Source organism: Janthinobacterium saanense, from assembly GCF_014200675.1.
Taxonomy (GTDB): Bacteria; Pseudomonadota; Gammaproteobacteria; order Burkholderiales; family Burkholderiaceae_D; genus Janthinobacterium.
In genome coordinates, this window is sequence record NZ_JACHCI010000001.1 from 1 (window position 1) to 57671 (window position 57671).

52 protein-coding genes (1 of these 52 running past the window's edge) are annotated in these 57671 nt (G+C 59.2%); 41 read left to right on the plus strand and 11 right to left on the minus strand.

Annotated elements, in window-relative coordinates; translation table 11 throughout:
- Window positions 1–200: 200 nt before the first annotated feature.
- Window positions 201–656, minus strand: coding sequence for an Lrp/AsnC ligand binding domain-containing protein (locus tag HDE72_RS00005; RefSeq protein WP_010393827.1), 456 nt, complete (start codon window positions 654–656; stop codon window positions 201–203).
- Window positions 657–863: 207 nt separating this feature from the next.
- On the opposite strand from HDE72_RS00005, the gene putA reads away from it, so the two are divergent.
- Window positions 864–4517 carry a trifunctional transcriptional regulator/proline dehydrogenase/L-glutamate gamma-semialdehyde dehydrogenase gene (putA, locus tag HDE72_RS00010; protein ID WP_183736579.1) on the plus strand — a complete coding sequence of 1218 codons (3654 nt, stop codon included), beginning with the start codon at window positions 864–866 and terminating at the stop codon, window positions 4515–4517.
- Window positions 4518–4589: 72 nt separating this feature from the next.
- Here putA and HDE72_RS00015 read toward each other — a convergent pair whose 3' ends face one another.
- The gene (locus HDE72_RS00015) at window positions 4590–5351 is read right to left on the minus strand and encodes a 5'-methylthioadenosine/adenosylhomocysteine nucleosidase (protein WP_183737168.1); all 762 of its coding nucleotides are present in this window, start codon (window positions 5349–5351) and stop codon (window positions 4590–4592) included.
- Window positions 5352–6824: 1473 nt separating this feature from the next.
- On the opposite strand from HDE72_RS00015, the gene HDE72_RS00020 reads away from it, so the two are divergent.
- From HDE72_RS00020 to HDE72_RS00050, 7 genes are all read left to right on the plus strand, one after another.
- Window positions 6825–8450: a GMC family oxidoreductase gene (locus tag HDE72_RS00020; RefSeq protein WP_183736580.1), complete on the plus strand. Its 1626-nt coding sequence runs from the start codon at window positions 6825–6827 to the stop codon at window positions 8448–8450.
- A 132-nt stretch (window positions 8451–8582) separates the two neighbouring features.
- The gene (locus HDE72_RS00025) at window positions 8583–9353 is read left to right on the plus strand and encodes an ABC transporter ATP-binding protein (protein WP_183736581.1); all 771 of its coding nucleotides are present in this window, start codon (window positions 8583–8585) and stop codon (window positions 9351–9353) included.
- Window positions 9353–10072 carry an ABC transporter ATP-binding protein gene (locus HDE72_RS00030; protein WP_183736582.1) on the plus strand — a complete coding sequence of 240 codons (720 nt, stop codon included), beginning with the start codon at window positions 9353–9355 and terminating at the stop codon, window positions 10070–10072. Before HDE72_RS00025 ends, HDE72_RS00030 begins: the two co-directional genes overlap by 1 nt.
- Window positions 10073–10152: 80 nt before the next feature.
- A complete protein-coding gene (locus HDE72_RS00035) occupies window positions 10153–11361 on the plus strand; it encodes an ABC transporter substrate-binding protein (protein WP_183736583.1) in 1209 nt (402 codons plus the stop codon).
- Window positions 11362–11462: 101 nt separating this feature from the next.
- The gene (locus HDE72_RS00040; RefSeq protein WP_183736584.1) at window positions 11463–12347 is read left to right on the plus strand and encodes a branched-chain amino acid ABC transporter permease; all 885 of its coding nucleotides are present in this window, start codon (window positions 11463–11465) and stop codon (window positions 12345–12347) included.
- A gap of 30 nt (window positions 12348–12377) precedes the next feature.
- Complete coding sequence (locus HDE72_RS00045; protein ID WP_183736585.1) at window positions 12378–13358, plus strand: branched-chain amino acid ABC transporter permease; 981 nt, start codon at window positions 12378–12380, stop codon at window positions 13356–13358.
- An 81-nt stretch (window positions 13359–13439) separates the two neighbouring features.
- The gene (locus HDE72_RS00050) at window positions 13440–15488 is read left to right on the plus strand and encodes a 3-hydroxybutyrate oligomer hydrolase family protein (protein ID WP_183736586.1); all 2049 of its coding nucleotides are present in this window, start codon (window positions 13440–13442) and stop codon (window positions 15486–15488) included.
- Between the two features lie 40 nt (window positions 15489–15528).
- Here the strand turns inward: HDE72_RS00050 and HDE72_RS00055 are convergent, their stop codons facing one another.
- Window positions 15529–15888: an NADH-quinone oxidoreductase subunit A gene (locus HDE72_RS00055; protein WP_183736587.1), complete on the minus strand. Its 360-nt coding sequence runs from the start codon at window positions 15886–15888 to the stop codon at window positions 15529–15531.
- Between the two features lie 9 nt (window positions 15889–15897).
- The gene (locus tag HDE72_RS00060) at window positions 15898–16218 is read right to left on the minus strand and encodes a DMT family transporter (protein WP_183736588.1); all 321 of its coding nucleotides are present in this window, start codon (window positions 16216–16218) and stop codon (window positions 15898–15900) included.
- Window positions 16219–16527: 309 nt separating this feature from the next.
- On the opposite strand from HDE72_RS00060, the gene mnmG reads away from it, so the two are divergent.
- From mnmG to HDE72_RS00125, 13 genes are all read left to right on the plus strand, one after another.
- A complete protein-coding gene (mnmG, locus tag HDE72_RS00065; RefSeq protein WP_183736589.1) occupies window positions 16528–18465 on the plus strand; it encodes a tRNA uridine-5-carboxymethylaminomethyl(34) synthesis enzyme MnmG in 1938 nt (645 codons plus the stop codon).
- Window positions 18462–19115, plus strand: coding sequence for a 16S rRNA (guanine(527)-N(7))-methyltransferase RsmG (gene rsmG, locus HDE72_RS00070; RefSeq protein ID WP_183736590.1), 654 nt, complete (start codon window positions 18462–18464; stop codon window positions 19113–19115). The genes mnmG and rsmG overlap by 4 nt, the downstream gene beginning before the upstream one ends.
- Before the next feature lie 161 nt (window positions 19116–19276).
- Entirely contained in the window at window positions 19277–20047 is a 771-nt protein-coding gene (locus HDE72_RS00075; RefSeq protein ID WP_183679451.1) for a ParA family protein, read from the plus strand.
- Between the two features lie 61 nt (window positions 20048–20108).
- Window positions 20109–20996 (plus strand): ParB/RepB/Spo0J family partition protein, encoded by an 888-nt coding sequence (locus tag HDE72_RS00080; RefSeq protein WP_183736591.1) that lies wholly within the window; start codon window positions 20109–20111, stop codon window positions 20994–20996.
- A 313-nt stretch (window positions 20997–21309) separates the two neighbouring features.
- Window positions 21310–21678 (plus strand): ATP synthase subunit I, encoded by a 369-nt coding sequence (locus HDE72_RS00085; protein ID WP_183736592.1) that lies wholly within the window; start codon window positions 21310–21312, stop codon window positions 21676–21678.
- A 48-nt stretch (window positions 21679–21726) separates the two neighbouring features.
- Window positions 21727–22536, plus strand: coding sequence for a F0F1 ATP synthase subunit A (atpB, locus tag HDE72_RS00090; RefSeq protein ID WP_183736593.1), 810 nt, complete (start codon window positions 21727–21729; stop codon window positions 22534–22536).
- 59 nt (window positions 22537–22595) lie between these two features.
- Entirely contained in the window at window positions 22596–22874 is a 279-nt protein-coding gene (atpE, locus tag HDE72_RS00095; RefSeq protein ID WP_183679459.1) for a F0F1 ATP synthase subunit C, read from the plus strand.
- A 43-nt stretch (window positions 22875–22917) separates the two neighbouring features.
- Window positions 22918–23388, plus strand: coding sequence for a F0F1 ATP synthase subunit B (locus HDE72_RS00100; protein ID WP_034752697.1), 471 nt, complete (start codon window positions 22918–22920; stop codon window positions 23386–23388).
- A gap of 2 nt (window positions 23389–23390) precedes the next feature.
- Window positions 23391–23936, plus strand: a complete 546-nt coding sequence (locus HDE72_RS00105) for a F0F1 ATP synthase subunit delta (protein ID WP_183736594.1) — start codon at window positions 23391–23393, stop codon at window positions 23934–23936.
- Window positions 23937–24014: 78 nt separating this feature from the next.
- On the plus strand, window positions 24015–25556 hold the full coding sequence (gene atpA / locus HDE72_RS00110) for a F0F1 ATP synthase subunit alpha (RefSeq protein WP_183736595.1): 1542 nt from the start codon (window positions 24015–24017) through the stop codon (window positions 25554–25556).
- A 62-nt stretch (window positions 25557–25618) separates the two neighbouring features.
- Window positions 25619–26494 (plus strand): F0F1 ATP synthase subunit gamma, encoded by an 876-nt coding sequence (gene atpG / locus HDE72_RS00115; protein WP_183736596.1) that lies wholly within the window; start codon window positions 25619–25621, stop codon window positions 26492–26494.
- Between the two features lie 29 nt (window positions 26495–26523).
- A complete protein-coding gene (atpD, locus tag HDE72_RS00120) occupies window positions 26524–27924 on the plus strand; it encodes a F0F1 ATP synthase subunit beta (protein WP_183736597.1) in 1401 nt (466 codons plus the stop codon).
- Window positions 27925–27988: 64 nt separating this feature from the next.
- Entirely contained in the window at window positions 27989–28408 is a 420-nt protein-coding gene (locus HDE72_RS00125) for a F0F1 ATP synthase subunit epsilon (RefSeq protein ID WP_183736598.1), read from the plus strand.
- Between the two features lie 47 nt (window positions 28409–28455).
- Here the strand turns inward: HDE72_RS00125 and HDE72_RS00130 are convergent, their stop codons facing one another.
- Window positions 28456–29115, minus strand: coding sequence for a TetR family transcriptional regulator (locus tag HDE72_RS00130; protein WP_183736599.1), 660 nt, complete (start codon window positions 29113–29115; stop codon window positions 28456–28458).
- Between the two features lie 160 nt (window positions 29116–29275).
- On the opposite strand from HDE72_RS00130, the gene HDE72_RS00135 reads away from it, so the two are divergent.
- Window positions 29276–30109, plus strand: a complete 834-nt coding sequence (locus HDE72_RS00135; RefSeq protein WP_183736600.1) for an oxidoreductase — start codon at window positions 29276–29278, stop codon at window positions 30107–30109.
- A gap of 63 nt (window positions 30110–30172) precedes the next feature.
- Here the strand turns inward: HDE72_RS00135 and rsgA are convergent, their stop codons facing one another.
- On the minus strand, window positions 30173–30631 hold the full coding sequence (gene rsgA / locus HDE72_RS00140) for a GTPase RsgA (RefSeq protein ID WP_183736601.1): 459 nt from the start codon (window positions 30629–30631) through the stop codon (window positions 30173–30175).
- A gap of 278 nt (window positions 30632–30909) precedes the next feature.
- Window positions 30910–31464: a hypothetical protein gene (locus HDE72_RS00145; RefSeq protein WP_183736602.1), complete on the minus strand. Its 555-nt coding sequence runs from the start codon at window positions 31462–31464 to the stop codon at window positions 30910–30912.
- Between the two features lie 236 nt (window positions 31465–31700).
- Between HDE72_RS00145 and HDE72_RS00150 the strand changes: the two genes are divergently transcribed.
- From HDE72_RS00150 to HDE72_RS00195, 10 genes are all read left to right on the plus strand, one after another.
- Complete coding sequence (locus tag HDE72_RS00150; protein ID WP_183737169.1) at window positions 31701–33242, plus strand: aldehyde dehydrogenase (NADP(+)); 1542 nt, start codon at window positions 31701–31703, stop codon at window positions 33240–33242.
- Window positions 33243–33429: 187 nt separating this feature from the next.
- A complete protein-coding gene (locus HDE72_RS00155; RefSeq protein WP_183736603.1) occupies window positions 33430–34590 on the plus strand; it encodes a fumarylacetoacetate hydrolase family protein in 1161 nt (386 codons plus the stop codon).
- 33 nt (window positions 34591–34623) lie between these two features.
- Window positions 34624–35391 (plus strand): SDR family NAD(P)-dependent oxidoreductase, encoded by a 768-nt coding sequence (locus HDE72_RS00160; RefSeq protein WP_183736604.1) that lies wholly within the window; start codon window positions 34624–34626, stop codon window positions 35389–35391.
- A complete protein-coding gene (locus HDE72_RS00165; RefSeq protein WP_183736605.1) occupies window positions 35388–37175 on the plus strand; it encodes an IlvD/Edd family dehydratase in 1788 nt (595 codons plus the stop codon). The genes HDE72_RS00160 and HDE72_RS00165 overlap by 4 nt, the downstream gene beginning before the upstream one ends.
- A gap of 91 nt (window positions 37176–37266) precedes the next feature.
- Window positions 37267–38241 carry a D-xylose ABC transporter substrate-binding protein gene (xylF, locus tag HDE72_RS00170; RefSeq protein WP_409254944.1) on the plus strand — a complete coding sequence of 325 codons (975 nt, stop codon included), beginning with the start codon at window positions 37267–37269 and terminating at the stop codon, window positions 38239–38241.
- A gap of 74 nt (window positions 38242–38315) precedes the next feature.
- Entirely contained in the window at window positions 38316–39887 is a 1572-nt protein-coding gene (gene xylG / locus HDE72_RS00175; RefSeq protein ID WP_183736607.1) for a D-xylose ABC transporter ATP-binding protein, read from the plus strand.
- Window positions 39884–41026 (plus strand): sugar ABC transporter permease, encoded by a 1143-nt coding sequence (locus tag HDE72_RS00180; RefSeq protein ID WP_183736608.1) that lies wholly within the window; start codon window positions 39884–39886, stop codon window positions 41024–41026. The genes xylG and HDE72_RS00180 overlap by 4 nt, the downstream gene beginning before the upstream one ends.
- A gap of 31 nt (window positions 41027–41057) precedes the next feature.
- Entirely contained in the window at window positions 41058–42251 is a 1194-nt protein-coding gene (locus HDE72_RS00185; RefSeq protein WP_183736609.1) for a XylR family transcriptional regulator, read from the plus strand.
- Window positions 42248–43027: an aldose epimerase family protein gene (locus HDE72_RS00190; protein ID WP_183736610.1), complete on the plus strand. Its 780-nt coding sequence runs from the start codon at window positions 42248–42250 to the stop codon at window positions 43025–43027. The genes HDE72_RS00185 and HDE72_RS00190 overlap by 4 nt, the downstream gene beginning before the upstream one ends.
- Complete coding sequence (locus tag HDE72_RS00195; RefSeq protein ID WP_409254941.1) at window positions 43024–43920, plus strand: SMP-30/gluconolactonase/LRE family protein; 897 nt, start codon at window positions 43024–43026, stop codon at window positions 43918–43920. Before HDE72_RS00190 ends, HDE72_RS00195 begins: the two co-directional genes overlap by 4 nt.
- Window positions 43921–43929: 9 nt before the next feature.
- On the opposite strand, the gene mmsB is transcribed toward HDE72_RS00195, so the two are convergent.
- From mmsB to chvE, 3 genes are all read right to left on the minus strand, one after another.
- Window positions 43930–45144 carry a multiple monosaccharide ABC transporter permease gene (mmsB, locus tag HDE72_RS00200; RefSeq protein ID WP_183736611.1) on the minus strand — a complete coding sequence of 405 codons (1215 nt, stop codon included), beginning with the start codon at window positions 45142–45144 and terminating at the stop codon, window positions 43930–43932.
- Complete coding sequence (gene mmsA, locus HDE72_RS00205) at window positions 45134–46678, minus strand: multiple monosaccharide ABC transporter ATP-binding protein (protein ID WP_183736612.1); 1545 nt, start codon at window positions 46676–46678, stop codon at window positions 45134–45136. Before mmsA ends, mmsB begins: the two co-directional genes overlap by 11 nt.
- Before the next feature lie 68 nt (window positions 46679–46746).
- Window positions 46747–47769, minus strand: coding sequence for a multiple monosaccharide ABC transporter substrate-binding protein (gene chvE, locus HDE72_RS00210; protein WP_409254945.1), 1023 nt, complete (start codon window positions 47767–47769; stop codon window positions 46747–46749).
- A 407-nt stretch (window positions 47770–48176) separates the two neighbouring features.
- On the opposite strand from chvE, the gene HDE72_RS00215 reads away from it, so the two are divergent.
- Genes HDE72_RS00215 through HDE72_RS00225 form a run of 3 tightly spaced genes read left to right on the plus strand, consistent with a single transcriptional unit; the run spans window position 48177 to window position 51743 of the window.
- Window positions 48177–49916 (plus strand): IlvD/Edd family dehydratase, encoded by a 1740-nt coding sequence (locus HDE72_RS00215; protein WP_183736614.1) that lies wholly within the window; start codon window positions 48177–48179, stop codon window positions 49914–49916.
- 11 nt (window positions 49917–49927) lie between these two features.
- Window positions 49928–50920 carry an AraD1 family protein gene (araD1, locus tag HDE72_RS00220; RefSeq protein WP_183736615.1) on the plus strand — a complete coding sequence of 331 codons (993 nt, stop codon included), beginning with the start codon at window positions 49928–49930 and terminating at the stop codon, window positions 50918–50920.
- A 55-nt stretch (window positions 50921–50975) separates the two neighbouring features.
- Entirely contained in the window at window positions 50976–51743 is a 768-nt protein-coding gene (locus tag HDE72_RS00225) for an SDR family NAD(P)-dependent oxidoreductase (protein ID WP_183736616.1), read from the plus strand.
- Window positions 51744–51747: 4 nt separating this feature from the next.
- On the opposite strand, the gene HDE72_RS00230 is transcribed toward HDE72_RS00225, so the two are convergent.
- On the minus strand, window positions 51748–52689 hold the full coding sequence (locus HDE72_RS00230; RefSeq protein WP_183736617.1) for a LysR family transcriptional regulator: 942 nt from the start codon (window positions 52687–52689) through the stop codon (window positions 51748–51750).
- Window positions 52690–52840: 151 nt separating this feature from the next.
- Here HDE72_RS00230 and HDE72_RS00235 point away from each other — a divergent pair, with 151 nt between their 5' ends.
- The 6 genes from HDE72_RS00235 to HDE72_RS00260 all read left to right on the plus strand — a co-directional run.
- Complete coding sequence (locus tag HDE72_RS00235) at window positions 52841–53842, plus strand: 2-dehydro-3-deoxygalactonokinase (protein ID WP_183736618.1); 1002 nt, start codon at window positions 52841–52843, stop codon at window positions 53840–53842.
- A 15-nt stretch (window positions 53843–53857) separates the two neighbouring features.
- Complete coding sequence (araD, locus tag HDE72_RS00240; RefSeq protein WP_183736619.1) at window positions 53858–55582, plus strand: L-arabinonate dehydratase; 1725 nt, start codon at window positions 53858–53860, stop codon at window positions 55580–55582.
- Between the two features lie 31 nt (window positions 55583–55613).
- Window positions 55614–56261, plus strand: a complete 648-nt coding sequence (locus HDE72_RS00245) for a bifunctional 2-keto-4-hydroxyglutarate aldolase/2-keto-3-deoxy-6-phosphogluconate aldolase (RefSeq protein ID WP_183736620.1) — start codon at window positions 55614–55616, stop codon at window positions 56259–56261.
- Window positions 56262–56309: 48 nt separating this feature from the next.
- The gene (locus HDE72_RS00250; protein WP_183736621.1) at window positions 56310–56732 is read left to right on the plus strand and encodes a CoA-binding protein; all 423 of its coding nucleotides are present in this window, start codon (window positions 56310–56312) and stop codon (window positions 56730–56732) included.
- Window positions 56729–57571, plus strand: a complete 843-nt coding sequence (locus HDE72_RS00255; protein WP_183736622.1) for a PPK2 family polyphosphate kinase — start codon at window positions 56729–56731, stop codon at window positions 57569–57571. Before HDE72_RS00250 ends, HDE72_RS00255 begins: the two co-directional genes overlap by 4 nt.
- A 78-nt stretch (window positions 57572–57649) precedes the next feature.
- Window positions 57650–57671, plus strand: the beginning of a protein-coding gene (locus HDE72_RS00260; protein WP_183736623.1) for an NAD-dependent succinate-semialdehyde dehydrogenase. The gene runs 1433 nt beyond the window's last position; only the first 22 of its 1455 coding nucleotides appear in the window; its start codon is at window positions 57650–57652; the stop codon falls past the right edge of the window.

Consider the following 57671-nt stretch of genomic DNA (forward strand, 5'->3'; position numbering starts at 1 on the left):
GCGCGGCTATGCAAGGCTTGGGTCATGTGAAGGCTGCTGATTGAGGTTGTCTGACAGTGTACGCAAAACGTATCTGGCTTTGAAGAGCGGCCAGTTACGAGAGGGTACATAATCACACGACTCTAGACACCTACCCTACAACATTTAGCCTGTCAGCTCAATCAGAAAAGCAGACAGGCTACATCGAGGTCAGATGGAACTTATTTGATCGGCAGCTTGGTGGTGTTCTTGACTTCTTCCATCACGGCATAGGTGTGAGTCTCGCGCACGCCTTTTTGCAGCAAGGTTTTGCCCAGGAATTCACGGTAAGCGGCCATATCCTTGACCCTCGCCTTGACCAGATAATCGAAGCCGCCAGCGACCATATGACATTCCAGTACCTCTGGAATGATTTGTACGCTATGCTTGAAGGCGTCGAACACTTCCGGTGTCGTGCGGTCCAGCACCACTTCGATGAAAACCAGCAGCGAGACGTCGAGCAATTGCGGGTTCAACTGGGCCGTGTAGCCCATGATATAACCCGATTCATGCAGCTTGCGCACGCGCTCCAGGCACGCGGCAGGCGACAGGTTAACCCGAGCTGCCAGCTCCACATTGCTGATGCGTCCATCGCTTTGCAATTCCATCAAGATTTTCTTACTGATCTTGTCCAGCATTACCATCACCCCCAAATAAATATTATTTGGTTAAATTGTCGCATCAAAAACTATCTATTGCTAGCCCCCTGTATTACCAGAATTAATCCATAAGAATCCCCTTTACAATCGAATCATCTTATCGTTCGACTTTCTGTCTATTTTTGCACCAAAAAGGGGCAAAAAATAGCGCAAGTTTCGTCTTATTTTTCCTTGTAAAGAGCTTCTATGCATCCTGCAGGTCCTTCGGCTATTACCCCGATTCCTTTTGCTGCGCTCCAGGCGGAAATCCTGCCTGCAGCCACGCCCCAACGCGCTGCCATCACTGCTGCCTATAGGCGCGATGAGGTATCCGCCGTGCAATGGCTGCTGGAACAAGTGCGCGCCAGCAGCGCCGAAACCACGGCCGAAGCGCAAGCGCTGGCCCATAATCTGGTGTCCAACGTGCGCCAAAAACGCACACGCGCATCGGGCGTCGATGCACTGATGCATGAGTTCTCACTATCATCCGAAGAGGGTGTCGCACTGATGTGTTTGGCGGAAGCGCTGTTGCGTATACCCGACACTGCGACGGCCGATCGCCTGATTGCCGACAAAATCAGCAAAGGCGACTGGCGCAAGCATCTGGGCGAATCGCCATCGATGTTCGTCAACGCAGCGACCTGGGGCTTGTTGATTACCGGCAAACTGGTCAGTACCAGCAGCGAAACCGGCCTGGGCGCGGCACTGACAAAACTGATCGCCAAGGGCGGTGAACCCTTAATTCGCAAAGGCGTCGACCTGGCGATGCGCATGCTGGGCAACCAGTTCGTTACCGGCCAGACCATAGCAGAAGCCTTGAAAAACAGCCGCGAGAACGAAACGCGCGGCTATCGCTATTCCTACGACATGCTGGGCGAAGCGGCGCTGACGGAAAACGACGCCGTTTACTATTACCAGTCCTATGAAACGGCGATCCACGCCATCGGCAAGGCCTCGAATGGCCGCGGCATCAAGAATGGCCCCGGCATTTCCGTCAAGCTGTCGGCCCTGCACCCACGCTATAGCCGCGCCCAGCGCGCGCGCGTGCTGGAAGAATTGCTGCCGAAAGTCAAAGCGCTGCTTTTACTCGCCAAGCAATACAACATCGGCTTCAATATCGATGCGGAAGAAACCGACCGCCTTGAATTGTCGCTCGACATGATGGAAGTGCTGGCCTTTGATCCTGACCTGGCTGGTTTCGAAGGCATCGGTTATGTGGTGCAGGCGTATCAAAAACGCTGCCCGTTCGCCATCGATTACCTGATCGACCTGGCCCGCCGCAGCAACCGTAAATTCATGGTGCGCCTGGTCAAGGGCGCTTATTGGGATGCAGAAATCAAGCGCGCCCAAGTCGATGGCCAGAGCGGCTATCCGGTCTACACGCGCAAGGTTTACACGGACGTCTCTTACCTGGTGTGCGCGCAAAAACTGCTGGCCGCCAATAGCCTGATCTACCCGCAATTTGCCACGCACAATGCGCAAACCTTGTCGACCATCTACACCTGGGCCAAGCGCGACGGCATTACCGACTATGAATTCCAGTGCCTGCACGGCATGGGCGAAACCTTGTACGACCAGGTGGTCGGCCCGGCCAACCTGGACAAGCCTTGCCGCATCTACGCCCCTGTCGGTTCGCATGAAACCTTGCTGGCCTACCTGGTGCGCCGCCTGCTGGAAAACGGCGCCAACTCGTCCTTCGTCAACCAGATCGTCGATGAAAGCGTGGCCATCGATAGCCTGATCCGCAATCCGCTGGACCTGGCCCGCGAGCAGGGCGGCTTGCCGCACCCATCGATTCCCTTGCCGCTGGCCATGTTTGGCAGCGAGCGCAAGAATTCGGCCGGCCTGGACCTGTCGAACGACGACACCCTGCGCGCCTTGTCGGCCAGCATCGCCCAGGACTATAGCTGGAACGCAGCACCGCTGATCGATGGCGCCGTCAGCGTCAATGCAGCAACGCAACGCATCAGCAATCCGGCCCGCCATGAAGACCATGTGGGCACGGTCGCCGAAGCGGGCACGGCCGACGTGGAAACGGCGCTGGCCAGCGCTAGCGCCTACGCCATGGATTGGCAAACCACGGAGCCTTTGCTACGCGCACAAGCGCTGCAGCGCGCAGCCGACCTGTTCGAAGAACACCATGTCGAGCTGATGGCCCTGGCTATCCGCGAAGCCGGTAAATCCTTGCCGAACGCCATCGCTGAAATCCGCGAAGCGGTCGACTTCCTGCGCTATTACGCGGCCCAGGTCGAGCACGCGCCCAACACCCTGGCGCTGGGCCCGGTCACCTGCATCAGCCCATGGAACTTCCCGCTGGCCATTTTCACGGGCCAGGTCGCTGCTGCCCTGGCCGCCGGCAATGTGGTGCTGGCCAAGCCAGCGGAGCAAACACCGCTGATCGCCTACCGCGCCGTGCAATTGCTGCACACAGCGGGCGTGCCCTTGGCTGCACTACAATTCCTGCCAGGTAGTGGTGAAGTAGTGGGCGCCGGCCTGTGCAACGATGCACGCGTCAAAGGCGTGATTTTCACGGGCTCGACAGAAGTGGCGCAATTGATCAACCGCACCCTGGCCGCGCGCGCCGTGGCCGAGTCGGTCGATATTCCCCTGATCGCTGAAACCGGTGGCCAGAATGCCTTGATCGTCGATTCGTCCGCCTTGCCGGAACAAGTGGTGCAAGACGTGATGTCGTCGGCTTTTGATAGCGCCGGCCAGCGCTGCTCGGCCTTGCGCGTCTTGTTCCTGCAAGAAGAAATCGCCGACAAGACCATCAAGATGCTGAAAGGCGCGATGCAGGAATTGCGCGTTGGCAATCCTGACCGTTTGGCCACCGATATCGGTCCCGTCATCGATGCTGAAGCGCAAGGCAATCTGCTGGCGCACATCAACAAGATGAAAACCGTGGCCCTCGATCACTATACGCTCGACCTGCCACCTGTCACGGGCACGTTTGTCGCGCCCACCGTGCTGGAAATCAAGTCGCTGGGGCAATTGACGCAGGAAGTCTTTGGCCCCGTGCTGCATGTAATCCGCTATAAACGCGCGGAATTGCCGCAACTGCTGCAATCGATCAATGACAGCGGTTACGGCTTGACCCTGGGCATTCATACGCGCATCGATGAAACCATCGATTTCATCACCAGCCGTGCGCACGTGGGCAATATCTATGTGAACCGCAATATCGTGGGCGCCGTGGTCGGTGTGCAGCCATTCGGTGGCGAAGGCAAATCGGGCACCGGTCCGAAAGCGGGTGGTCCCTTGTACCTGAAACGCTTGCAGCGCAACGCCGCACCAGGCGCGCAGCACCAGCGCCAGGCTAGCCCGGCACTCGATGCGCTGACGGTCTGGGCCAAGCAGCACGGCCAGGACAAGGTGATGCATCTGGCGCAGGAATATGCACGCACCACCTTGTTAGATAGCAGCATCGTCTTGCCTGGCCCGACGGGTGAACGCAATACCCTGAGTTTTGCCTCGCGCGGCACGATTTTGTGCGCAGCTGTCAACACGGGCGTGCTGATGAATCAATTGGCAGCTGTTTTGGCGACCGGCAACAAGGCCCTGGTGCTGGCGCAATCAACCAGCCTGATCCCTGCCGATTTGCCGCCAGCCTTGAAAGACCGCATTCAGGTCATCAGAAATATCGAATCCGGAAAACATGATTTCCAGATCGCCATGATCGAACCGGTGCTCGATAGCCAGCTCAAACCGCTGCTGGCGGCCCGTGATGGGGCGCTGGTGGGCACGATAGAGACGACGGAAGAGGGTGTCATCCCCCTGTGGCGTTTGGTCGCTGAGCGCGCCCTGTGCGTGAATACGACGGCGGCAGGCGGGAATGCCAGCCTGATGATGCTGAGTGTTTAAGCTTGTAGTTCATTAAAGCAAAAGGGCAGAACCGATAGTTCTGCCCTTTTTTTATGCAAAGTCGATGAAAACTCAGGCAGCCAAGCGCTGGCACAAGTTTTTAACGACCCCAAACGCATAACGCGACGCCACTGTCTGCACAAAGCGCATGAAGTCGACGGCCGCTTCTTCATTGGCGTTGTCCGAGATCGTGCGCATGACGGTAAACGGCACACCCAGTTCAAAACACACTTGCGCCACGGCCGCGCCTTCCATTTCGACGGCCAGCAGATCGGGAAGATCCTGCTTGAGTTGCCGCAAATGCGCTGCGCTGCTGATGAACTGGTCACCGCTGGCAATCATGCCACGGTGCACCCTGGCGTGCTGTAAACCAAATCCTTCGATTTCCAGGGCGCTGTCAGCGGGCTTCTCAGCCTGCTGACGCAAGAATTGCTCTGCGGCGCCTGCCAGTGCCTCACTGAGCACCAGATCGCTACCAAAGCGCTGTAAACCGGTCAGCGGCACTTCGAAGCGGGGAAACAGAGGGCTGGCATCCATATCGTGCTGCAACAACGATTCCGCCACCACGATATCGCCCACGTTCACTTTGGGATCACCACTGCCGGCAACGCCCGTGAAGACGATGTGGGTAACTCCGTACTTTTCCACAAGGATAGAAGCTGTCATGGCTGCGGCAACCTTGCCTATACGCGACAGAACGCACACAGCGTCGATTTCCCACAGGGTTCCCAGGGTGTACTCACGCATGCCGTGCGAGTGGCTTACAGGCCCTTGCATGGCTTCTATCAGCCCCTGCTGCTCTTCGTGCAAAGCACTAATGATGCCTAAACGCATTTTTTTGCTTGAATTCATGCTGTTTTTACTCGTATGGAAGTGAGAAGGATCGTTTTGAAGACAGAAAACTGGATGAGACAGCCGTACAGCATGGTTTTCCACCGTCCGTGCCTGTATAGATGTTTTAAATAAAGATGTATACATAAAAATAGTAGTGATAGTAAACGACCATTTTTCTGTGGATAAGTCGGTATACCATCAAAAAATCATCCACTTAGCGTATAAAAAAGTCGCTGCATAAAGCCTGTATCGATGGCGGCCATCTTTGGGATAAAAGTGCGCTTGTGGACAAAAGACGCGTTTTCCCACATCTCATCCTGTGGATATGCAGGCACTTATCCACATCAGCCATCAGGAAATCGCTTTTTTCATGCTCTGCCAGCAAGTTTTGACGCTATCCAGGTCTTCAGTGAGGGTAAGCCCCTGCGTTGAACAGCGTTGGCGCTCAACGCTGACTACCTTGGGGCCAGTTTGTATTGTTGGTCTGGGCCTGCCTGGGATTCCTGCCAAACGGTTTTGCCGTGGGAAGTCATGCCGTCGTGGACGCTTTTTTTGGGAGGTTTTGGCATGCCGGGTGAAAGTATCCCCGCAGTTCGCGGTTTTTGATCGGTTTACAATAGATCTATATATAAAAATAGTAGTAATAGTAAACGCGGTTTTTTCTGTGGATAAGTCTCTTTTTTTCAACAGGATCAAACGTTTACGCGAAAAATAAAGCCTGCATAATCGCTGTATCGTGTCAGGAGCAAAATTGTATAAAATAAGGTCCTGCGCATAACTTCGTGTTTACTCACAAGTCATCCTGTGGATATCAAGTGACTTATCCACAAACCTTCTGAAATCCCCCTTTTTCCCCTATATTTTCCTCACGCTGCTGGCTGGTGCCAGGCGGGACGGCTTCGTGCCGAACTTCGTGCTGAACTTTTAAAAACGGTTTAGCAGCGATGTGTCTGCTGTGTTGGCTTCGCGATTTTTTTTGATGGCTTGCTGTGCAAGTGCTGAACTGTAGAGCCAGGCAAAGCCGGCGATGTCGGGTTTACCTTAACAAGATCGTATACAAGAATAGTAATAGTAGTTAACGCCGCAAGTTTCTGTGGATAAGTACGGATTTATCCTTGTAAACAATCGCTTGGGATTCGGATAAGCGCTGAGTAAGCGTTGTATGGGAAAAGGATGAATTCTGAACAAAAAAGCCATCCGAAAAAATTTTTCGTTTACGCACATTGTGTACTTGTGGATATCCATAGGCTTATCCACAGAAGAAGAGGGTACTTTTCAGCGTTTTTTACTGCTGCAAACGCCAGTTTTTAGTTGCTAACGAGGAAAATTAAGCTCGCCGTGTGCGGCGACTGATGCTACTCTCGAGACGCTCACTTGTTGTTTAGTAGTAATGCATGGATGAATGAATACAGACTCTGATCGAAAGCGGTAGGGAGACAGACCGCGCGATCCCTTCAAGGTATAGGAGCTTCATTGGAATCTGCAGGCGAATACGACTACATCATCGTCGGTGGCGGCACGGCTGGTTGCGTGCTGGCCAATCGGCTGACACGCGATCAAAACGTCAGCGTCTTGCTGGTGGAGGCGGGTGGCAAGGACGATTACGTCTGGATCCACATTCCCGTTGGCTATCTGCATTGCATCGGCAATCCCCGCACCGACTGGCTGTATGCCACTGAAGCCGATGCAGGCCTGGGCGGCCGCAGCCTGAAGTATCCACGTGGCAAGGTGCTGGGTGGCAGTTCTTCGATTAATGGCATGATTTATATGCGCGGCCAGGCCGGTGACTATGATCATTGGGCCGACTTGACGGACGATGTGTCCTGGCGCTGGGAACATGTCTTGCCGCTGTTTAAGCAAAGCGAGGATTATTACGGCGGCGCGTCGGAAAACCATGGTGTGGGCGGTGAATGGCGGGTAGAAAAACAGCGTTTATCGTGGGATATCCTGAATGCATTTCGCGATGCGGCGCAGCAAACCGACATTTCGAAAACCAGCGATTTCAATGGCGGCGACAATAGCGGCTGCGCGTATTTTGATGTGAATCAGCGCCGCGGCATCCGCTGGAATACCTCGAAAGCGTTTCTGAAACCGGCGTCGCGCCGGCCCAATCTGACCATCATGACCGGTTGCCACGTGGAACGGTTGCTGTTTAGCACCCTGGAAAGCGGCCCCCGTTGCACGGGCATCGTGTTTACGGGCGGCGGCACGCAATGGCAAGCCACGGCCAGGCGCGAAACTTTGCTCACAGCTGGCGCCATCGGCTCGCCGCAATTGCTGCAATTGTCCGGCATCGGCCCGGCTGACTTGCTGCAACAACATGGCATCGTGCCGGTACACCTGTCCGCTGGCGTGGGCGCCAATCTGCAAGACCATTTGCAGCTGCGCATGGTGTTCAAGGTGCAGGGCGTGAAAACTCTGAACCAGGTAGCCAGCCGCTGGCTGGGCAAGATGCAGATCGGCTTGCAATATGCCTTGTTCCAGAGCGGGCCGATGTCGATGGCGCCATCGCAGCTGGGCGCGTTTACCAGGTCCGATCCGGGGCAGGCGACGCCGAATTTGCAATATCACGTGCAACCCTTGTCGCTCGACAAGTTTGGCGATCCCCTGCATGCGTTTCCCGCTTTCACGGCCAGCGTGTGCAATCTGCGGCCCACTTCGCGCGGGCAGGTCGCCATCGCCAGTGCCGACAGTTACGCTGCGCCAAAAATCACGCCCAATTACCTGAGCACGGCGCAAGATTTGAAAGTGGCGGCCGATGCCTTGCGCCTGACGCGCAGCATCGTGGCAGCGCCCGCCTTGAGCAGGTTTGCGCCGCAAGAATATCTGCCTGGCGTGCAATACCAGACCGAGGAAGAACTGGCGCAAGCAGCCAGCCAGATCGGCACGACGATTTTTCACCCGGTCGGCACGTGCAGGATGGGCCTGGCCAGCGAGCCGATGTCCGTCGTCGACAGCCAGTTGCGCGTGATCGGCGTGGCTGGTTTGCGCGTCATCGATGCCTCCATCATGCCCTACATCACCTCGGGAAATACCAACTCCCCCACCGTGATGATCGCGGAAAAAGCGGCGTTAATGATACAGGCCGCCTGGAAATAAACCATGGGTCAGCGCTGTTTGCGCTAATCGAGGTTGTCAAAAAAGCCCGTAGTTATACTGTATTGTGCGCCAATTTCAAGTTGTGTATTATAAAAATGACTATCTAGTACAAAAGCATAACTAGGAGACACGATGTCAGACGTAATCTTGGAAACAAGAAATTTGACCAAGGAATTCAAGGGATTCACCGCTGTCAGCGATGTCAATTTGAAAGTCGAGCGTGGCCATATCCACGCCCTGATCGGTCCCAATGGCGCCGGCAAGACGACCTGTTTCAACTTGCTCACCAAATTCCTGGTCCCGACTTCCGGGCAGATTTTGTTCAACGGCAAGGACATCACGGCCGCGAAACCTGCCCAGATCGCCCGCATGGGTGTGATCCGTTCGTTTCAGATTTCCGCTGTTTTCCCCCATTTATCGGTGTTGCAGAATGTGCGCATCGGCTTGCAGCGCCAGCTGGGCACCTCGTTTCATTTCTGGCAGAGCGAACGGGCGCTGGACCGGCTCAATGAGCGGGCCATGGCTTTGCTGGCCGAAGTGGACTTGACGGAATTTGCCGACACCATCACGGTCGATATGCCTTACGGACGCAAGCGGGCGCTGGAAATTGCCACCACCCTGGCGATGGAACCGGAAATGATGCTGCTCGATGAACCCACGCAAGGCATGGGCCATGAAGATGTGCACCGGGTCACGGAGCTGATCAAGAAGGTGTCGGCCGGCCGCACCATTTTGATGGTGGAACACAATATGAGCGTGGTCTCCGGCATCTGTGACAAGATTTCTGTATTGCAGCGTGGCGCCATGCTGGCCGAGGGCAGTTACGCCGATGTGTCGCGCAATCCGCTGGTGATGGAAGCGTATATGGGCACCACCCATGCCGAGCTGGAAGGGGCGCATTGATGACGACCAACAAGACACCAGCGCTGGAAATTTCGCAGCTGCATACCTGGTACGGCGAATCGCATATCTTGCATGACGTAAATTTGAAGGTGGAGCAGGGCGAGGTGGTGACTTTGCTGGGCCGCAATGGCGCCGGCCGCACGACCACCTTGCGCGCCATCATGGGGCTGACGGGCGCCCGCACGGGTTCGATCAAGGTCCATGGTGTAGAAGCGATCGGTTTGCCGACGCACAAAATCGCTCACCTGGGTATCGGCTATTGTCCCGAAGAGCGCGGCATTTTTTCCTCGCTGTCGACCGAGGAAAACCTGCTGCTGCCGCCGGTGCTGGTGGGCGCTGACAAGGGCATGTCGCTGGCGGAAATCTATGCCATGTTTCCCAACTTGCAGGAGCGCCGGCATAGCCAGGGCACGCGATTGTCTGGCGGCGAACAGCAGATGCTGGCCGTGGCGCGCATCTTGCGCACGGGCGCGCGCCTGCTGTTGCTCGATGAAATTTCCGAAGGCCTGGCGCCCGTCATCGTGCAAGGCCTGGCGCGCATGATCACCACCCTGAAAGCCAAGGGATACACCATCGTCATGGTGGAGCAGAATTTCCGGTTTGCCGCGCCGCTGGCGGACCGGTTTTATGTGATGGAGCACGGTCAGATCGTCGAGACTTTTGCTGCATCCGAACTGGAGGCCAAGATGCCGGTATTGACCGAGCTGCTCGGCGTGTAATGCTGATTGTCATCGGCCGTCGATGGGTCGTCGATTGGCCGTCGTTTAAATAGCAAACAATAATCCCCTACGGAGACACTATGAAACGTAACGCTATCGCCATTGCCACCTCTGCCCTTTGCGCACTGGGTTTTTCCACCTTGGCCCACGCCCAGATATCGGGCGACACCATCAAGATCGGTTTTATCTCCGACATGTCTGGCGTGTATTCCGACGTCGACGGCCTCGGTGGCGCCGAAGCCATCAAGATGGCGATTGCCGATGCCGGCGTGGTGATCGCTGGCAAGAAGGTGGAATTTATTTCCGCCGACCACCAGAACAAGGCCGATATCGCCGCTTCGAAAGCGCGCGAATGGTTCGACCAGCAAGGCGTCGATATGCTGATCGGCGGCACCAATTCCGGCGCCAGCCTGGCCATGGCCAAGGTCGCGGCGGAAAAGAAAAAGATTTTTATCGCCATCGGCGCCGGCTCCTCGCGCCTGACCAATGAGGAATGCTCGCCCTACACCATCCATTACGCTTACGACACGGTGGCGCTGGCGCGGGGTACGGGCGGCACCATCGTCAAGCAGGGCGGCAAGAACTGGTATTTCATGACGGCCGACTACGCGTTTGGCCACTCGCTGGAAAAAGACACGGCGGAAGTGGTGCAAAAGGCGGGCGGCAAGGTGCTGGGCAGCGTCAAGCATCCGCTGGGCGCCTCGGACTTTTCCTCCTTCCTGCTGCAGGCGCAAGCGGCCAAACCGCAAATCCTGGGCCTGGCCAATGCCGGTGGCGACGCCATCAACAGCATCAAGGCAGCCAATGAATTTGGCGTGACGAAAAACGTGAAACTGGCGGGTTTGCTGATTTTTATTAATGACATCCATTCCCTGGGCTTGAACCTGACGCAAGGCATGTATTTGACCGATGGCTGGTACTGGGACTTGAATCCGGAAACGCGCGCCTGGTCGAAGCGCTATTTCGACAAGATGAAAAAAGAGCCGTCGATGCTGCAGGCCGCCGATTACTCGGCCGCGGCCAATTACCTGAAGGCCGTCAAGGCGGTGGGCACCGACGATACCGACAAGGTCATGGCCTACCTGAAAAAGACCAAAATCAACGATATGTTTACCAAGGATGGCGAGATCCGTCCCGACGGCCGCATGGTGCATGACATGTATCTGATGGAAGTGAAAAAGCCATCGGAATCGAAAGCGCCCTGGGATTACTACAAGGTCGTGGCCACCGTGCCCGGCGCCCAGGCTTATCTGACCAAGGCTGAATCGAAGTGTTCGCTGTGGAAGTAAGGCTGTAGCAACTGCCCGCCTTGCGCCGCCGCATCTGCATGCGGTGGCGCGTTACCCTTCAGTCCGCACCGCGTAACCGGTGCTTTTTATACTGTGCTGCCATGGAAATTTTCGGCGTTCCATTACAAGCGATGATGAGCCAGCTGCTGCTCGGTCTCGTCAACGGCTCGTTTTATGCCATGTTGTCCCTCGGTCTGGCCGTCATCTTCGGCTTGCTCAACGTCATTAATTTCTCGCACGGCGCCATGTATATGATGGGCGCCTTTCTGGCCTGGATGGGCCTCAGCTATTTCGATATCAGTTACTGGGCCATGCTGGTGATCGCCCCGCTGATCGTCGGCCTGTTCGGCATCGTGATTGAAAAAACCATGTTGCGCTGGTTATATAAACTCGACCATCTGTATGGCTTGCTGTTGACCTTCGGCATCACCCTGATCGTCGAAGGCGTGTTCCGCTCGTTTTATGGCGTTTCCGGCCAGCCGTATGCGGTGCCGGAATTGCTGTCGGGCGCGACCGACCTGGGCTTCATGATCTTGCCAAATTACCGTGCCTGGGTGGTGATCGCCTCGCTCTCGGTTTGCCTGGTGACCTGGTTTGTCATCGAAAAAACCAAGCTGGGCGCCTACCTGCGGGCCGGCACGGAAAACCCGAAACTGGTGGAAGCGTTCGGTATCAACGTGCCGCTGATGGTCACCCTGACGTTTGGCTTCGGCGTGGCGCTGGCCGGTTTTGCCGGCGTGCTGGCCGCACCCATCATCCAGGTTTCGCCGCTGATGGGCTCTAACCTGATCATCGTCGTCTTTGCGGTGGTCGTGATCGGCGGCATGGGTTCCATCATGGGTTCCATCCTGACGGGCCTGGCACTGGGCGTGATCGAAGGCCTGACCCGCGTTTTTTACCCGGAAGGCTCGGCCACCGTGGTGTTCGTGGTGATGGTCATCGTGCTGCTGCTGCGTCCCGCCGGCCTGTTCGGCAAAGAAAAGTAATTTCATCAGACATAGATTGGAGCACCGACGATGAACAAAAAGATAGGCTACGCAATCGCCCTGGCGTTGGCGCTGGCCGCACCGTTTTACGGTTATCCCGTTTTCCTGATGAAGTTGCTGTGCTTTGCCCTGTTTGCCTGCGCCTTCAATTTGTTGATCGGCTACACGGGGCTGCTGTCGTTTGGCCACGCCGCCTTCTTTGGCGGCGCCGGTTATGTGACGGGTTACGCATTGCGCACTTGGGGCTGGCCGACGGAACTGGGTTTGCTGGCCGGCGTGGTGACCGGTGCCTTGCTGGGCCTGGTGATGGGCGCGCTGGCGATCCGCCGCCAGGGCATCTACTTCACCATGATCACCCTGGCGCTGGCGCAGATGGTGTACTTCCTTGCCTTGCGCTTGCCGTTCACGGGCGGCGAAGATGGTTTGCAGGGTGTTCCACGTGGAACCTTGTTGGGTATGCTGGACTTGGGCAAGGACATCCATTTGTATTATGTTGTCCTGGCCATCTTTGTCGCCGGCTTCGCCCTGATCGTGCGCACCATCCATTCGCCGTTTGGCCAGGTCTTGAAAGCGATCAAGGAAAACGAACCGCGCGCCATCTCGCTGGGCTATGACGTCAACAAGTACAAGCTGATGGCAATTGTCCTGTCCGCTTCCCTGGCGGCGCTGGCTGGCGCCACCAAGACCTTGGTGCTGGGCTTTGAAACCCTGACTGATGTGTACTGGGCCATGTCGGGCCTGGTGGTGCTGATGACCTTGGTTGGCGGCATGGGTACCCTGGCCGGCCCCATCATCGGCGCCATGGTGATCATCGGGCTGGAAAACAAGCTTGGTGATTTCGGCACCTACCTGGCTACGCATACGGGTATCGAGTGGTTCGGCACCCTGGGCGAATCGGTGACCATCGTCACCGGCATCATTTTTGTGATTTGCGTGCTGATGTTCCGGCGGGGCATCGTCGGTGAAGCCATTGCGCGTTTCGGCGGCAGGGGCACCAAACCCGCCGCCTGATTTGAGCAACGCCGGATTCGTCCGGCGTTTTTTTATGGGCGTTCGATGTTGAGCGGTGTCTGATTTCCTTGGAGAACAGCTATGCAAAAGACGTTTACCCTCGCAGGCCTGTGCGGCTTGTTGGCAGCTTGCGGCAGCAACCATGCGCCGGAACAATTGAACCAGATGCCCAGTTACCTGGGAACGATCACGCGTGCCGATTACGACGGCAAGAGCAATGACTTGCTGACGGCAGGCTTGGGCAAGACGGGGCTGGCGGCGGGCACGCCCGCGTATGCCAACCCGGAACAGCCGACGGCGGTCGAATTGCGCCGTAATGCCATCTATGCCAATTACCGCGCCGTACTCGATATTGCGGCCAACAGCGGTTACGGCAGCCTGTATGGACCGAACGTCGATGCGCAGGGTAAGGTTGGCGGCGGCGAGGGCTTGATAGCCGGCAGCGAATACATTGCCTATGCCGACGATGGCACCGGTCGTAAAAACGTCACCTTGATGGTGCAGATACCGAATAGCTTCGATCTCGAGCGGGCCTGCATCGTCACCGGCACCTCCAGCGGTTCGCGCGGCATTTACGGCGCCATCGGCAGCTCGGGCGAGTGGGGTTTGAAAAATGGCTGCGCCGTGGCGTATGCCGACAAGGGTTCCGGCACCGGCTTGTACGTCATCGAGGACGATAGCGTCAACCTGCAGAACGGCTTGCGTGCGGGGCGGATCGCGGCGGGCAAGCAAGCCATCTTTGCTGCTGAGCTCAGCGATGCCGATCGCCAAGCTTTTGCCGTCGCTTACCCGAACCGCATCGCTTTCAAGCATGCACATTCACAACAGAACCCGGAAAAGGATTGGGGCAGGGTCACCTTGCAGGCGGTCGAGATGGCCTACTACGTACTGAATGAACGCTATGGCCCGTTGGCGCGCGACGGCAGTGGACACACCGTGCGCTTGCATCCGAGGAACACGATCACCATCGCCTCCAGCATTTCCAACGGTGGGGGCTCAGCCTTGCTGGCGGCGGAACAGGATAGCAAGGGATTGATCAGCGGCGTGGCAGTCAGCGAGCCGCAAATCCAGCCTGGGACTGCAACGGCATACAGCGTGCGCCAGGGCGGGGTGCTGGTTGCCGCACCGGGCCGTGCCCTGTTCGACTATGCCACGTATGCGGCGCTGTATCAGCCCTGCATCGCTTCCGTGGCGGGGGCGTCCGGACGTTGCACGGCGCTGGTGGCGAAAGGCTTGTTGACGGGCCCCGACCTGGTGGCGCAGCAGAACGATGCGAAACGGCGCTTGCAAGCTTATGGCTGGCTGCCCGACTCCGATCCCTTGCAGGCGGCGCACGCGGGCACGAATATCTTAGTCGCTGTCACGTATGCCTATGCCTACGGTAAATTTTCCGTCACGGATCAAGTTTGCGGTTTTAACTTTGCGCAGACCGATGGCGCCGGCAATCCCATCGGTTTCAGCAGCATCCAGAAGGCAGCCAGCTTTGCTGCCCAAAACGGCATCCTCGGCAATGTGCTGTACGAGAAATCCATCGGCGGCGCCAAAGTCTACACGGCAGGTGTATCGCCATCGAGCAACCTGGCTGACCAGTCGCTCGATGGTTTCCTGTGCCTGCGCAGCCTGGCCACGGGTGTGGATGCCGTCAGCGGCGCCAGGCTGGAAGGCACGCTGGCCGGGCAAAGCGTCCGTGTTCGTGCTGGCATGGCGGAAGTGCAGGCTACAGGCAAGCTCGGCGGCAAGCCGGCCATTATCGTGCATGGGCGCAGCGATACGCTGATACCCGTCAATCACGCGTCGCGCGCTTATCTGGGCTTGAACGCCGTGGCCGACGGCGCCAACAGCAAGCTGCGTTATATCGAGGTGACGAACGCCAACCACTTCGATTCTTTCAGTAACGCCTTGCCCACCTTGATTGTGCCCCTGCATGTGTATTTCAACCACGCACTCGACGCCATGTATGCGCATCTGCATTCAGGGCAAACCTTGCCGCTGTCGCAAGTGGTGCGCACGGTAACGCGGCTTGACGCCAACACGCTCATCACGACTGCCAATGTGCCACCGATCGCCACGTCACCGGCGGCGGGCAATCTGATCCAGGTGACGGCAACGGCGGTGAATATTCCCAACTAGCCTGAGCTGTTCCACGTTCCACGTGAAACATCGGCGCCCGCTACTCCCATTCGAGGGCGCCCTTTTTCCATTCATAGGCGAGGCCGATGACCAGGACGCTGAGGAAAAGCATCACGGCCCAGAATCCCATCAGGCCCAGTTCCTTGACATTGGCCGCCCAGGGCATCAGGAAGATGACTTCGATATCGAACAGGATGAAGAGGATGGCGACCAGGTAAAAGCGGATATCGAACTTCATCCTGGCGTCGCCGAATGCTTGGAAGCCGCATTCGTATTGAGACAGTTTTTGTGGGTCCGGTTTATGTGGTCCCAGCAGGCGGCCCAGCAGCATGGGCACGATACCCACCAGTGTACCAATCACGATAAACAGCAGGACAGGAAAATAGGCTTCGAGGAACATGCAGACTCCTTAGTGGGTAGAAGACAGTTTCATCAGCACGATGCCGCAGACGATGAGAATGGCGGCGATCACACGCAGGGTGCTCAGTTGTTCACCGAGCACGACGATGCCGACGATAAAGGCGCCGACAGCGCCGATGCCGGTCCAGATCGTGTAAGCGGTGCCGAGGGGAATGGTACGCATGGCGTATGACAGCAAGCCGAAGCTGGCGATCATCATGACGAGGGTAATCAGGGTGGGGAGGGGTTTGCTGAAGCCGTTGGAGAGCTTCATCGAATAAGCCCAAACGACTTCAAAAATGCCGGCAATAACTAAACAGATCCAGACCACGGGAGGCTCCTTGCAAGAGCGGGCCGTCCCGGTGCGTTCCCATGATGGGGGAGGCCGTCCTCCTGGTCATCGCCAGCGTGTGGCGTGCACATGCTTGTAAACGATGCAAGGATGGTAGCTGAAAAGGAGAGTATTTGCCAGCATGTTCCACGTGGAACAGCGGAATTGGGAGCAGGGCCTTTTTCTTGCTGAGTAAAAATTAAGCAAAAAATTGAGCCTCGCAAGGTTGCGCTTGCAAAAAGACTCTATAATCGGAGCTCACACCTCGCATTTTTACTCGCATCTTTACTTGCATCTCTATTTATACTCATGTTATTTCCTACAGAATTCGACGTCATCGTTGTCGGTGGTGGTCACGCCGGTACCGAAGCGGCCCTCGCTTCCGCCCGTATGGGGCAGAAGACGCTTTTGCTCACGCATAATATCGAGACCCTGGGCCAGATGTCGTGCAACCCTTCCATCGGTGGCATCGGCAAGGGCCATTTGGTCAAGGAAGTCGATGCCATGGGCGGCGCAATGGCGATTGCCACCGACGAGTCCGGTATCCAGTTCCGCATCCTGAACTCCTCGAAAGGCCCGGCAGTTCGCGCCACGCGCGCCCAGGCCGACCGCATTTTATACAAGGCCGCCATCCGTACCCGCCTGGAAAATCAGCCCAATCTGTGGCTGTTCCAGCAGGCTGTCGATGATTTGATCGTTGAAGGCGACCGCGTGGTCGGCGCCGTCACACAGATCGGCTTGAAGTTCCTGGCACGCGCCGTCGTCCTGACGGCTGGTACTTTCCTCGACGGCAAGATCCACATCGGCTTGAATAACTACTCGGCCGGCCGCGCTGGCGACCCACCGGCGCTGTCCTTGTCGGCCCGTTTAAAGGAATTGAAACTGCCGCAGGGCCGTTTGAAAACCGGCACGCCGCCGCGTATCGATGGCCGCAGCATCGATTTTTCGGTGATGCAGGAACAGCCGGGCGACCTCGATCCGGTGCCGGTGTTCTCGGTGATGGGCAACACGTCCATGCACCCGCGCCAGGTGCCGTGCTGGGTCACGCACACGAATAGCCAGACGCACGACATCATCCGTGCCGGCCTGGACCGCAGCCCCATGTACACGGGCGTGATCGAGGGCGTGGGCCCCCGTTATTGCCCTTCGATCGAAGACAAGATCCATCGCTTTGCGGGCAAGGAATCGCACCAGATCTTCCTCGAGCCGGAAGGCTTGACGACGCATGAGTTCTATCCAAACGGCATCTCCACCAGCTTGCCGTTCGACGTGCAGATCGCCCTGGTGCAATCGATGAAGGGTATGGAAAACGCGCATATCCTGCGCCCTGGTTATGCCATCGAATATGACTATTTCGACCCGCGCGGCTTGAAAGCCTCGCTGGAAACCAAGGCCGTGGCAGGCTTGTTCTTTGCTGGCCAGCTCAATGGCACCACCGGCTACGAAGAAGCGGCCGCGCAAGGCATGCTGGCGGGCTTGAATGCGGCCTTGTTGACGCAGGACAAGGATGCCTGGGTGCCGGGCCGCTCCGAGGCCTATCTGGGCGTGCTGGTCGACGATCTGATCACCCAGGGTGTGCAGGAACCCTACCGCATGTTCACCAGCCGCGCCGAGTACCGTTTGAGCTTGCGCGAAGACAATGCCGACATGCGTTTGACGGAAATCGGCCGTGCGCTGGGCTGCGTGGGCGACGCGCAATGGCAGGCATTCGAGAAAAAACGCGAAGCGGTGGCCCTGGAACTGGAGCGTTTGCGCTCTACCTGGGTCAATCCCCGTATCCTGGCGGCCGCCGAATCGGAGCGCATCGTGGGCCAGGCCATCGAGCGCGAGTACTCGCTGGCCGACCTGCTGCGCCGTCCGAACGTGGCTTATGACACCCTGATGAGCATGACCGGTATGGAAGGCCAGGCCCTGGCCGGACCCGGCGTGGAAGACGCGGCCGTGCGCGAACAGGTGGAAATCCAGCTCAAATATGCCGGTTACATCGAGCGTCAAAGCAAGGAAATCGAACGCCACGAACACTATGAAAACCTGGCTTTGCCCGAGGGTTTCAACTATCTGGACATCAGTGCGCTGTCGGTCGAAGTACGTCAAAAACTCGACAAGCAGCGCCCTGAAACCCTGGGCCAGGCATCGCGCATTTCCGGCGTGACGCCGGCGGCGATCTCGCTGTTGCTGGTCCACTTGAAAAAGCGCGGCTTCGGCGGCGCGCACACGCAGACTTTAAAGGATGAGGTTGTTGAATGAAGCAGCAGTTTGACCGGGCCGCACTGGCCCCGATTTTGCATGAAGGTATCGCCGCGCTGGACTTGAATCTGAGCGTGGAACAGTCGGAAAAACTGCTCGATTACCTGGCCTTGCTGGCCAAGTGGAATAGTGTCTACAACCTGACATCGGTGCGCGATCCGATGCAGATGCTGACCTTGCATGTGCTCGATTCGCTGGCGGCGATACCTGCTTTCGCCGACGCGAAAAACGTGCTCGACGTGGGCGCCGGTGGTGGCTTGCCGGGCATGGTTTTGGCGATTTCGCGGCCCGATATGAAGGTGGCGATGATCGATACGGTACACAAGAAAACGGCTTTTTTGACGCAAGTGAAGGCGGAATTGGGCTTGAGCAATGTGACGGTGTACACGAAACGGGTGGAACAGCTGGAAGTGCAGCAAAAATTCGACGTGATCACCTCGCGTGCTTTTGCGGACCTGTCCGATTTCGTCAACTGGTCGGGCCACCTTTTGGAAGAGGGTGGTCAATTCATCGCCTTGAAAGGGGTGGCGCCGCCAGACGAGCGCGAGCGACTGCCAGCAGAGTGGAAAGTGAGCGAATTACGGCCTATCCAGGTGCCAGGGCTAAATGCAGAGCGTCATCTGGTCTTTATAGCAAGAGTTTTAATTTGAAAATTTAAACGGTATAAATCATATAAACAGTTTATACGGTATAAATTATATAAACCGTATAAACGATTTATATTGTATATATGAAATAAACAGTATAAATCGTTTCGGTCGGACGCCGGAGCGCAATCATGCAGTGTGCATCCTTTACAACTAGAAGATACATGGCCAAAATTTTTTGTGTAGCAAATCAAAAGGGTGGTGTTGGTAAAACCACAACAAGCGTCAACCTCTCCGCTGGCCTGGCCAAGTTGAACCAGCGCGTGCTGCTGGTCGACCTCGATCCGCAAGGCAATGCGACCATGGGCGCCGGCATCAACAAGGCTGGCTTGCCGTCGTCGACCTATGAAGTGATGCTGGGCGAGTCCGATGTCAAAACGGCACGCCAGCGTTCGGAAGCCGGGCGCTTCGATGTCTTGCCGTCCAACCGCGAGCTGGCCGGCGCCGAAGTCGAGATGGTCGACCTGGATAACCGCGAACGCCGCCTGAAGGATGCGCTGGCCGAAGTCGATGGCGAATATGATTTCATTTTGATTGATTGCCCACCGGCATTGTCGATGCTGACCCTGAACGGCCTGTGCGCCGCGCATGGCGTGATCATCCCGATGCAGTGCGAGTACTACGCGCTGGAAGGGTTGTCCGACCTGGTCAACACGATTAAAAAAGTGCACGCCAACCTGAACCCGGATTTGAAGATCATCGGCTTGCTGCGCGTGATGTTCGATCCACGCATGACATTATCGCAACAAGTATCGGCCCAGTTGGAACAGCACTTCGGCGACAAGGTCTTCAAGACCATCATCCCGCGCAACGTGCGCCTGGCCGAAGCGCCATCGTACGGCCTGCCCGGCGTGACTTTTGACCCCAGCTCGAAAGGCGCGCAGGCGTATATCGCTTTCGGCGCTGAAATGGTTGAACGCATCAAACATATGTAATAGCAGTAAGGCGCGGACACTATGATGTGAGCGCTTACTTAAAAAATACAATTAGGACAGCATGGCTACGAAAAAACTAAAAGGACTGGGTCGCGGACTCGACGCGCTATTGGGCGGCGGCGGTGGCGACTTCGCCAGTCCCGAGCACAATACGCCGAGCAACTTGCCGGTGTCACAAATGCAAGCCGGCAAATACCAGCCGCGCACCCGCATGGACGAGGGCGCCCTGAATGAACTGGCTGCCTCGATCAAGGCGCAGGGCTTGATGCAACCGATACTGGTGCGGCCGATCGGGCAGGACACTCTGAGCGGTCTTGTCAAATATGAAATCATTGCCGGTGAGCGCAGGTTCCGCGCGTCGCAACTGGCCGGCCTGACGGAAGTGCCGGTGCTGGTGCGCGATGTGGACGACCTGGCCGCTGCCGCCATGGCGCTGATTGAAAACATCCAGCGCGAAGACTTGAATCCGCTGGAAGAAGCGCAGGGCATCCACCGCCTGATCACGGACTTCAGTTTTACCCATGAGCAAGCGGCCACTGCGGTCGGGCGCTCGCGCAGCGCGGTGTCTAACCTGTTGCGCCTGATGAATCTGGCGGCGCCCGTGCAAACCATGCTGATGGCTGGCGATATCGACATGGGCCACGCGCGCGCCTTGCTGGCGGTCGATGCGGCCAGCCAGATCAATCTGGCCAATCAGGTGGTGGCCAAGCGCTTGTCCGTGCGCGAAACGGAAAAGCTGGTCACGCGCAGCGTCGAGGAAGCGGCCAACCCGGTCGAGCCACGGCAAAAAGAAAAGTCCGGTGATATTGCCCGTCTGGAAGAAGAACTGTCCGATACCCTGGCCACGCCCGTGGTGTTCAAGATGGGCAATAAAGGACGTGGACAATTGGTGATCGATTTTGCCGACCTCGATGTGCTCGACGGTGTGCTGGCCCGGCTGCGCGGCTAAGTCATCGCCACATCGATATAGTCATCACTGATCATTACCACTAGTTATAGCGAAACACGACGCTGCGGAAGGTGGCCTGGCTTGCCAGTTAACGCTTTCCGCAGGCAATTGGTGGTTTCTTGCTAACACGCTCAAAAGCCGCTGTACAAGCGGCTTTGTCATATATTGGTGCAAATGCCCGCGAATAGTCGGTAAAGCGTCTGTTTCACGCAGCAATTGCCCTGCTGCGGTGCGGCAACGTTTGACTCACTATATCAAAGCCAACTATAATCCCGTGTCTTTGCGTGTGTAGATTTTTCTGGGGACTTGGTAATTGAGTGATTCACAACAAAATATTGCCAAACCAGTCTACAAAGTAGTTGCCCTGCAACTAGCAATCGTTATCAGCTTTTCAACTGTCACCCTGTTTTTCGGTGGTAGTATCAAAGGCTGGTCCGCCGCATGTGGCGGCGCTATCGCAGTCATCGGCAGCCTGGCGTATGCCATGTTGGTCGCCAGCGGTTCCAGCGACGCCAACAAGGCATTCCGGGCGCATTTGCGCGCAGAAGTGGTGAAAATATTTATCACAGCGGTGCTGTTTATCACAGCACTGGTGTTGTTTCAGTCGGCCGCCTGGTTATGGCTGATCTTGGGTTTCGCGGTGGCAACCTTAGCATACTGGTTTTCATTGCTCGCTGTTTAATCATTGGTTTCGGGGTGTATGCCTTGAAACGACAAATCTAAATTCATTATGACCACAGAACACGCTATTGAAGCGGGCCATGCTGCCCCGGCTAACGCCACAGAATACATCAGCCATCACTTGTCTCACTTGAGAAGTGCCGACGGCACCATCAATCTGGATACGTTCTGGATTTCGGCCATATTGGGCTTTGTATTCCTTGGTGTTTTCTACCTGGCATCGCGTCGCGCGACCGCTGGCGTGCCTGGCAAGCTGCAAAACTTCGTAGAAATGATCATGGAAATCGTGAATGACACTATTAATGGTGCCTTTCACGCGAAAAGCAAGATCATCGCGCCGCTGGCCATCACTATTTTTGTCTGGGTCTGGCTGTTGAACGCCATGGACTTCCTGCCGGTTGACTTGCTGCCGAAGATTTTGGGCTGGTTTGGCGTGCATAAACTGCGTGCCGTACCGACCGCCGACGTGAATCACACCTTCGCCATGTCGTTCTCGGTGGTGCTGTGCATTATCGCTTTTTCGATCAAGGCCAAGGGCCTGGGCGGCTGGATCAAGGAATTGTTCACCGCGCCGTTCCACGCAAATGGCGTAATCGCCATGATCGCCCTTGCGCCAGTCAATTTCTTGCTGCAAATGGTTGAGTTGGTTGCAAAACTGATCTCCCTGTCGCTGCGTCTGTTCGGCAATATGTATGCCGGCGAACTGATTTTCATCTTGATCGCGTTGTTGCCTTGGTGGGCACAGTGGGCGTTGGGTGGTCCATGGGCAATTTTCCATATCTTGATTGTAACTTTGCAAGCTTTTGTGTTTATGGCGTTGACGGTGGTGTATCTGAGCCTTGCGGTTGAGAAGCACTAACCTTTAACTTTATATTTTGTTTTTTTAGTATCTTTCGTTTTTAAATTTAGGAGAATTTTATGCAAGCTCTGATCGCACAAGTACAAAGCATGACCGTTCTGGCAGCAGCAATCATCATCGGCCTGGCCGCAATCGGCACCGCTCTGGGCTTCGCTATCTTGGGTGGCAAATTCCTGGAAGCATCGGCTCGTCAACCTGAACTGATGCCACAACTGCAAACCAAGCTGTTCGTTATCGCTGGTCTGCTGGATGCGATCTCGATGATCGGCGTTGGTGTTGCTCTGCTGTACACGTTCGCTAACCCGTTCCTGGCTGCTTTGACCGCTGCTGCTCAGTAATTCGCTCCAACCCTAGGAGAAACTTTTAGTTAGGAGCAAAGGTATGGACATCAATATGTCGCTCATCGGCCAGATGATCACCTTCGCGGTGTTGGTCTGGTTCTCGATGAAGTTCGTATTTCCAGCGCTGAACAATGCGCTGGATGAGCGTGCCAAACGAATCGCGGATGGATTGGCTGCGGCCGATCAAGGTCAGGCTTCGATGGCAGTCGCTGAAAAGCGTGCGCAAGAGGCATTGAACAGTGCACGTGAAGAAGCTTCGCAACGCGTTGCGGACGCTGAGAAGCGCGCGCAGCTGGTTGCTGAAGAGATCAAGCAAAATGCACAAGCTGAAGCTGCGCGTATCATTGCGCAAGCCCAGTCGGACGCCGAGCAGCAACTGTCGAAAGCACGCGAACAATTGCGCGCTCAGGTGGCTGACCTGGCTGTTAAAGGTGCCGAGCAGATCTTGAAGCGTGAAGTCAACGCTACGGCTCACGCCGAAATGTTGCAGCGTCTTGCTGTTGAGCTGTAATCATGGCAGAACTCGCAACCGTCGCCCGTCCCTACGCGGAAGCTTTGTTCCGCGTAGCCCAAGCTGGTAAGGAGTCAAGCAACCTCGCGGTGTGGTCCGAACTGGTGTCTGAATTGACACAGATCGGCAGCCACCCCGAGGTACAGGCGTACGCGCGCAATCCGAAAGTTTCGGAAAGCGATGTCGTCGCCACCATCCTGTCGTTGTTGAAATCGCCGCTCAATGAGGAAGTGAAAAACTTCCTCACCTTGTTGATCGAAAATGGCCGCATTAGCCTGCTGCCGGAAATCGGCGCGCAATTCCACGTGTTGAAAAACAACCTGGAAGGTGCGGCTGACGCCGAGATCACGAGCGCTTTCGATCTGAGCGAAGGCCAAACGGCCGAGCTGGTCGCAACGCTGGAAAAGAAATTCAGTCGTAAGCTCAACCCTGCCGTGACAGTAGATCCATCGCTGCTCGGCGGTGTACGCGTGGTTGTTGGTGACCAGGTGCTCGACACTTCGGTGCGCGCCAAGTTGCAGCAACTGCACGCTGCACTGTTGGCGTAAGAACCGCGCTTCGGCAGGCCAGCTTAGACAGACCCTTACCCCTCGCGCAAGCTGAGAGAAACACTTTTAGGAGTTAGTATGCAACTCAACCCATCTGAAATCAGCGAGTTGATCAAGAGCCGGATCCAAGGTCTTGACGGCGGCGCTGAAGTGCGTAACCAAGGCACGGTTATTTCCGTAGCCGACGGTATCTGCCGCATTCACGGTTTGTCGGACGTGATGCAAGGCGAGATGCTGGAATTCCCAGGCAATACCTTTGGCCTGGCCATGAACCTGGAGCGCGACTCCGTTGGTTCCGTGATTCTGGGTGCCTACGAGCACATCTCCGAAGGCGACACGGTGAAGTGCACCGGCCGCATTCTGGAAGTGCCAGTCGGTCCTGAACTGCTGGGCCGCGTAGTCAATGCGCTGGGTCAGCCTATCGACGGCAAAGGCGCCATCGACACCAAATTGACGGCTGCGATTGAAAAAATCGCGCCGGGCGTGATCGCCCGTGAATCCGTTTCGCAACCGATGCAAACCGGCCTGAAGTCGATCGATGCGATGGTTCCAGTTGGCCGCGGCCAGCGCGAACTGATCATCGGCGACCGTCAAACCGGTAAGTCGGCTGTAGCGATTGATGCGATCATCAATCAAAAAGGCCAGGGCATGAAATGTATCTACGTCGCGATTGGCCAAAAAGCCTCGTCGATCAAGAACATCGTGCGCTCGCTGGAACAACACGGCGCGATGGAATACACCATCGTTGTTGCTGCTTCCGCTTCGGAATCGGCCGCCATGCAATACATCTCGCCGTACTCCGGTTGCGCCATGGGCGAATACTTCCGTGACCGCGGTGAAGATGCACTGATCGTCTATGATGATCTGTCGAAACAAGCTGTTGCTTACCGTCAAATCTCGCTGCTGCTGCGCCGTCCACCAGGCCGCGAAGCGTACCCAGGCGACGTGTTCTACCTGCACAGCCGCCTGCTGGAACGCGCAGCACGCGTGAACGCCGACTATGTCGAGAAGTTCACCAACGGCGCCGTCAAAGGCAAGACCGGTTCCCTGACGGCATTGCCGATCATTGAAACGCAAGCTGGCGACGTCTCGGCATTCGTTCCAACCAACGTGATTTCGATTACCGACGGTCAGATCTTCCTGGAAACCTCGCTGTTCAACGCCGGTATCCGTCCTGCAATTAACGCCGGTATTTCCGTATCGCGCGTCGGTGGCGCCGCCCAGACCAAGGTCATCAAAAACCTGTCCGGTGGTATCCGTACCGACTTGGCGCAATACCGTGAACTGGCTGCGTTTGCGCAGTTCGCTTCCGACCTGGACGAATCGACCCGCAAGCAGCTGGACCGTGGTGCACGCGTAACGGAATTGCTGAAGCAAGCCCAATACTCGCCACTGTCGATCTCGCTGATGGCCGTATCGCTGTTCTCGGTGAACAAAGGCTTTATGGACGACGTGCCAGTCAAGCAAGTGCTGTCGTTCGAAGCTGGTGTCCACGCTTACATGAAGACCAAGCAAGCTGCTCTGCTGGCCAAGATCGAAGAAACCAAGCAACTCGACAAAGACAGCGAAGCAACTCTGTCGGCGGCCATTGCTGATTTCAAGAAATCCGGCGCATATTAAGCGGCCAGGCGGCGCCCACCTTGAGTGCGGCGCCGCCCTACGCGCAGAAGGAGTAAGGACTCATGGCATCAAGCAAAGAGATACGGGGCAAGATCAAGAGCGTAGAGAATACGAAGAAGATCACCAAGGCGATGGAAATGGTCGCCGCGTCCAAAATGCGCAAGGCGCAAGACCGGATGCGGGCCGCTCGTCCCTACAGTGACAAGATTCGTAATATCGCCGCCAATCTGGCGACCGCCAATCCGGAATACACGCACCCGTTCCTGGCAGCAGCCCAGGGTACGCAAGCCAAGGCAGTGGGTTTCATCGTTGTCACGACCGACAAAGGTCTGTGCGGCGGCATGAACACCAATATCTTGCGTCAGGTGACGTCCAAGTCGCGCGAGCTGGAAACAGCTGGCAACCGGGTTGAAGCAGTCGCTATCGGTAACAAGGGTTTGGGTTTTTTGAATCGTATCGGCGTCAAGGTCATCGCTCACGCGATTCAGACCGGCGACACGCCGCACCTGGATAAATTGATCGGACCTGTCAAGGTCATGCTCGAAGAGTTCCAGGCTGGCAAGCTCGATGCAGTTTATCTGTGCTACACCAAATTCATTAACACGATGAAGCAAGAGCCGGTTGTGGAGCAATTGCTGCCACTGCCAGAAGACAAGATGCAAGCCGACCAGGGTGCCCACAAGTGGGATTACATCTATGAGCCGGATGCACAAGCTGTCATCGATGAATTGCTGGAGCGCTATGTAGAAGCGCTGGTGTACCAGGCAGTCGCAGAAAATCTGGCGTCCGAGCAATCGGCACGGATGGTGGCGATGAAAGCTGCAAGCGACAACGCGGGTAGTGTGATCGGCGAATTGAAGCTGATCTACAACAAGACCCGCCAAGCTGCGATTACCAAAGAACTCTCCGAAATCGTCGCCGGTGCGGCTGCGGTTTAAACGAATTTAACTATATTGAAGGAACGAACATGGCTGATGGCAAAATCGTTCAGTGTATTGGCGCTGTGGTGGACGTTGAATTTCCACGCAACGCGATGCCCAAGGTATTTGATGCCTTGAAAATGGCAGGCTCGGAACTGACCCTGGAAGTACAACAGCAGTTGGGCGACGGCATAGTCCGTACCATTGCACTCGGCTCGTCCGATGGCCTGCGTCGCGGCATGATAATCCAGAACACCGGCAAACCTATCATGGTGCCAGTCGGTAAAGCAACCCTGGGTCGCATCATGGACGTGCTGGGTAACCCGATCGACGAATGCGGCCCAGTGTCGCACGAGCAGATCGCATCGATCCACCGCACCGCTCCTGCGTACGACGAACTGTCGCCATCGCAAGAACTGCTGGAAACCGGCATCAAGGTGATCGACCTGGTGTGCCCGTTTGCAAAAGGCGGTAAAGTTGGTCTGTTCGGCGGCGCTGGCGTAGGCAAGACCGTGAACATGATGGAACTGATTAACAACATCGCTAAAGCGCACAGCGGCGTGTCCGTGTTCGCCGGTGTGGGTGAGCGTACTCGTGAGGGTAACGACTTCTATCACGAGATGGCTGACGCAAAAGTGGTCGATCTGGAAAATCCGGAGAACTCCAAAGTAGCGATGGTCTACGGTCAGATGAATGAACCGCCAGGTAACCGTCTGCGCGTTGCGCTGACCGGCCTGACGATCGCTGAATCGTTCCGTGATGAAGGCAAGGACGTGTTGTTCTTCGTCGACAACATCTACCGCTTCACCCTGGCCGGTACCGAAGTATCGGCACTGCTGGGCCGTATGCCTTCGGCTGTGGGTTACCAACCTACCCTGGCTGAAGAAATGGGCCGTCTGCAAGAGCGTATCACGTCGACCAAAACCGGCTCGATTACCTCGATCCAGGCCGTCTACGTTCCAGCCGATGATTACACCGATCCGTCGCCTGCTACCACCTTTGCTCACTTGGATTCGACCGTTGCGCTGTCGCGTGACATCGCTTCCCTGGGTATCTACCCAGCCGTGGACCCACTGGACTCGACCTCGCGTCAGCTCGATCCGCTGATCGTTGGTCAAGAGCACTATGACACCGCGCGTGCCGTACAAACGACCCTGCAACGCTACAAGGAATTGCGCGACATTATCGCCATTTTGGGTATGGACGAGTTGGCGCCGGAAGACAAACTGCTGGTAGCACGTGCACGTAAGATGCAGCGTTTCCTGTCGCAGCCATTCCACGTCGCTGAAGTCTTTACCGGCGCGCCTGGTAAATACGTTTCGCTCAAAGACACGATCAAGGGCTTCAAAATGATCGCTTCGGGCGAACTCGATCACCTGCCGGAACAAGCGTTCTACATGGTCGGCACGATCGAAGAAGCAATCGAAAAAGCCAAGAAACTTAACTAAGTTAAGTTTGGGCCTAACCCCGTCCTTTACTTAGGACGGGGTTCTTCAACCCGATAGGACAGACATGGCACACACAATTCACGTTGACGTGGTTTCCGCTGAAGAACTGATTTTTTCAGGCGAAGCAGAATTCGTCGCGTTGCCGGGTGAGCAGGGCGAGCTGGGTATCTACCCACGCCACACGCCTTTGATTACCCGCATCCGTCCGGGCGCGGTCCGCATCAAGGTAGTCGGCCAGGCTGAAGAAGAATTCGTCTTCGTTGCTGGCGGCCTGCTGGAAGTGCAGCCCGACACCGTGACCGTCCTGGCCGATACCGCGATCCGCGGTCACGACCTGGATGAAGCGAAAGCGCTGGAAGCGAAGAAGTTGGCGGAAGAAAATATCCACAACAAGGATTCGGGCATCGACTACGCGCAAGCGCAAGCCGAGCTGGCCAGTGCAATTGCACAGCTGGCAGCGATCCACAAGCTGCGTCAGCATTAATTTGCAGACTCGCAGCAATGCAAGAGGCAGCCTTCGGGCTGCCTTTTTTATTGGCTTGGCGGTATCGTCTCGACCAGGCCGGCGGCAGTCGCCTGCAGCAAATAACGCAGCCGGGGACCAAAGTCGAGTGCGACATGGCCCCATGCCGGCACTTCCTGATACAGCTGCGCAAGCGTGGGCGTGGGGTGCGCCACTTGCCAATGGCCGGCGGCCAGCATGATCGTCGCCGCCAGCAGACCTTGCAGTTGCTGTTCCGTCATGCTACTGGCCTGCACCAGCATGCTGGCAATCTTGTCGTGCGCGGCAAAGGCATTGGTTTTGTAACGCCTGGCCCGCTCGATATCGACCGCGCCTTCCAGGCTCAGCGTGACATGTGTCAACAGGTCGCAAAAGACGGGCAGCGAGATGATGGTATCGGCGACAACCCCGGCAACTTCCATCGGCGTCATGCCAAGCCGCGTTCCCAGCGTGTTTTCGATCGCATCGCGCCAGCGCATCCAGCAGCGTTCGGCCAGTTCAAGCAATAGCTCTTCCTTGTTGGCGTAATAGCGCCGCACGCCGGTGCGGTGCAAGCCGGCGCGGTCGGTCACCGCCGCCACCGTCACGAAACGCACGCCTCCCAGCGCAAGGGCCAATGATTCCGCCGCGTCGAGTAACGCTTCGTAACGTTGTTGCTTGTCTTCGATGGAACGGGCTCTTTCTTTCATGCCACGATTTTAACGCATCTCACTGTGCGTTACATGAAAAACCGTGCTATCTTCCAGTTAACGCATCATTGGGTGCGTTAAATGGAATGGAAGTATGGAGCAGTGTGTCCTGAACGGCCGCCACATACTGACACCGCAGTCAATACATGGAACCACTACTATGAAAACTCAGACAAAACCCGTCGTCCTGATTACTGGCGCCTCTTCTGGCATGGGCAAGGATTTCGCCTTGCGCCTGCTGTCGGAAGGCTACATCGTCTATGGCGCGGCGCGACGGATTGAACGGATGCAAGAGATCGAGGCGGCTGGCGGCATTGCGCTGGCGATGGATGTTACCGAGGATGACACGATGGTGGCGGCGGTCGAACGCATCATGCGCGAACAGGGACGGATCGATGTGCTGGTCAATAGCGCAGGTTATGGGCAGATGGGTGCCCTGGAAGATGTGCCAGTCGACGCAGCCCGCCGTCAGATCGAAGTCAACCTCATCGGCCTGGCGCGTCTCACGCAACTTTGCCTGCCGCACATGCGCGCGAAAAAATTCGGGAAAATCATCAATATTTCTTCAATCGGAGGGAAGTGTGCGTTTCCGCTGGCGGGCTGGTATCACGCCTCGAAGTTCGCGCTGGAGGGATATTCGGATGCACTCCGGATGGAAGTGCGTCCTTTCGGTATCGATGTCATCGTGATCGAGCCGGGAGGAACCGAGAGCGAGTGGTTTCCTGTCGCCATAGCCGAACTCGAACGATATTCCGCGCAAGGCGCTTATGCCCGTCTGGTGCAGGCAATGCAGCACTCGCCTTCCTGGAAAAGGAAAATGCCACCGGCGGCCGTCATTACCAATCTGCTGATCAAGGCGCTCAAGGCGAAAACGCCGCGAACCCGCTATCACGGCGCTTCGGGTTCGGGCGTCATCCTGTTTCTGCGATACATATTGCCAGATCGCCTGTACGACCGTCTCATCATGTCGCAGTTCCGCCAGCGATCAGTCTGATGGGCAGATGCTCGCCAGGCATCCGCACTGCTTTACAAGCGAGGGTGTGTGAACGGGCTTACTTCATGCACTCACCCTGGCGCGCTTTCCCTTCTCCTGTACCGCTTTGACCAGCGTCTTCCACTTGGCCCGCGCGGCGATACGGTCGAGCGGGGTTTGTGTTTGCCGCTGGGCTTCACGCAGCAGCTTGTGATAATTGCGCAGGCGGTTTGCATCGACGGCATCGCGCACCGCGCAGCCGGGTTCCCGGGCATGCTGGCAATCGCGGAACTGGCATTGCTCGGCCAGCGCGGCGATGTCGTCGAAGGTGGCCGCCAGCGTGTCTGCATCGGTATCGGCGCGCCAGCTGCGCAAGGCCGGCGTATCGATGATGCAGGCGCCCGAGACGCAGCGGTGCAGCGAGCGGGCGGTGGTCGTATGCCGGCCACGTCCAAAGGCAGAAGTGTCTTGCGTGGCGGCTGCACGGGCGATAGCCTGCTGCAGTCCGATCAGGCGTAGTGAAGCGAAATCGAAGTCGATCATGGTAGCGTAATTCCGTATTCTGTCGTCCGCAAGCGGACGTGAAGCCTGCGCGTGCAGGCACCGCCAGTCAGGGTGGACTGGCACGAAGAATGGGAAGTCGGCTACGCGATCACGCGTCGGGCAAAAACCAGGTCAGCTCGCTAAAACGATGCTAAGGATCGACAGTGATCAGGCAGCCGACAAGACGGCAGTATCCAGATGGCGCACGTTATCGACTCCTTTGAAGATGAGGTAGAGCGCCAGTGTGCCAGCAGCACGCAGTGGCGTCAATCTGTATGTCAGCTACACATGCCGTAAGCCTTGCGCTCGTCAAAATAGCGGTAGGTAAAGGTGCGCACCGGATAGCGCTTGCCGCCGACCAGCATGTCGGGCATGGACAGGTCAAAACGCTGCGGCATCTGGCGCGGCAGTTGCAGGCGGATGCGCCATTGCGTCTCCTTGCTGTTGCCGACGGCGGAAAACATGATGGGCAGCTGTTCGATGACATCGACGATTTCCGCCTTCTGGCTCATGCCGCGCTGGTAGATGGTCAGGATCTTGGCCGTTGCAAACGGCTCCTTGTGCGGCTCTGCCAGCAAGAAGGACAATCGCGTAAAGCTGGCCTGGGTGCCCACGGGCAGCGTGAAGATCAGCGCCAGCTCCGTGCCGCCCGCCTGCAAGGTGACGGGCGGCGTGGCATAGATGCTGATACCGCGCGGCAGCTCGAAACGCGAGCCTTCCGTCCACGTCTTGCACTCGGGCGTGGTGGCCTGATACAGGCTGGGCGCCGTGTAATCGTCGCAGGCGGAGACGAGCAGCAGCAGTGGCAGGGCGAATAGAGCAGAGCGGCGCATGGCGATCACGGGTGGGGACAGGAGCCGACAGTGTAAGCGATCCACTCGTGGGCTACCAGCACGGCTTGTCGTGTTGCGATGCAGCATAGCGCTGCAGGATGTGGACTGGCGCTGGCCTTATGGCGTCTATCCGGCATACCATCATGGCCATACGTGTCGCCTGCCTGTGGTCTGAGGCCTGAAGTATGGGCGGCGCGCCTCTCCACTTTCGCAAAGGAAGCAGCATGAGTTCAATATTGGGTATCAGCGGCGATGCCTTGATCAATGGCCAGGCCGTGCGCGGCACGCAAGCGTCTTTCCAGGCGTTTGATCCGGCGCAGGGCGTGGAAATCGCGCCTGCCTTCTACACCGTCGACAATGCACAGATAGACCAGGCCTGCCGCGCGGCGCAGGCCGCTTTCGATCCCTTCCGTGGCACGACGAACCTGCAGCGGGCCGACTTCCTGGAAGCCATCGGTGCGCAAATCCTGGCGCTGGGCGACGCGCTGATCGTGCGGGCCATGGCGGAAAGCGGCTTGCCGCGCGCCCGCCTGGAAGGTGAACGGGGCCGCACGGTGGGCCAGCTGAAGCTGTTCGCCGACCTGCTGCGTGCAGGCGCATGGCAGGATATCCGCGTCGACAAGCCACTGCCCGAGCGTGCGCCGCCGCGCCCTGAACTGCGTTTGCGCATGATAGGCCTGGGGCCCGTCGCCGTGTTCGGGGCGAGTAATTTTCCGCTGGCGTTTTCGGTGGCAGGCGGCGACACGGCGGCCGCGCTGGCCGCTGGTTGTCCGGTAGTGGCCAAGGCCCATCCGGCCCATCCCGGCACCTCCGAACTGGTGGCGCGCGCCGTCGTGCAAGCGGTGGCTGACTGCGGCTTGCCGGCTGGCGTATTTGGTTTGCTGACGGGCGTGGGCAATGCGCTGGGCGGCGAGCTGGTGCGCCATCCCGCCATCCAGGCTGTCGGCTTTACAGGTTCGCGCCAGGGTGGCGTGGCCCTGATGGCGATAGCCGCCGCCCGCCCGCAGCCCATCCCCGTGTATGCGGAAATGAGCAGCATCAATCCCGTGTTCCTGTTGCCGCAGGCGCTCGCTGCGCGCGGTGAATCCATCGCCGCCGGCCTGGCTGCCTCGCTGACCATGGGCGTGGGCCAGTTCTGCACCAATCCTGGCCTGGTACTAGGGCTGGCCGGCAGCCACTTCGAGCACTTCGGTTTCAGTCTTGCCAAGGCACTGGGAGCGGCGCCGGCCGGCGTCATGCTCACACCGGGCATCGCTGCCAACTACCAGCGCGGCGTGGTCCATTTGGCCAGCCAGGATGGCGTGCAGACGATGCTGGAACCGGTGGCGTCCGATACGTGCAAGGCCTTGCCGGCCGTATTCCGCACGACGAGTGCGGCCTTTCTTGCCAGCGCCGCGCTGGCCGAAGAAGTGTTCGGGCCCGTCACCTTGCTGGTCGAATGCACGGATGTCGACGACATGCTGTCCATCACGGAGCAACTGGAAGGGCAGCTGACAGCCACCCTGCAAATGGATGCGGGCGACCTGGAAGCGGCGCGCCGTTTGCTGCCGGCGCTGGAGCGCAAGGTGGGCCGCATCCTCGCCAACGGCTATCCGACCGGCGTGGAAGTGGCCAGCGCCATGGTGCATGGCGGGCCCTATCCCGCCACCTCGGATGGCCGCAGCACCTCGGTGGGCACGGCGGCGATTCAACGCTTCCTGCGGCCCGTGTGCTATCAGAATTTTGATGAGGCCTTGCTGCCGCAGGCCTTGCGCGACGGCGTGCCTGGGCACTCCTGAGACGGCTGAAGGGAAGAAAACAAAGGCGCTGCGGCGCCTTTTTTCATGGCTTGGCCTATGCTGCATTGCAATAAGAATAATCATCAAGCATTTTGGTGATTTTCGTAATTGCGGTGGCTCAGGGCTGCGCGCAGAATCGGTACCACCTTGCAGTCATCCCTTAGTTCCACGCCTTCGAGAGTCCCGCATGCAGCCGATTTCACCATCCACCATCTTGCCTGTCGATTTCAACGCCGCCGTGCTGGTGGGGCGTATCTGGCGCGATGGTCCCTGCGTCATCGCCGTGCGCAACGGCGAAGTGATCGACATCACGCAGACGGTGTCCACGGTGGCTGAGCTGCTCGACAGCGGCGATGCGCTCGGCATCGCCCGCCACGCGCCCGGTGTTTCGCTGGGCCCCGTACAGGCGCTGCTGGAACTGGCCTTGTCCGCTCCCGTCGACCAGCCCCTGTTATTGGCGCCATGCGACCTGCAAGCGATCAAGGCCTGCGGCGTGACATTCGCCGTCAGCCTGCTCGAAAGAGTGATCGAGGAACAGGCCGGGGGCGACGCGGCGCGTGCCGCGAGCCTGCGCACCGCGCTGCAAGACACCCTGGGCAGCGATTTATCGGCCCTGCGTCCCGGCTCGGATGCGGCGCAGCGCTTGAAGCAGCAGCTGCAGCAGCGCGGCGCCTGGTCGCAGTATATGGAAGTGGGCATCGGTCCCGATGCGGAAGTGTTTACCAAGGCGCAAGCCATGTCCGCCGTCGGCTGCGGCGCGCAAGTGGGCTTGCTGCCGAACTCCGCCTGGAACAACCCGGAACCGGAGATCGTCCTGGCCGTCAACAGCCGTGGCGAGGTGCTGGGCGCGACCCTGGGCAACGATGTGAATTTGCGCGACATCGAAGGGCGCAGCGCGCTCTTGCTGGGCAAGGCCAAGGACAACAACGGCTCCTGCGCCATCGGTCCCTTCATCCGTCTGTTCGACGAGGGCTTCACGCTCGATACCGTGCGCCAGGCGGAAGTGTCGCTGCTGATCGAAGGTGCCGATGACGGTTTTGTGCTGGAAGGCGCCAGTTTCATGCGCGAGATCAGCCGTGATCCGCTCGACCTGGTACGCCAGACGGCGGGTGATTATCACCAGTATCCGGACGGCTTCATGCTCTTCCTGGGCACCATGTTCTCGCCCGTGAAAGACCGCGATGAGCCGGGCGGCGGTTTCACGCACCACCTGGGCGACCGGGTCACCATCGCCAGTGCCGCGCTGGGCGCCCTGGTCAATCAAGTGCAGCGCTGCGACGCGATCCCGCCATGGACCTTTGGCGTGCGCGCGCTATATCAAAACCTGGCCAGCCGCGGCTTGCTCTGATCCGATTTCTACAATAAGAAGAGAGACTTTTTTATGCAGCATGCGACTTATCCCAGCCTGGCCAACAAGCGCGTCGTCATTACGGGCGGTGGCACCGGCATTGGCGTGGCCATCGTCGAAGCGTTTGCGCGCCAGGGTGCCCACGTCACCTTTCTCGACATCGCCCGCGAGGCTTCACAGGCGCTGCAAGCGCAGCTGGCCCACTTGCCACAGCCGCCCGTTTTCCGCTATTGCGACCTGACCGACCTCGCTGCGCTGGCCACCACCTTTGCCGACATCGAGCGCAGCGCCGGCGCGGCCGATATCCTCGTCAACAACGCGGCCAACGATGACCGCCATCAGTTGCAGGACGTGACGCCCGCCTACTGGGATGAGCGCATCGCGGTGAACCTGCGCCACCAGTATTTTTGCGCCCAGGCCGTGGCGCCCGCCATGCGTACCAAACGCAGCGGCGTGATCCTCAACCTGGGCTCGATTTCCTGGCATCTGGCGCAAGCCAATTTGTCGATCTACATGACGGCCAAGGCCGGCATTGAAGGCTTGACGCATGGCCTGGCGCGCGACCTGGGTGTTGACGGCATCCGCGTCAACTGCATCATTCCGGGGGCCGTGCGCACGCCGCGCCAGGAGCGTTTGTGGCATACGCCGGAAGCGGAAGCCGTGATCCTGCAAGGCCAGTGTTTGCAGACGCGCGTCGAGCCGGATGACGTGGCGGCGCTGGCGCTGTTCCTCGCTTCCGACAATGCCGCCAAGTGCACGGGGCGCGAGTACTTTGTCGACGCGGGCTGGTACGGCGCATGAGTAACTCGGCCACAGCACCGGTGCGCCGCTTCCGCTCGCAGGACTGGTTCGACAATCCCGACCATATCGACATGACGGCGCTGTATCTGGAACGCTTCATGAACTACGGGATCACGGCCGAGGAACTGCGTTCGGGCCGGCCCATCATCGGCATCGCGCAAAGCGGCAGCGATATCAGTCCCTGCAACCGCATCCACCTGGAACTGGCCAAACGCGTGCGCGACGGCATCCGCGATGCGGGCGGCATCCCGATGGAATTCCCGCTGCATCCGATCTTTGAAAACTGCCGCCGTCCCACGGCGGCGCTGGACCGCAACCTGGCTTACCTGGGCCTGGTGGAGATTTTGCACGGTTATCCTATCGACGCCGTGGTGCTGACGACGGGCTGCGACAAGACCACGCCGGCCCAGCTGATGGCCGCCGCCACGGTGGACATTCCCGCCATCGTGCTGTCGGGTGGCCCCATGCTCGACGGCTGGATGGATGGCGAATTGGTAGGTTCGGGCGCCGCCATCTGGAAGGGCCGCCGCCAACTGGCCGCAGGCGCCATCGACAATGATAAATTCCTGCAGATCGCCGCCGCCTCGGCGCCTTCCGCCGGGCACTGCAACACCATGGGTACGGCGTCGACCATGAATGCGCTGGCCGAGGCTCTGGGCATGTCGCTCACGGGCTGCTCGGCGATACCCGCGCCCTACCGTGAGCGGGGCCAGATCGCCTATGAAACGGGGCGCCGCATCGTCGAGCTGGCGCATGCCGACGTGCGCCCGTCACACATTTTGACGCGTGAAGCTTTTCTCGACGCCATCATCGTCAATGCCGCCATCGGCGGCTCCACCAACGCCCAGCCACACCTGATGGCCATGGCCCGCCACGCAGGCGTGGAACTGCATTCGAGCGACTGGATGGCACATGGTTACGACGTGCCGCTGCTGCTGAACATGCAGCCGGCCGGGAAGTATCTGGGCGAGCGTTTTCACCGCGCCGGCGGCGTGCCGGCGGTGATGTGGGAGCTGTTGCAGGCCGGTTTGCTGCACGCCGAGCGCCCCACCGTCACGGGCTTGAGCATGGCGGCCAACCTGGCGGGCCGCGAAAGCGCCGACCGCGAGATGATCCGCCCTTTCCATGCGCCGCTGAAGGAAAAAGCGGGTTTCCTCGCATTGCAGGGCAATCTGTTCGATTTCGCCATCATGAAAACCAGCGTGATCTCGGCCCAGTTCCGCGAGCGCTATCTGTCGCGCCCCGGCAGCGAGGGCGTGTTCGAGGCGCGCGCCATCGTGTTTGACGGTTCCGCCGATTATCACGCGCGCATCAACGACCCAGCCCTGGCCATCGACGACAGCTGCATGCTGGTGATGCGCGGCGCCGGTCCCGTGGGTTGGCCCGGTTCGGCCGAAGTGGTCAATATGCAGCCGCCCGACGCACTGCTCAAGGCCGGCATATTGAACCTGCCTACCCTGGGCGACGGGCGCCAGTCGGGCACTTCGGACAGCCCCTCGATCTTGAACGCCTCGCCGGAAAGCGCGGTGGGCGGCGGCCTGGCGCTGCTGCGCACGGGCGACACCATCCGCGTCGACCTGAATGCGGGCCGCTGCGACATGCTGGTCGATGCCGCCGAACTGGTGCGCCGCGCGCAGGAATTGCCACCGCCCGTGAACGATAGCGCCACGCCGTGGCAGGAAATTTACCGCGCCAGCGTGGGCCAGCTGGAGACGGGCGCCTGCATGGAACTGGCCTTGAAATACCGCGCCGTGGGGCAGACGCTGCCACGCCATAACCATTGATGTAGGAAGCCGCAACACCTGTAGTGAAAAACGTTCTTAATAAAATCCAACAAGGAGACACGTAATGAACAAGATCATCAGTGCAGCCCTCATGACCGCCATGCTGGCGCTGACCAGCGGTTCCGTCCTGGCCGACGCCAAAAATCCGAAGATCGGTTTTTCCATCGACGACCTGCGCGTGGAGCGCTGGACGCGCGACCGCGACTTCTTTATCGCCGCCGCCGAAAAGCAGGGTGCCAAGGTCTTCGTGCAGTCGGCCGACGCCAGTGAGCAGCGCCAGATTTCGCAAATTGAAAACCTGATTTCGCGCGGCGTGGACGTGCTGGTGATCGTGCCCTTCAATGCGACTGTCCTCAACAACACCGTCAAGGAAGCAAAAAAAGCCGGCATCAAGGTGCTGTCGTATGACCGTTTGATCCTGAACGCCGATATCGACGCCTACATCTCTTTCGATAACGAGAAAGTGGGCGAGATGCAGGCCGAAGGCGTGGTCAAGCTGCAGCCCAAGGGTAATTACTACCTGCTGGGCGGCGCACCGACCGACAACAACGCCAAGATGCTGCGCGAAGGACAGATGAAAGTCTTGAAGCCTTATATCGACAAGGGCGACATCAAGGTCGTCGGCCAGCAATGGGTCAAGGACTGGAGCGCTTCGGAAGCCTTGTCCATCGTGGAAAACGCGCTGACGGCCAATAAAAACAAGATCGACGCCATCGTCGCCTCGAACGACGGCACGGCCGGCGGCGCCATCCAGGCCCTGGCCGCGCAAAAACTGGCCGGCAAAGTGCCGGTGTCGGGCCAGGACGCCGACCTGGCGGCCGTCAAGCGCGTGATCGCCGGCACGCAGGCGATGACCGTCTACAAGCCCTTGAAAACCATCGCCTCGGAGGCGGCCACGCTGGCCGTGCAACTGGCCCGCAATGAAAAGCCGGCCTATAACTCCAGCTATGACAATGGCTTGAAAAAAGTCAGCACGGTGCTGTTGAAACCGACGCCGCTGACCAAGGCGAACGTGAATATTCTCGTCGATGATGGGTTTTATACGAAGGCGCAGCTGGGAAATTGATCCTTGCGTGATGCCGGCTTGCGCGCTGCGCGCCAAGCCGGCCTTTTTCCTTCGTATCCGCAACGAGAGTGAGCATGTCCGACTATCTGCTTGAAATGAAAGGCATCGTCAAACAGTTTGGCGGTGTCCGCGCGCTCGACGGCATCGACCTGCAGGTGCGGGCCGGCGAGTGCATCGGTTTGTGCGGCGAGAATGGCGCCGGCAAGTCGACCTTGATGAAGGTGCTGTCCGGCGTCTATCCGCATGGCAGCTGGGAGGGCGAGATCCTGTGGGAAGGCAAACCCCTGCGGGCGCAGTCGATCCGCGATACGGAAGACGCGGGCATCATCATCATCCACCAGGAGCTGATGCTGGTGCCGCAGCTGTCCGTGGCCGAGAATATCTTCATGGGCCGAGAAATCACCCTGCCCGGCGGGCGCATGCATTACGCGGCCATGTACAAGCGCGCCGACGAACTGCTGCGTGAATTGAAGATCCCGGAACTGAACGTGGCGCTGCCGGTGATGAATTACGGCGGCGGCCACCAGCAGCTGGTGGAGATCGCCAAGGCGCTCAACAAGAATGCGCGTTTGCTGATCCTCGATGAACCCTCGTCGTCGCTGACGGCCTCTGAAATCGCCATGCTGCTCGATATTTTGCGTGCATTGAAGGCGCGTGGCGTCACCTGCATTTATATCTCGCACAAGCTCGATGAAGTGGCCGCCATTTGCGACACCATCGTCGTCATCCGCGACGGCAAGCATATCGCCACCACGCCGATGGCGCAGATGAATGTGGAGCGCATCATCGCGCAAATGGTGGGCCGCGAAATGAGCCAGCTGTATCCGCAGCGCGGGCCGCAGCCGGCCATCGGCGAAGTGCTGTTCGAGGCGCGCCACGTGAGCTGCATCGATGCCGACAACCCGCAGCGCAAGCGCGTCGACGATGTGTCCTTCAGCTTGCGCAAGGGAGAAATCCTCGGTATCGCAGGGCTGGTCGGCGCGGGACGCACGGAACTCGTTTCCGCGCTGTTCGGCGCTTATCAGGGGCCATGCCAGGCCGAGGTGTGGCTCGATGGCCAGCGCATCGATACCTCGACGCCGCAAAAAGCGATTGCCAGGGGCCTGGCCATGGTGCCGGAAGACCGCAAGCACCACGGCATCGTGCCCGACCTCGACGTGGGGCAGAACATCACCCTGGCCGTGCTGGGCCAATTTGCACGCGCCACGCGCATTGATGGCGAGGCTGAACGGATGGCCGTGCGCGGTGAAATCGCGCAGCTGGAACTGAAGGCGGCCAGTCCCACCTTGCCGATCACCAGCCTGTCCGGTGGCAACCAGCAAAAGGCCGTGCTGGCCAAGATGCTGCTGACGCGCCCGCGCGTGCTGATACTCGACGAACCCACGCGCGGCGTGGACGTGGGCGCGAAATATGAAATCTACAAATTGATGCTGGCGCTGGCCGACCAGGGCGTGGCCATCATCATGGTGTCATCGGAACTGGCTGAAGTGCTGGGCGTATCCGACCGCGTGCTGGTGATGGGCGAAGGGCGGCTGCGCGGCGACTTCATCAACGATGGCCTGAGCCAGGAAACCGTGCTGGCGGCGGCGCTGGCCCAGCATCCGGCGCCTGGCGCCAACCATGTACACAAGGAACCCGCCGCATGAAAGCCATGAGCGTAAAACAGCTGTTCACCCAATACAAGATGCTGGCCCTGCTGATCGCCGTGGCGTTGATCTGGGCCTTCTTTTCGTGGAAGACGCAAGGCAGTTTCGTCACGCCGCGCAATCTGTCCAACCTGCTGCGCCAGATGTCGGTCACGGGCATCCTTGCCTGCGGCATGGTGCTGGTGATTATCGCCGGCGAGATCGACCTGTCGATCGGTTCCCTGCTGGGGCTATTGGGCGGCATCGCCGCCGTGCTCGACGTAACGCAGCACTGGCCGCTGGCGCTGAACCTGGCTGCGGTGCTGGGCTGCGGCCTGGTGATCGGCCTGTTGAATGGCTACCTGACGGCCTACCGGGGCATCCCGTCATTCATCGTCGGTCTGGGCGGCATGCTGGCCTATCGCGGCATTTTGCTGGGCATCACGGGCGGCATCACGATTGCGCCCGTCTCCGATCCGCTGGTCTACCTGGGCCAGGGTTATTTGCCAGCCTTGCCCGGCATCGCGCTTGGCATTGGCCTGTTCCTGCTGGCCGCATTCCTGACGTGGCGATCACGCACCAGCCGCGCGCAGCATGGCTTGCCGCAAACGGCGGGGTGGGCCGATGGCTTGCGCGTGATCGTCATCGGCGCCGTGCTGTACGCCTTCGTGCAGACGTTGAACGATTATGAAGGCATCCCCTTGCCCGTGCTGCTGTTGCTGGCGCTGCTGGGATTGTTCAGCTACATCACCAGCCAGACGGTGTTCGGGCGGCGCATCTACGCCGTGGGCAGCAATATGGAGGCAACGCGCCTGTCGGGCATCAATGTGAAAGCCGTCAAGCTTTGGATCTTTGGCATCATGGGCCTGATGTGCGCACTGGCGGGCCTGATCAACACGGGCCGCCTGGCGGCCGGCTCGCCGTCGGCCGGCACCTTCAGCGAGTTGGACGCTATCGCCGCCTGTTTTATTGGCGGCACCTCGATGCGCGGCGGCTCGGGAACCGTGTATGGCGCCCTGATAGGCGCGCTGGTGATGGCCAGCCTCGATAACGGCATGTCCATGCTGGACGTCGATACTTACTGGCAGATGATAGTAAAAGGCAGTATCCTGACCCTGGCGGTATGGGTGGACGTCAGCACCCGCGCTGGACGCCGATAGCCCTAAAAAAAACTGGCACGGAGGAGACACGATGAAGATGCCGACTGCGCATCGGATAGCGCTGCTGTTTAACGGGAACAAAGTCTATGACCGCGACATCATCGCGGGCATCGCTGCTTATTTGAACACCACGCGCGTGTCGTGGGATTTGTTCCTGGAAGAGGATTTCCGCTGCCGCCTGCCCGGTATCGAGCGCTGGCAGGGCGACGGCATCATCGCCGATTTCGACGATCCGGCCGTCTGTGCGGCGCTGGCGCACAGTCATGTTCCCGTGGTGGCCGTGGGCGGCTCGTATGCGCGCGATGAAGATTATCCGCCCGGCATACCCTACGTGGCCACCGATAACTTCAAGATCGTCAAGCTGGCCTACGACCACCTGGTGGAAGCGGGCCTCACGCGTTTCGCCTGTTTCAGCCTGCCCGAGGCGGCCGTCAACCGCTGGGCGCAAGAGCGCGAAACGGCGTTTTGCGCCTTGATGCAGCGCGACCACATGCGCGCCGATGTCTACCGCGGTGTGGCCACCAGCGCACCCTCCTGGGATGAAGCAGTGGAGCAGCAGATCGCCTGGTTACACAGCCTGGAAAAACCGGTGGGCATCATCGCGGTGAGCGATGCGCGTGCGCGCCAGCTGCTGCAGGCCTGCATGCATGCAGGGATCGCCGTGCCGGAGCAGGTCGCCCTGATCGGTATCGACAATGACCCGCTGGCGCGCATGCTCACGCGCATACCACTCAGTTCCGTGATCCAGGGCTCCGAGGAAATGGGCCGCACGGCTGCGCATTTGCTGCACCAGATGCTCAATGGCGCGCGCCTGTCCGGCACGCGCATTTTGGTGCCGCCGGCGGGACTGAATGTGCTGGCCTCCACCCGCCATCAACCGTTCCAGCACCCGCAGGTGATGCAAGCGCGCCACTTCATCCGCCAGTATGCCTGCCAGGGCATCAAGACGGAACAGGTGGCCGATTACGTGGGCGTATCGCGCTCTTCGCTGGAAGCGCATTTTCGCCATGAGCTGGGGCGCAGCGTGCATGATGAAATCCTGCACTTCAAGCTCGATGCGGCCAAGACCCTGCTGGTGCGTGAACCGGGCCAAGTCGCAGAGGTCGCCGTGCGCTGCGGCTTTACCACGGTGCAGTATATGCACGCCGTCTTCAAGCGCGAACTCGGTTGCACCCCGCGCGAATTCCAGCAGCGCAGCCGCCTTGTGCCTGGGCCAACGGTATGACGCAGCGGGACGCGGACGTCATCTGCACCTTGCGCAATGGACGTGGCATGCGCGTGGCCGTCAGTGCGCGCGACGCCAGCCTGCTGTCGTGGTGGTCGCCCGACCGCTATGGCCGCATGGCCGACGTGCTGGCCGCAACCCTGCGGCCATCGTCGCCGGCCGGCTGGCAATGCGATGCTGTTAGCGAGTCCAGCCTGTCTTTGAGCTTGCTGCAAGATGGCCTGGCCGCGCGTCTGCGCTATCGCCTGGACGACGATGGCAGTCTGCATATCGAGGGCGAGGCCACGGCCGACACCCTGGTTCGCATCCTTTTGCCTGCCCCCGCGTTTAATCTGCGTGGCCAGGAGGGCAGTGTGGCCGACCATGCGCTGCGCCTGGCCGCCGACCGTTATTATCCCAACGGGGCGGCAGCAAGTGAGCCGCGCGACGTGGCGGGCAGCGCTTTTGATTTTCGCCAGTCCGCGCCCATCGCGGCAAGGCTGGCCTGGCCCGGTACAAGCTGCCCGGCTGGTTTTGACCACGTCTTCTGCCTGGCCGGCAATGGGGCCTTGCATGAGGCAGCAACGGTCAACGACCCTGCATCGGGCAGGGTGCTGCGTTTTTTCACGGGCGGACGACAGCTGCATTTGCTGACCGATGCCAGCCGCTTTTGCCTGGCGCCGATGGTGCTGGAACTACAACCCGGTCATACCGCGCGGCAGAAATTGGTCTACCGCCTGGGCGTGGCCGATATCGATGCGCTAGGCGTCAATCAAACAATCAACAGGGAGACATGATGGAAACACAGGCCGAATTGCTGGTCGATGCGCGCAATATCCTCGGCGAGGGCGTGCGCTGGTGCGAACGCAGCGGCCGCGTATTCTGGACCAATATCGAAGGCTGCCGGCTGCATGCGCTGGTGCTGGCGACGGGCGAGCGCCAGCAGTGGGACATGCCTGAACGGCTGGCCTGTTTTGCGCTGACCGGCAACGACGACGTGCTGCTGCTGGGACTGGCCTCGCGGCTGGCGTGGTTCCAGCTGCATAACGGGCTCGTGACGCCCTTGCAGGCGGTAGAGGCTGACCTTCCCATGACCCGCCTGAACGATGGCCGCTGTGACCGCCAGGGACGCTTTGTCTTCGGTACGCTGGATGAACGCTCCAGCCGCGAAGCGATAGCCAGCTTTTACCGCCTGAACCTGGACCTGAGCCTGGAGCGCTTGCCGCTGCCGCCGGTCGCCATTTCAAACAGCATCTGCTTCAGCGTCGATGGTACGGCCATGTATTTTTGCGATTCGCTGAAAAAGGCGATCTACCGCTGGGACGATTACCTGGGCGGTGACGCTAGCCGGGTACGCGTGTTTGCCGTGCTCGATGCAGGACCAGGCGCGGCCGATGGCGCCACCATCGATGCGCATGATCAGCTATGGAGCGCGCAGTGGGGAGCGGGCCGCGTGGTGCGCTACGCGCTCGATGGCAGCGTTGAGCGCCACGTGACGCTGCCCGTATCGCAGCCCAGCTGCGTGAGCCTCGGCGGTCCGCAATACGACGAACTGTTCATCACCACGGCGCAGGAAAACCTGACGCCGGCCCAGCTGGCGGCTGAACCGCAGGCCGGTGGCCTGTTCCGCGCGCGCCAGACTGGGCTGCGTGGTTTGCCGGAAGTGCGCTTTGGCACCGCGTTGCTATAGACTCTGCGCCTATTTATTTTTGTTGATCACATCGACAAACACGGCCGCCAGCAAGACCAGTCCCTTGATCACTTGCTGGTAGTCGATGCCGATGCCCATGATGGACATGCCGTTGTTCATGACGCCCATGATGAAGGCGCCGATCACCGCGCCCATCACCTTGCCGACGCCGCCCGACGCCGAGGCGCCGCCGATGAAGCAGGCGGCGATCACGTCCAGTTCAAAGCCGGTGCCGGCTTTCGGCGTGGCGGTATTGAGGCGGGCAGCGAAGATCAGGCCGGCCAGCGCTGCCAGCATGCCCATGTTGACGAAGGTGTAAAAGCTGACTCGCTCAGTCTTGATACCGGACAGGCGCGCCGCTTTTTCATTGCCGCCGACGGCATACACGCGCCGTCCCAGCACGGTGCGGTTGGTAACAAAAGTGTAGGCGACGATCAGCACCGACATCACCGCCAGCACATTCGGAAACCCCCGGTAGGAGGCCAGCAGATAACTGAAATACACCATCACGGCGGCAAACACGCCATTTTTGAGCAGGAAAAAAGCACGCGGTTCGTTTTCCATGCCATGCCGCAGCTGCTTGGCGCGGCTGCGCAGCGAAGTGACAATCAACGCGCCGGCGGCGGCCACGCCCAGCAGCAGCGACAGGCCGCGCAGATTGTCGCCACCGAACGGGTCGGGCAAAAAGCCGGAACTGAGCATCTGGAAACCGGGCGGGAAGGGGCCGACCGATTGGCCCGCCAGCAGTGCCAGCGTCAAGCCCTTGAACACCAGCATGCCAGCCAGGGTGACGATGAAGGAGGGGATCCTGAAAAAGGCGATGAAATACCCTTGCGCGCCGCCGATGATCGCGCCGGCGATCAGGCAGATCACGCTGGCGGCGACAAAATTCATGTCGTAGTTGACGATCAGGACAGCCGCCAGCGCACCGACGAAGCCGACCACGGAACCGACCGACAAATCGATATGGCCGGCCACGATCACCATCAGCATGCCCAGCGCCATGATGACGATATAGCTGTTCTGCAGCACCAGGTTGGTCAGGTTCAGCGGCTGCATCAGTGTGCCGTCGGTCATGTACTCAAAAAAGCCCATGATGACGATCAGCGACAGCAGCATGCCGTAGTCGCGCATATTATTTTTCAAGAAGCCGGCGTAGCTGCGCGCGGGCGCCGCTGTTTCTGGAGCGGGCGTGACCGGTGCGCTGGCGATTTTAGTGTTCATTCTGATTGTCTCCGTGTGTGACGATGGCGCGCATGATTTTTTCCTGCGTCGCTTCGGCCGCGCTCAGTTCGGCGGCGAACCTGCCTTCATTCATGACGTAAATCCGGTCGCACATGCCCAGTAATTCCGGCATTTCCGATGAAATCATGACGATGCATTTGCCCTCGGCGGCCAGCTCGTTGATGATGCTGTAGATTTCGTATTTGGCGCCGACGTCGATGCCGCGGCTAGGTTCATCGAGGATCAGGATGTCGGGCCGTGAAAACAGCCACTTGGCCAGCACCACTTTTTGCTGGTTGCCGCCAGACAGGTTGACGACTTTTTGCAGGATGCTGGAGCAGCGGATTTTCAGCTTGCGGCGAAATTCCTCGGCCACGCCAAATTCGCGCGCCTCATCGATCACCAGATGTTTCGACACGGCGCCCAGGTTGGCCAGGCTGGTATTTTTCTTGATGTCTTCTTCCAGGATCAGGCCTAGTCCCTTGCGGTCTTCCGTGACATAGGCCAGGCCGTGCGCGATGGCCTTGCCGATCGAGCTGACATCGATTTCCACGCCATTTTTCAACACGGTGCCGCTGATGCGCTGGCCGTAGGAACGGCCAAAAATGCTCATCGCCAGTTCGGTGCGGCCAGAACCCATCAAGCCGGCGATGCCGATGACTTCGCCTTTTTTTGCATGCAGGTTGATGCCCTTGATGACGGCACGCTCGGCATGCTCCGGGTGGAACACGCGCCAGTCGCGCACTTCGAAAATGGTGTCGCGGATGACGGGTGTGCGCGGTGGATAACGGTCGGCCATTTCACGCCCGACCATTTTCTCGATGATGCGGTCTTCGCTGACTGGCCCCGCGCGGCAATCGAAACTGTCCACGGTATTACCGTCGCGCAGCACCGTAATCGCATCGGCAACGCGCGAAATTTCATTGAGCTTGTGTGAAATCAGGATGGACGCGATGCCTTGCTGCTTCAAGCCCAGCAGCAGGGTCAGCAGCGCGTCGCTGTCGCTTTCATTCAGGCTGGCGGTGGGCTCGTCGAGGATCAGCAGCTTGACGTCCTTGCACAGCGCCTTGGCGATTTCAATCAATTGCTGCTTGCCGACGCCCAGCTTGGTCACCAGCGTGTCCGGGGATTCCTTCAAGCCGACCTTGTGCAGCAATTCACGGGTCTTCGCTTGCGCGTATTCCCAATCGATCACGCCGTTTCTGGATGGCTCGTTACCGAGAAAGATATTCTCGGCGATCGACAGCAGCGGCACCAGCGCCAGTTCCTGGTGAATGATGATGATGCCGATTTCTTCGCTATCCTTGATGCCGCGAAATTGCCGGGTCTGGCCCTGGTAATCGATGTCGCCGCTGTAGCTGCCGTGCCCATACACACCGCTCAGCACTTTCATCAAGGTGGATTTGCCGGCGCCATTTTCGCCAACGATGGCGTGGATTTCGCCGCTGCGTACCCGCAGATTGACGTTGTCGAGCGCAACCACGCCCGGAAACGTCTTCCGTATCCCGCGCATTTCCAGGATCGTGTTTGTCATATAAACCTCTCTGGCAAGGTGGGGCATCGGGGATGACGCCCCACCGTGCTGCAGTCTTCTTTGTATTTTTATTTGACTTGCGCTTCGGTGTAATAGCCGCTGCCCGTAACTAATACCTGCTTCCAGTTCGCCTTGTCGACGATGACCGGTTTCAGCAGATAGGACGGCACCACTTTGACGCCATTGTTATAGGTCTTGGTGTCGTTGACGGTCGGCGTTTTACCGCTCAACATGGCGTCGACCATATTGGCCGTCACTTTTGCCAGCTCGCGCGTATCCTTGAAGACGGTCGATGCCTGTTCGCCGCGGATGATCGATTTGACCGAGGGGATTTCTGCATCCTGGCCCGTCACGATCGGGAAAGGCTGCTTGGGCGTGCCATAGCCGACGCCTTTGAGCGACGACAGAATACCGATGCTCAAACCATCGTACGGCGACAGTACCGCATCGACGCGGGCATTGCCGTAATAGGCGCTCAGCAGGTTATCCATGCGGGCCTGCGCCACCGCGCCATCCCAGCGCAAGGTGGCGACCTTGTCCATGCCCATCTGCTTCGAGCGCACCACCAGCTTGCCCTTGTCGATATACGGTTTCAGCACCGACATGGCGCCGTTGTAAAAGAAGTGGGCATTGTTATCGTCGGCCGAACCGCCAAACAACTCGATATTGAACGGGCCCTTGCCTTCCTTCAGGTGCAGCGCGCTTTCGATATAGCCTGCCTGCAGCACGCCGACCTGGAAATTGTCGAAGGTGGCGTAATAGTCGATGTTCGGCGTGCCGCGTATCAGGCGGTCATACGAGATGACCTTGATGCCCTTGTCGGATGCCTTTTTCAGTACGTCGGAGAGGGTGGTGCCATCGATCGCGGCGATCACCAGCACCTTGGCGCCCTTGGTGATCATGTTTTCCACTTGCGCCAGCTGGTTCGGAATATCGTCGTCGGCAAATTGCAGGTCGGTCTTGTAGCCGCGTTCCTTGAATACCTTGACCATATTGTCGCCGTCGGCGATCCAGCGCATCGACGATTTGGTCGGCATCGAAATACCGATCGCGCCCTTGTCGGCGGCGCTGGCCAGCGGTGCGATTGCCATGCCGGCCAATACCAGGCTGCCGATCAGCATTTTCATGGTTGTTTTCATTTCAGGTCTCCACCTTCTCTGATTGTTGGTTTGGATGCTGCTGTCTGTCGCGTCCTCTATCGGGATTTGTCATGCCACGCGATGGCTGATACTAAATTGTCCATAGATATCTTTCTAATGACTTTTAAACGTTATCAGATATCGAAACGGGTATCGGCAGGGCAATCTCAGCCATAACGGCTCCAGCGTACACGCCATGGCCGCTTCCCGGTCTAAAAGTCGGCATATCGATATCGGATTGAATATCGCATTTCAATAAAAATTGATTAGAAAGATATCAATGGACACTTTATATTCTTGCCATTCCGTCGCAGTTATTTTGACATTGCGCAGCATCAAACATCAGGGGAAGCATCAGCATGTCCGAAAAGAAAAAAGTCGCGCTGCGTTCGGCACAGTGGTTTGGCACGCAGGACAAGAATGGTTTCATGTACCGCAGCTGGATGAAGAACCAGGGCATCCCCGACCATGAATTCCAGGGTAAACCCATCATCGGCATTTGCAATACCTGGTCCGAACTGACGCCGTGTAATGCTCACTTCCGCAAGCTGGCCGAACACGTCAAGCGCGGCATCCTGGAAGCCGGTGGTTTTCCAGTCGAATTTCCCGTGTTTTCCAACGGTGAATCGAATCTGCGGCCGACCGCGATGCTGACCCGTAACCTCGCTTCCATGGATGTCGAGGAATCGATACGCGGCAATCCGATGGATGCGGTAGTACTGCTGGTCGGCTGCGACAAGACCACGCCGGCGCTGCTGATGGGCGCCGCCAGTTGCGACATTCCCACCATCGTGGTGTCCGGCGGGCCTATGTTGAACGGCAAGCTCGATGGCAAGGACATCGGCTCCGGCACGGCCGTGTGGCAGTTGCACGAAGCGGTGAAAGCCGGCGCCATCAGCATGCACCAGTTCATGGCGGCCGAATCAGGCATGTCGCGCTCGGCCGGCACCTGCAACACCATGGGCACGGCGTCGACGATGGCCTGCATGGCCGAAGCGCTGGGTACTTCGCTGCCGCACAATGCGGCGATTCCCGCCGTCGATTCGCGGCGCTACATCCTGGCCCATATGTCGGGCATTCGCATCGTTGAAATGGTGTGGGAAGACTTGCGCCTGTCGAAGGTGCTGACGCGCGCGGCGTTTGAAAACGCGATCCGCGTCAACGCCGCCATCGGCGGTTCGACCAATGCCGTGATCCATTTGAAAGCGATTGCCGGGCGCATCGGCGTGCCGCTGGAACTGGAAGACTGGACCACCATCGGCAAGGGCACGCCGACCATCGTCGACCTGCTGCCCTCGGGCCGCTTCCTGATGGAAGAATTTTATTATGCGGGCGGCTTGCCGGGCGTGATACGCCGCCTGGGCGAAGGCGGCCTGCTGCCGCACCAGGATGCGCTGACCGTCAATGGCAAGACGCTGTGGGACAACTGCCTTGATGCGCCTGTGTATAACGATGAAGTTATCCGCAAGCTGGAGCAGCCCTTGATTGCTGATGGCGGCATTTGCATCTTGCGCGGCAATCTGGCGCCGCGCGGCGCCGTGCTGAAACCGTCGGCCGCATCGCCGGAACTGATGCAGCACAGGGGCCGCGCGGTGGTGTTCGAAGACTTCGACCATTACAAGCAGCGCATCAACGACCCTGACCTCGACGTTGACGCCAGCTCGGTGCTGGTGCTGAAAAATTGCGGCCCCAAGGGTTATCCCGGCATGGCCGAAGTGGGCAATATGGGCTTGCCGCCCAAGCTGCTGGCGCAGGGCATCAAGGACATGGTGCGCATTTCGGATGCGCGCATGAGCGGCACGGCCTACGGCACGGTGGTCTTGCACGTGGCGCCGGAAGCGGCTGCCGGCGGCCCGCTGGCCATCGTGCGCGACGGCGACTACATCAGCCTCGATTGTGATGGCGGCATTTTGAACCTCGATATCACGGAGGAAGAACTGGCCAGCCGCATGGCGGCGCGGCCGGCGCCACCAGCCATGCCGTTCCAGAACGGCTACCAGCAACTGTATATCGAGCGCGTGCTGCAAGCCGATGAAGGCTGCGATTTCGACTTCCTGGTTGGCCAGCGTGGCGCGGCCGTACCCAAACATTCGCATTAAGGATAAAGACCATGCTGCTGGTTCAATTCATAGACCCGCAAGGCCGGCGCAGAGTCGGCATGCTGGAACAGGAACAACTGCACGTCATCGAAGGATATGACAGCACCTATGCGCTGGTGCGCGCCGCCATCGCCGCCAACACGGGCCTGGAAAAACTGGCAAGCGCCTCGCTGGGCGATACACATTACCGTTTTGAAGAAATCGCTGCCGCTGGTGATTTGCTCACTCCGCTGGACCATGCAGACGATGCCCATTGCCATGTCACCGGCACCGGCCTGACCCATTTGGGCAGCGCCGACACGCGCGATGCCATGCATCAGAAAATCGGCGGTGATGCCAACGCGCTCAGTGATAGCATGCAGATGTTCCGCATGGGTCTGGAAGGCGGCAAGCCGCCGGCTGGCCAGCGCGGCGTGCAGCCGGAATGGTTTTACAAGGGCGATGGCAGCATCGTCATGGCCAGCGGCCAGCCTTTGACCATGCCCGAATTTTCGCTCGACGGCGGCGAAGAGCCGGAAATCGCCGGCCTGTATGTGATCGGCGACGACGGCCAGCCTTACCGCGCCGGCTACGCCATCGGCAACGAGTTCTCCGATCATGTCACCGAGCGCCAGAATTATCTGTACCTGGCCCATTCCAAATTGCGTGCCTGCGGCCTGGGGCCGGCACTGCTGGTCGGCGACTTGCCCGAGCACGTGGCTGGTACCTCGCGCATCTACGACAAACAAGGTGCGCTGCGCTGGGAAAAGCCTTTCCTCAGTGGCGAACAGAATATGTCGCATACCATCGCCAACCTGGAATACCATCATTTCAAATACCCGTTATTCCGCAGGCCCGGTGATGTGCACATCCATTTCTTTGGCACTGCAACTCTGAGTTTTGCCGATGGCATTGCCGTGGCCGCCGGCGACAGCTATGAAATCGAGGCGCCTGCATTTGGCCCGGCCTTGCGCAACACGCTGGCCGTGCATGCCGACGCCAGCACGGCGGTGATCGCCTTGTAATCCATACTGCTTGACGCCGCCGCGATGGCATACTGAACAAAAAACAGGAGACAGCATGGCCAACATCAGCAGCTACACCAGCTTGCGTGGGAAAAATGTATTCATTACCGGTGGCGGCAGCGGCATCGGCGAAGCCCTGGTGGCCAATTTCGCGGCGCAGGGTGCGCGCGTGGCTTTTGTCGATATCGCCAGGGACGCCAGCATCGCCCTGTGCGAACGGCTGCAAACGGCAGGTTTGCCGGCGCCGCTGTTCCGCCATTGCGACATTACCGATATCGCCGACCTGCAGCGCGTGATGGCGGAACTGGCGCAGGAACTGGGCGACTTCGATGTGCTGGTCAATAACGCCGCCAATGACCAGCGCCATGCACTGGAAGACGTCACCGTCGATGACTGGAACGAGCGTGTGGCGATCAACCAGCGGCCCATGTTTTTTACCTGCCAGTCGGTGCTGGCCGGGATGAAGCGCAAGGGTGGCGGCTCCATCATCAACCTCAGTTCGATTTCATGGCATATCAAGGGCGGCGGTTATCCAGCCTATGCGGCGTCGAAGGCGGCGGTGGTGGGCTTGACGCGTGGCCTGGCGCGTGACCTGGGCCAACATCATATCCGTGTCAATACGGTCACGCCGGGCTGGGTCATGACGCAGCGCCAGCTCGAGCTGTGGGTCGACGAGGCGGCCGAAATCGAGATCGCCAAAAACCAGTGCCTGCCGGGCAAGCTGATGCCTGACCATATCGCAGCGATGGTGCTGTTCCTGGCGGCCGACGACAGCATTATGTGTACTGCGCAGGAATTCATCGTGGACGCCGGCTGGAGTTAAGGGATCAATAAATCTCTTTGGCAGCCACGCGTATCGCATCGAGCATCACCGTCGCACCGGGTGACAGCAAATGGCTGCGCCGCGTGATGATGCCAAAGGCGTCCATGCGGCACGGCAGTTCGATCGGCAGGATGCTGAGGATATTGAGCGACACATAATAACGCGCCACTTCGACCGGCATCACGTGCAGGCTGTCGGTGTGCTGCAAGAGCGCGGTGGTCAGCAGCAGCGCGGTGGTGTCGACCACGTTGATGGGCGGCGGCAAGCCGGCGCCACGGAACATCATCTCGCAGCGGTGGCGCAGCACGCTGCCTTGCGGCGGCAGGATCCAGGCCGCACCTGCGATGGCTTGCAAGTCCAGGCCGTGCGCGCTGGCCAGCGGATGGCCGACCCGCGCCACCGCGCAGACGGGTTCTTCGGCCAGTTCTTCGTACTGCAGGTCGGTATCGGGCTGTTCTTCGAGGATACGGCCGACCATGAAGTCCAGGCTGCCGCGCCGCAAGCGTTCCAGCAAGATGTTACTCGTTTCCATTTGCACGCCGATGCGCAGCAGGGGGGCGTTTTCCTTGACGCGGGAAATCGCCCGCGGCATCAGCGACATGCTGGGCGCCATGATGATGCCGACATCGACCTGGCCGGCCAGGCCGGCTTTCAGCGCCACGATATCTTCATGCGCCAGCGACAGGCTGGTCAGCGCCATGCGTGCATGGCGGATCATGGTTTCGCCATAAATGGTTGGCCGCATGCCGCGTGGCAAACGGTCGAACAGCTCGACGCCGAGCATGTCTTCCAGGTCTTTCAGCTGTTTCGACGCGGCCGGCTGCGTCATGTTCAGCTCTTCGGCGGCGCGGTGGATATTGCGTTGCTCATCGAGCGCGATCAGCAGCAAGAGTTGCCGCGTTTTCAGGCGGGCCTTTAAAAACCAGTTCGGGTTGGGCGTGTCCATGCCATAAATAGTAGCAGAAACCCATATCAAAATCGATATCGAAATCAGCGAATAATTGATTGGTAAGATATTGGTCGCCCCTTTACCATGAGACTTCTTGCTCCTTTGATAGCTGTTTTTGGCCCGCCGCCAATTTTCAATACTGACACTCATGCATATCGTCACCATCGATGCCGGCACCACCAATACCCGCAGTGCGTTGTGGACCGATGGCAAGCTGGTGGCCCAGGTCCAGGTCGAAGTGGGCGTGCGCGACAACGCCATCGCCGGCAATAAATATGCCTTGAAACAGGCGGTGCGCGACACCATCGCCGGGGCATTGGCGCAAGCCGGTGTCGATCCGGCCCAGGTGACCCTGGCGCTGGCGTCCGGCATGATTACCTCTGCACTGGGTTTGCTGGAAGTGCCCCATGTGCCAGCCCCGGCCGGCATTGCACAGCTGGCACAGGGCATGGTGCAGCTGCAGATGCCGGAAGTGTTTTTACAGCCGCTGTGGCTGGTGCCTGGCGTGCGCAACCAGACTGGCAGCGTCGGTTTGCACAACGTCGAAGCGATGGACATGATGCGCGGTGAGGAAAGCGAAGTGATCGGCCTGCTCGACCGCCTGCAATTGACGGGCCGCGCCATGCTGATCATGCCCGGCTCGCATACCAAACTGGTCAGCGTGGACGAGCAGGGCCGCATCGCCGGCTGCGCCACGACGCTCGCGGGTGAACTGCTGCAGGCGATTACCCAGCACACCTTGATCAGCCAGACCCTGGAAGCGGGCTTCGCGCAGGAGCTGGTGCCGCAGATGGTGTTGGCTGGCGCGGCTGCCGCGCAAAAGACGGGGCTGGCGCGCGCCTGTTTCAGCGTGCGCACCCTGGGCCAGTTCACCGATGTCGAGCGCAACGAACGCGCCAATTTCCTGCTTGGCGCGGTGCTCGGCGGCGACTTGCTGGCGCTGAAAAACAGCAGTGCCATCCAGATGCGGCCCGATACCAGCATCATCATCACTGGCAAACCCATGCTGCGCCAGGCACTGGCCTTGCTGATCGAAGAAAACGGCTTTTTCTATGGCAGGCGCATCGTCGTCAGCGACGAACAGCAAGCCGGCATGGCTGGCCACGGCACCATGCTGATCGCCCGTGAGCGCGGCCTGCTTCCCCACTAAAAATACAGAGACATCATGACCACAGCCAAACGCCCGCTTCGTTCGCACGCCTGGTTCGGCGGCGACGATAAAGACAGTTTTATCCACCGCAGCTGGATGAAGAACCAGGGTTACCCCAGCGATTCATTCGATGGCCGGCCGGTGATCGGCATCTGCAATACCTGGTCGGAACTGACGCCGTGTAATGGCCATTTCCGCGAGCTGGCCGAATTCGTCAAGCGCGGCGTGCTGGAAGCAGGCGGCTTTCCCGTCGAATTCCCGGCCATGTCGCTGGGGGAATCGAATTTGCGGCCGACCGCGATGTTGTTCCGCAACCTGGCCAGCATGGATGTCGAAGAATCGATACGCGGCAATCCCATCGATGGCGTGGTACTGCTGACCGGCTGCGACAAGACCACGCCAGCCTTGCTGATGGGCGCGGCCAGCGTCGACCTGCCGACCATCGTGCTGTCCGGCGGGCCTATGCTGAACGGGAATTACCGGGGCAAGCCGATAGGTTCCGGCACCGATGTATGGAAGTTTTCGGAAGACGTGCGGGCCGGCCGCATGAGCTTGAACCAGTTCAAGGAAGCCGAATCGTGCATGTCGCGCTCGACCGGCCACTGCATGACCATGGGCACGGCTTCCACCATGGCGAGCATGGTCGAAGCGCTGGGCGTGACCTTGCCTGGCAATGCGGCGATACCGGCGGTCGATGCGCGGCGCAAGCTGCAGGCGCAACTGACGGGCCGGCGCGTGGTGGGCATGGTGCATGAAGATTTGAAGCTGTCGCAAGTACTGACCAGGCAGGCTTTTGAAAACGCCATCATGGTCAATGGCGCCATCGGCGGCTCGACCAACGCGGTGGTGCATCTGCTGGCGATTGCCGGGCGCATCGGCGTCGACCTGAGCCTGGCCGACTGGGACCGGCTGGGCCGCGACGTGCCATGCCTGCTGAACCTGATGCCATCGGGGCAGTATTTGATGGAGGATTTTTATTACGCCGGTGGCTTGCCGGTGATCATGCGCGACTTGCTGGGCAAGCTGCATGGCGAGGCGCTGACCGTCACCGGGACCAGCGTGGCGGTCAATGTGGCCGACGCTGAAAACCATAATCCCGACGTGATCACGCCCTTGGCCCAGCCCTTCAAGGACGAGGGCGGCATCGCCGTCTTGCGCGGCAACCTGTCGCCGCGCGGCGCCATCATCAAGCCCTCGGCCGCCTCGCCAGCACTGATGCAGCACCGTGGCCGCGCGGTGGTGTTCAGCAGTATCGAGCATTACAAGGAGCGCATCGATGATCCTGAGCTCGATATCGACGCCAGTTGCGTGATGGTGCTGCAAAACTGCGGCCCGAAGGGTTATCCCGGCATGGCCGAAGTGGGCAATATGGGGCTGCCCAAAAAACTGCTGGCGCTGGGTGTGAGCGACATGGTGCGCATCTCGGATGCGCGCATGAGCGGCACCGCCTACGGCACCGTGGTCTTGCACGTGGCGCCGGAAGCGGCGATGGGCGGCCCGCTGGCGCTGGTGCGCGACGGCGACATGATAGAACTCGACGTGCATGGACGGCGCTTGCATCTCGACGTCAGCGATGCAGAGCTGGCGCGCCGCAAGGAACAATGGACGGCGCCGGAACAGGCCATGCGCGGCGGTTACCAGGCCATGTATATCAAACACGTGACGCAGGCGGACGAAGGCGTTGATCTCGATTTCCTGGTCGGCTGCCGTGGTTCGGCTGTGCCGCGCGAGTCGCATTGAAAACCCGAGTTCATTAGTAAAGAGAAAACCCATGTTAAAACACGCCATCTTCCAGGGTATCGTGCAGCGCCGCATGGTCGGTATCGTGCGCGCCGGCAGTGCCGATATCGCACTCGGCATCGCTGAAGCCTGCATCGCTGGCGGCATCACTGCGCTGGAAGTGGCGTTTACCACGCCGGGCACGCTGGACGTCATCAAGACGCTGCGCCAGCGCCATGGCGATGGTGTGATGCTGGGCGCAGGCACGGTGCTCGATCCGGAAACGGCGCGCCTGGCGATACTGGCGGGCGCCCAGTTCATCATTTCGCCGAGCGTCAATGTGGATACCATCCGTATGTGCCAGCGCTACCAGGTGCTGGCCATGCCGGGCGTGATGACGCCGACGGAAATCGTCACTGCGCTCGATGCGGGCGCCGACATCATCAAGATCTTCCCGGCCGAGATGTTTGGTCCGGCCTATATCAAGGCGCTCAGCGCGCCGCTGCCGCAGGCGCCGCTGATGCCGACTGGCGGCGTGACGGTCGATAACCTGGGCGAGTGGTTCGCCAACGGCGCGCTGGCCGTCGGCATCGGCAGCAGCTTGAGCGGTCCGGGCGCCAGCGGCGATTTTGTGGCGGTCGAGACGCGGGCCAGGGCCTTTGTCGCAGCGATGGAGAAGGTGCGCAGCAAGCTGCCATAATCTGCTACGCTAGCCGGGCAATGTCGCACGCTTTTTTTCGATCACATCATGTCCAACATCGTCCGCATCCTGCAAGACAGCCGCATCATCGCCATCGTTGGCATGTCCGACAAGCCCGAACGCGCCAGCCACGAGGTGGCCGCCTATCTGATCGAGCATGGCTACCGCGTGCTGCCCGTCAATCCAGCCCTGGCCGGCAAAGAGGTGCTGGGCCAGCGCGCTTACGCCAGCCTGAGCGAGGCCGCTGCTGCCGTGGCGCCGGCGCGCATCGATATCGTCGATTGCTTCCGCAAATCGGCCGACATCGTGCCCATTGCCGAAAAAGCCATCGCCGTAAAAGCGGGCTGTTTGTGGCTGCAGCTGGAGGTGATCAATGAAGAAGCGGCTGCGCTGGCGCGCGCGGCGGGGCTGGAGGTGGTGATGGATCACTGCACAAAAATTGAGCACCGCAAGCTGGCGGTGGCGGCATGAAGGCGCGCAGCCTGTTCCGCGCCCATAAAGACTACGATCTGGATGAAGATTTCGCGGGCCAGCGCTTGCTGGGCGCCGCCACCAAGGCTGGCAACAAGAAGCTGACATCGGCCCAGTGCAAGGCGCTGGACCGCGAGGAAACGGTGGCGCTGACGGCGCAGATCGCCGAATACCAGAGCATGCTGTACGCGCAGCGCAAGAAGAAAGTGCTGCTGGTTTTGCAGGGCATGGATACCTCGGGCAAGGATGGCACGGTCAAGTCGATGTTCGCCAATATCAATCCGATGGGCATACGCGCCGTGGCCTTCAAGGGGCCGACCGATATCGAACTGGCGCACGACTACCTGTGGCGCGTGCATCAGCATGTGCCGGTCAAGGGCGAGATCGCCATCTTCAACCGCAGCCATTATGAAGATGTGCTGATCACGCGCGTGCAGGACATGATAGACAAGCCGGAATGCCAGCGCCGTTATGGGCACATCCGCGATTTCGAGCGCATGCTGAGCGACACGGGCACCGTCATCCTGAAAATATTCCTGCATATATCGAAGGAAGAGCAGCGCGAACGGCTGCAGGAGCGGCTCGACGATCCAGACCGTCAATGGAAGTTTGACCCCAACGATATCGCCCAGCGCAAGAAGTGGGATGCTTATCAGCGCGCCTATCAGACGGCAATCCGCGAGACCGATGCCGACCATGCGCCGTGGTATGTCGTGCCATCCAATTCCAAGACCCAGCGCAATCTGGCGGTGGCGACCCTGCTGCTGGAAACCCTGCAGGGCATGAAACTGGCGTATCCGCCGCCGGATGCAAAACTGTCATCGTTCAAGGTGGAGTAGCCGTGTCGGGGGCCTGCAGGATCACGTGTGCTGTGGCATAGTATCCTCCGTCGATATGTAAACAGACCGGAGATGTATATGCTGCAATTGAACGATTCCT

Bases quoted from the DNA above. Each gene is read 5' to 3' on its own strand.
- HDE72_RS00005 (WP_010393827.1), bottom strand. From the start codon at position 656: ATGCTGGACAAGATCAGTAAGAAAATCTTGATGGAATTGCAAAGCGAT.
- putA (WP_183736579.1), top strand. From the start codon at position 864: ATGCATCCTGCAGGTCCTTCGGCTATTACCCCGATTCCTTTTGCTGCG.
- HDE72_RS00015 (WP_183737168.1), bottom strand. From the start codon at position 5,351: ATGCGTTTAGGCATCATTAGTGCTTTGCACGAAGAGCAGCAGGGGCTG.
- HDE72_RS00025 (WP_183736581.1), top strand. From the start codon at position 8,583: ATGTCAGACGTAATCTTGGAAACAAGAAATTTGACCAAGGAATTCAAG.
- HDE72_RS00030 (WP_183736582.1), top strand. From the start codon at position 9,353: ATGACGACCAACAAGACACCAGCGCTGGAAATTTCGCAGCTGCATACC.
- HDE72_RS00035 (WP_183736583.1), top strand. From the start codon at position 10,153: ATGAAACGTAACGCTATCGCCATTGCCACCTCTGCCCTTTGCGCACTG.
- HDE72_RS00040 (WP_183736584.1), top strand. From the start codon at position 11,463: ATGGAAATTTTCGGCGTTCCATTACAAGCGATGATGAGCCAGCTGCTG.
- HDE72_RS00045 (WP_183736585.1), top strand. From the start codon at position 12,378: ATGAACAAAAAGATAGGCTACGCAATCGCCCTGGCGTTGGCGCTGGCC.
- HDE72_RS00050 (WP_183736586.1), top strand. From the start codon at position 13,440: ATGCAAAAGACGTTTACCCTCGCAGGCCTGTGCGGCTTGTTGGCAGCT.
- HDE72_RS00055 (WP_183736587.1), bottom strand. From the start codon at position 15,888: ATGTTCCTCGAAGCCTATTTTCCTGTCCTGCTGTTTATCGTGATTGGT.
- mnmG (WP_183736589.1), top strand. From the start codon at position 16,528: ATGTTATTTCCTACAGAATTCGACGTCATCGTTGTCGGTGGTGGTCAC.
- rsmG (WP_183736590.1), top strand. From the start codon at position 18,462: ATGAAGCAGCAGTTTGACCGGGCCGCACTGGCCCCGATTTTGCATGAA.
- HDE72_RS00075 (WP_183679451.1), top strand. From the start codon at position 19,277: ATGGCCAAAATTTTTTGTGTAGCAAATCAAAAGGGTGGTGTTGGTAAA.
- HDE72_RS00080 (WP_183736591.1), top strand. From the start codon at position 20,109: ATGGCTACGAAAAAACTAAAAGGACTGGGTCGCGGACTCGACGCGCTA.
- atpB (WP_183736593.1), top strand. From the start codon at position 21,727: ATGACCACAGAACACGCTATTGAAGCGGGCCATGCTGCCCCGGCTAAC.
- atpE (WP_183679459.1), top strand. From the start codon at position 22,596: ATGCAAGCTCTGATCGCACAAGTACAAAGCATGACCGTTCTGGCAGCA.
- HDE72_RS00100 (WP_034752697.1), top strand. From the start codon at position 22,918: ATGGACATCAATATGTCGCTCATCGGCCAGATGATCACCTTCGCGGTG.
- HDE72_RS00105 (WP_183736594.1), top strand. From the start codon at position 23,391: ATGGCAGAACTCGCAACCGTCGCCCGTCCCTACGCGGAAGCTTTGTTC.
- atpA (WP_183736595.1), top strand. From the start codon at position 24,015: ATGCAACTCAACCCATCTGAAATCAGCGAGTTGATCAAGAGCCGGATC.
- atpG (WP_183736596.1), top strand. From the start codon at position 25,619: ATGGCATCAAGCAAAGAGATACGGGGCAAGATCAAGAGCGTAGAGAAT.
- atpD (WP_183736597.1), top strand. From the start codon at position 26,524: ATGGCTGATGGCAAAATCGTTCAGTGTATTGGCGCTGTGGTGGACGTT.
- HDE72_RS00125 (WP_183736598.1), top strand. From the start codon at position 27,989: ATGGCACACACAATTCACGTTGACGTGGTTTCCGCTGAAGAACTGATT.
- HDE72_RS00130 (WP_183736599.1), bottom strand. From the start codon at position 29,115: ATGAAAGAAAGAGCCCGTTCCATCGAAGACAAGCAACAACGTTACGAA.
- HDE72_RS00135 (WP_183736600.1), top strand. From the start codon at position 29,276: ATGAAAACTCAGACAAAACCCGTCGTCCTGATTACTGGCGCCTCTTCT.
- rsgA (WP_183736601.1), bottom strand. From the start codon at position 30,631: ATGATCGACTTCGATTTCGCTTCACTACGCCTGATCGGACTGCAGCAG.
- HDE72_RS00145 (WP_183736602.1), bottom strand. From the start codon at position 31,464: ATGCGCCGCTCTGCTCTATTCGCCCTGCCACTGCTGCTGCTCGTCTCC.
- HDE72_RS00155 (WP_183736603.1), top strand. From the start codon at position 33,430: ATGCAGCCGATTTCACCATCCACCATCTTGCCTGTCGATTTCAACGCC.
- HDE72_RS00160 (WP_183736604.1), top strand. From the start codon at position 34,624: ATGCAGCATGCGACTTATCCCAGCCTGGCCAACAAGCGCGTCGTCATT.
- HDE72_RS00165 (WP_183736605.1), top strand. From the start codon at position 35,388: ATGAGTAACTCGGCCACAGCACCGGTGCGCCGCTTCCGCTCGCAGGAC.
- xylF (WP_409254944.1), top strand. From the start codon at position 37,267: ATGACCGCCATGCTGGCGCTGACCAGCGGTTCCGTCCTGGCCGACGCC.
- xylG (WP_183736607.1), top strand. From the start codon at position 38,316: ATGTCCGACTATCTGCTTGAAATGAAAGGCATCGTCAAACAGTTTGGC.
- HDE72_RS00180 (WP_183736608.1), top strand. From the start codon at position 39,884: ATGAAAGCCATGAGCGTAAAACAGCTGTTCACCCAATACAAGATGCTG.
- HDE72_RS00185 (WP_183736609.1), top strand. From the start codon at position 41,058: ATGAAGATGCCGACTGCGCATCGGATAGCGCTGCTGTTTAACGGGAAC.
- HDE72_RS00190 (WP_183736610.1), top strand. From the start codon at position 42,248: ATGACGCAGCGGGACGCGGACGTCATCTGCACCTTGCGCAATGGACGT.
- HDE72_RS00195 (WP_409254941.1), top strand. From the start codon at position 43,024: ATGATGGAAACACAGGCCGAATTGCTGGTCGATGCGCGCAATATCCTC.
- mmsB (WP_183736611.1), bottom strand. From the start codon at position 45,144: ATGAACACTAAAATCGCCAGCGCACCGGTCACGCCCGCTCCAGAAACA.
- mmsA (WP_183736612.1), bottom strand. From the start codon at position 46,678: ATGACAAACACGATCCTGGAAATGCGCGGGATACGGAAGACGTTTCCG.
- chvE (WP_409254945.1), bottom strand. From the start codon at position 47,769: ATGGCAATCGCACCGCTGGCCAGCGCCGCCGACAAGGGCGCGATCGGT.
- HDE72_RS00215 (WP_183736614.1), top strand. From the start codon at position 48,177: ATGTCCGAAAAGAAAAAAGTCGCGCTGCGTTCGGCACAGTGGTTTGGC.
- araD1 (WP_183736615.1), top strand. From the start codon at position 49,928: ATGCTGCTGGTTCAATTCATAGACCCGCAAGGCCGGCGCAGAGTCGGC.
- HDE72_RS00225 (WP_183736616.1), top strand. From the start codon at position 50,976: ATGGCCAACATCAGCAGCTACACCAGCTTGCGTGGGAAAAATGTATTC.
- HDE72_RS00230 (WP_183736617.1), bottom strand. From the start codon at position 52,689: ATGGACACGCCCAACCCGAACTGGTTTTTAAAGGCCCGCCTGAAAACG.
- HDE72_RS00235 (WP_183736618.1), top strand. From the start codon at position 52,841: ATGCATATCGTCACCATCGATGCCGGCACCACCAATACCCGCAGTGCG.
- araD (WP_183736619.1), top strand. From the start codon at position 53,858: ATGACCACAGCCAAACGCCCGCTTCGTTCGCACGCCTGGTTCGGCGGC.
- HDE72_RS00245 (WP_183736620.1), top strand. From the start codon at position 55,614: ATGTTAAAACACGCCATCTTCCAGGGTATCGTGCAGCGCCGCATGGTC.
- HDE72_RS00250 (WP_183736621.1), top strand. From the start codon at position 56,310: ATGTCCAACATCGTCCGCATCCTGCAAGACAGCCGCATCATCGCCATC.
- HDE72_RS00255 (WP_183736622.1), top strand. From the start codon at position 56,729: ATGAAGGCGCGCAGCCTGTTCCGCGCCCATAAAGACTACGATCTGGAT.